This is a genomic window from Dyadobacter crusticola DSM 16708, from assembly GCF_000701505.1.
GTDB lineage: Bacteria > Bacteroidota > Bacteroidia > Cytophagales > Spirosomataceae > Dyadobacter > Dyadobacter crusticola.
Genome location: NZ_JNJB01000022.1, coordinates 1 through 48,584, shown reverse-complemented (window position 1 = coordinate 48,584; position 48,584 = coordinate 1). Strand labels below are relative to the sequence as shown.

The window sequence follows — 48,584 nt, the reverse complement described above, 5'->3', positions numbered from 1 at the left end:
CTACCAGTGACATTGGTAAGCTTCGATGCAAAAGCAGTTGAGAAAGTTGCAGTACTGACCTGGAAGACGACGGCTGAATCAAACAGTGACCGTTTCGAAATCCAGCGTAGCCTTTCTGGTAAGCAATGGGAAACGATCGGTTCGGTGGTGGCGCAAGGCGAAAGCGCTAGTGCGGTTGAGTACACCTTCAAGGATGTAAATCCAGCTGGCGGTAACAACTACTACCGTTTGAAAATGATCGATAAAGATCTGACGTTCTCCTATAGCGGCATCCGGTCTGCTTACCTGGAACCAGGTCTTGTTCTGGCCACCTACCCTAATCCGGTTAGTGACAGGCTTATGGTACGCAACTTCGATCAGGTCAAGCAGCTCGTTATGTATAATAAATCAGGCGTAAAAATCCATCAGAGCCAGAAAGTGTCAGCCGAAGGCATCGACGTCACAAAGCTCCAGCAAGGAATTTACACGATTACCCTGATCCTGTTTGACGGCACTATCAGCACACACAAAGTAGCCGTTACCAGGTAACGTTTACCAGTCCGGCAGGGAAATTCTCTGCCGGACTATTTTTATCACTTAATGCATACATTGATCATGGCTGAACAGCCAACCGGTTGCGAGAGATCGGGCTTAAATGAATTTTCATTTTCTTCTAAGCATAGGCACTCCAGTAATCTCAGGTATGATATCTATCCACTTCAAAAAGAAGCCCGGTACTGAGCAAAACTATCATGGCTTTATTGCTTCTGCTGCGGAACTGGTACGTTTTCTTGAGACCGCAGACGGATTTGTGATCTTACTGACAAATGGAAAAATTGTACATCACAGACCAGATAATGCAACCCACTTTCGGCGATGGCTCAAAAGCCATCATATCAAAGAGCTAAGCCGATGACAGCGACGAAACATACTTCCGTCACCTGGGCAGATTGTCCTGATTCACCGACGACATAATCTTAACTTTAATAATCATGTGATGAACATACTATTTATCGATTCACAAACTTTACTAAGGATTGGTATGCGGTTTCTTATGTCGGAAGTATCGACCGACTACTTTTTGCACGAAGCTGCCAATCCTGAAGACGCTGCGGCGATTTTATCTACAAACAAGCTGGATTTGATAATTACAGACATCGGTGCAGACTCTGACACATACAAACAGCAAATGCAGTTGCTTCGCAAAACTCAGCCAAATCTACCCATACTCATCTATTCGACCTTCCCGAAAGACGTTTATGCAGACGCCATCCTGCAGGCAGGAGCCAATGCATATATTAGCAAGCAGTCTAAACCGCAGGAGCTTGCAGCCGCGATCTCCACGGTAATTGCAACAACTAAGTACTAAGCACAGCAAAGAGCGGCATTCATTCGATTTCCTGGCCGCAAGAAACAATAGACAAAATCTATATAACACAAAATTGTGCACATGCGTACGGTCGTATGTATGTGTACAAATACCAATGCATTACCCCTCTTCACAAAAAACGAATTTTGACAGCTTCGTTTCATTTATGAAGCAGGACAAACTGTCCACGAGAGATAACACTCGTATGAAGAGATATTACAGTTCATGCTAAATAAGATTGGTGCAAAACTTGGATACTTCAGTGTTGCGGCCTGCACGGAAAAAAAGGGCTAGATTGTCCTTGCCCATTAAAGTCGCATATGACATCCTTCAAATGTGAACAGCTAATCACCTTTTGTTCTTATACGGCTCCAATAAAGGTGTATTGCCTGGCGATTCGGATCCGTCCGATAGAACCATCTTTTAGCATATTAGTATAGTTTGTAAACTTGTTTCATGAAAAATGAGACTGAAAAAATGCGTAAGCTATACGGTCAATGGCAGACGCAAGGCATTAGCAAACAGGCTTTTTGCAATCAAAATGGTATTGGATACCATAAATTCAATTATTGGGTAAAGAAGTTCGGCACCAGGAATTCAACTGCTGTGGTACCGGCTCGTGGTTTCAGCCAAATCCCAGGTGAAGAGCCTGAGGCTATTGAACAATCCCAACAAGCGCTGGCAGCAATCACCTTTCCGTCGGGCGCGCGTATAGAGCTATTCGGTTTTCTTGATGCATCCTTTATCAGGAAGCTTGTATTTTAATATGCTGGCTTTATCTCACAGCTGCCGGTACTTTCTGTACCGGAGCCCGACGGACATGCGTTTTGGAATATACAGTTTGGCTGGCTTGGTCCGAAATGAATTGGGCTTTGACCCATCGAGCGGTGATGTTTTCGTTTTTCTGGGCAAACGGCTTAACCAGATTCGTCTGCTTCAGTGGGATCGGGATGGCTTTGCTATGTATGTTAAAAAGCTGGAACAAGGCACTTTTGAATGGCCGAAGTCAGAAAATATAGCCATCACCAGCCATCGCCGGGCGACCCCGCAACTGACACTTCTTTTGCAGGGCGTAATGCTGGATTCGGTTCGCCTCAGAAAGCGGTATCAGCATGCAAATCAGGTCACAAAATAAGAAGGAGATTCACCTAAAAAGCCCCTTAAAAGCTTGATTTGGCTGTTTTTTGGCCGTATCTTCGGGTTATGGAAGATACAGCGACGGACTATAAATTACTCTACGAACAAGCACTTGATGCTCATCGGAAGGTAGTCGCTGAAAAGGATGAACAGATCCAGGCCCTGAACTTTGAGCTTGATAAATACAAGCGGTATATATTCGGCAAAAAGAATGAAAAACTGGCAGGTGTCCACACGGATGCAAACCAGATTGATCTCTTTGAGCTAGGAACCGACCAGCAGCAACAAGAAGAACTTTCACAGCAAGCCGCAGACGTTGTAAAGGAAAAAGCTCCGCTAAAAAACGTGGAAAGGGAACGGGAAGAATGCTGCTTCCTGAGAACCTGCGCCGTGAGATCATCATCATTGAACCCACCGAAGACGTTACCGGCTGAAACATCATCGGAGAAGAGGTCACTGAGGTGTTAGACCTTATTCCTGCTGAGTTTTTTGTGAAGCGTTATATCCGTTACAAATATGCCCGTGCCAATGGTGAGGGCATTATAACCGCATCACTTCCAGACCGTGTCATTGATAAAGGCATTCCTTCGGAAGCAGTCATCGCTCAAATGGTTGTTGACAAGTACGTTTTTGGTCTTCCGCTTCACCGGCAGATTGATAAGTACAGACGATTGGGTGTAAATATTCCGGCTTTCACAGCTTCCGATTGGATTATGAAGGGATGGCACCATCTGATTCCTTTATGGGAGCTCTTAAAACTGCTGGTCCTCAATCAGAAGTATTTACAAGCCGATGAGTCGCCTCTAAAAGTGCTTGATAGAGACTATAAAAATGGGATCCATCAAGGCTTCATGTGGAGATATAATGCCCCCTGTGATAAGCTGACGCTGTTTGATTACCGGAAAGGCCGTGATCAAAGTGGGCCTAAACAGATGCTGGAAGGTTACGCCGGTATATTGCAGGTCGACGGGTACGCCGTCTATTAAAAGCTCTTTGGTAACCATCCAGATATCCTTTTGGTCTACTGCGCATCGCCCATGCCCTTCGAAAATTCGTAGACGCTCTTAAATACGACCACCAAAAGGCTACGTATGTGCTCGAACGTATGCAGTTACTGTACGCGCTTGAAAAGCAGATGCGGGAAGATCGACTGAATTGGGAAGAGAAAACCAAGTTAAGACAGGAAGAATCGGTCCCGGTTCTTTTGGAATTAAAAGAGTGGATGACCCAGCAGCTTCCGCAGGTAATCCCGCGCGGCGGCCGCCTAAAATTCCACTCGGTCAAGCATAGCTTACTCCTTACCACGCTGGGAAGGGCTGAGCGCGTATGCATTGCATGGACAAATTGAGATTGATAATAACTTGGCCGAAAATGTAATCAGGACCCTGGCAATCGGAAGAAATGCATTTTTGTTCGCCGGCTCTCACCAGGCAGCCGAAATGACAGCTGCCATGTATTCATTTATGGCTACGTGCAAGAAAAACGGCATTGATGAAAAAGAATGGCTGAAAGATGTCTTTGAAAGGATCCAATCACATAAGCATAAAGAGCTTTATAAATTGCTTCCAAATAACTGGATTAAGTTCCGGAATCAGAACGCTTAGACTACCTGCCAGGAAACCCAACCTTGTTGAAAACCATTGCTTCGTATGTGAAGCGTCTCGTAAATTACTTAATCAATGAAGGATTGTTAAACTCAGCGCCCCTATCATCTGGCTAGTATTTCGCCTGTCATGGTCATATATCTTTTCAAATATGTTTATTCATGCTGCTTTCAAGTTTGTTTAATCAACTATATAGCAGGAGGTCATTTGACATTCAGAGATGCGCGACACAGAATTCTCCATAACCTTTTACATGATGCAACATCAATTATAGTGTTTGCAACATGGCTTATAGCCCTGGTTTTTAAGATTTGCCAATTTTGCAGCAGAAAATAACCTGCTGAAATTGAAAAGCTTGTGAAAAACTATTTATCATTTATCTGTAGTATATGTTTATCTCCGCTGATAATTTGCCTGTTACTATCAGCTTGTGATGACAATGAAAAATCACAGCGTTACGTCGTGAACGGGGTGGCATCTGCATTGGAATGGAAGGGCTATTTGAAAGATGGCAGTGGCAACAACGGGACCATTAAAGTAGCAGGCGTGCTATTCGCCAATGAAAAAGGCAAGGTCACAGGCGGCCGGATTAATATGCCGGTATCTTCTTTGATCAATATCAATCTGCCAACCGACGAGCTAAAACATCAGCTGGTTCGCCATCTGCAAAGCCCGGACTTTTTCCATATGGCCGCCTATCCGGAAGTCAGCTTTCAGATTAAATCCCTTACGCCCAATCCGGACCTGCCCGGTATTTCTCTGGCCGCAGGTGAGCTGACAATACTCGGTAAAACCAACCCGGTAAGTTTCGCGGTAAAAATAAATGCCACGGGTGACAGACTTGAAGTTACCGGCGACACAAGCATTGACCGTAAACTTTGGGGTATAACCTACGCCAGCGATGAAAACGTCGCGAATGGCATGTACGTCAGGCCAGGCATTGATGTGCAGTTTAAGCTTGTGGCCAATAAATACTAAGTCTCCCTACATCTTATGGTAACCGCTGTAAGCGATACACAGAATCTCATTTACGTATATAAATCAGTTATGAAAACCTTTACAATACCGGTGTATTTCAGTGCCCGGCTCAAGCAATTCATTACCGTGGCGCTGATTGCACTGACGCTTGCATATAGCGCAAACGCCCAGACGATCCGCTACGTAAAACAAAATGGCAGCGGCAACGGAAGCAGTTGGGACCTGGCAAGCAACGACTTGCAAACGACTATAAATATGTCATCAGCCGGCGATCAGGTTTGGGTGGCTCAGGGTGAATACCAGCCTGCTTCGGGACAGTCTTTTTCAATGAAGGAAAGGGTTAAAATCTTGGGTGGTTTTTCAGGAACTGAAACAAGTTTGGTGCAAAGGAACATTTCACCGGATCGCTATAAAAGCATTTTAAAGGGAAATAATAGCAGGGTAATAACCAATAATAACAATGGCCTGACCACTGCTGCGGTTATTGATGGTTTTACTATTACCGGTGGCAGCAATGTGGAGGGTGGTGGAATGTACAACAACTACGCTTCCCCTTTTATTGCAAATTGCATTTTTACAAAAAACAGCACGGAAGTCTCGCAGTCCGGCGGCGGGATCTATAATCAGCATTCATCCCCAGTCATATATAATAGTGTTTTCACAGAGAATGACGGTTTTTGGGGTGGAGCCGTTTCCGCTAGTAATTCCTCCTCACCTAAGTTCTATAATTGCTTGATTTTTAACAATAGCGGCTCCCAGGGCACAGGTATATATGAGTATAGCGACAGTTATTCCGAATTTATCAACTGCACAGTTTATAACAACAACTCACCTTCCGGAATGGGCGGTATTTATATAGGTCAGGGTGCGCAACCTACCTTTAGAAACTGCATCATTCAAAATACCGCAACTTACCTGGACCGCTTGAGCTATGATCCTACCGTCAGAACAAATTGCCTGTTGGACCAGGATCCCCTTTTTATCAATGTTGCAAATCCGGCGGGGGCAGATAACATTTTCGGAACAAACGACGACGGGCTGCACATCCAAGCATCCAGCCCTGCCAGAAATGCTGGTGAAAACGCCTATGTATCCAATATTATTAGTCAGATTGATCTGGCTAACAATCCAAGGGTTACCGACGAGCGAGTGGACATCGGTGCCTACGAATATTTTCAATCTGCTGATATCCGGATACGGTATGTCAGGATGGGTGCAGGAGGGAAAGGGTATACCTGGGAAACGGCCAGTGGGGACTTGCAGGCGATGATTAATGAATCTGTAAGCGGCAATGAGGTCTGGGTGGCTGCGGGTGAATACCAGCCAGCTTCCGGTCAATCGTTTTCCATGAAAGAAGGCGTTAAAATCTACGGCGGCTTTCCTGTAACAGGAAAGCCTGAAATGGCCAGCCGCAATTACGCTGCCAATGTTACGATCCTGAAAGGCAATGGAGCCAGCGTGGTTTCCAACTACAATAACGGTTTGACCAATGCGGCCGTACTCGACGGTTTTACCATCACCGGCGGTAACGCGACCGAAGGAGGCGGGATTTACAACAGAACTGCTTCTCCCCTGCTAAGGAACCTGATCATCAAAGACAACAGTGCGACGGGCGTCGGCGGAGGTATATCAGTGCAACTTAATGCAGAGAAATTTCGGCTGGAAAACTCCCTGATTACAGCCAATTCAGCAGGTGGTGGCGGTGGCGGGTTTCATGTACTGAATACCGGCGATCCGGTGCTTGTCAATGTGACCATCGCAGCCAATACGGCCAGCTATCGTAATAGTGGCGGCGTTTATGTAGAGCGCAGTAATTTGAGTACCAAAAACTGTATCATCTGGGGCAATAAGGTTGCAGGCGCCATCGCAAATTTTGAAGGTCCGGGAATGGACGGCATTTCCATCATTCAAAACAGCCTTGTCCAGGGTAGCCGCGGCTCAGGAAGTAACTGGAATACAGATATCAGCAGAGACGGTGGCGGTAATATTGACGCAGACCCAATGTTTGCGGATGCAGAGAATGGCAATTTCCAAATCGCATCTCAAAGTGCCGCGGTTAACGCCGGAAATACCAGCTTGCTTGCTGATGCAGAAACCCTGAAAGACCTGGCAAATAACACACGCGTATTCGGTGGAATGATTGACATAGGTTCATACGAAAATCAGCAGGTTATCGATGCCTCTGTCCGTTATGTCAGACAGGGCGGCATTGGCAGTGGTTACAGCTGGGATCAGGCGAGTGGTGATCTGCAGGCAATGATTGCGGAGTCGAGATCCGGCAATGAGGTCTGGGTAGCGGCAGGTGAATATCAGCCAGTTTCCGGCCAGTCGTTTTCCATGAAAGAAGGCGTTAAGATCTACGGCGGCTTTCCTGTAACAGGAAACCCTGAAATGGCCAGCCGCAATTACGCAGCCAATGTTACGATCCTGAAAGGCAATGGAGCCAGCGTTGTTTCTAACTACAACAATGGGCTGACAAATGCGGCCGTGCTCGACGGCTTCACCATTACAGGTGGCAATGCGGCCGAAGGCGGCGGGATCTACAACAGGACTGCTTCTCCTTTGCTGAGAAACCTGATCATCAGAGACAACAGCGCTACGGGTGTCGGCGGCGGAATATCGGTACAATTTAATTCAGAAAAATTTCGGCTGGAAAACTCCCTGATTACAGCCAATATAGCAGGTACTGGCGGGGGCGGGTTTCATGTACTGAATACCGGCGACCCGGTGCTTGTCAATGTTACCATCGCAGCCAATACGGCCAGCTATCGTACTAGTGGCGGCGTTTATGTAGAGCGCAGCAATCTGAGTACAAGAAACTGTATCATCTGGGGTAACAAAGTGGCGGGCGCCACTGCAAATTTTGAAGGTCCGGGAATGGACGGTATTTCCATTATTCAAAACAGCCTTGTTCAGGGAAGCCGCGGATCGGGCAATAACTGGAATACAGATATCAGCAGAGACGGTGGCGGTAATTTTGATGCAGATCCGCTGTTTGTGGATGCAGAGAATGGCAATTTCGCTGTTCTCACTTGGAGCCCGGCCATCAATGCCGGCAACAATGACTTGCTCGCTGACGCCGCCAACTTAAAGGATCTGGCAAATAATGCCCGAATCCACATCGGTACGATCGATATGGGCGCATACGAAAATCAACTGGTCATGGATGTCGCCATCCGTTATGTCAGACCGGGCGGCACTGGCAATGGTTACAGCTGGGATCAGGCGAGTGGTGATCTGCGGGCAATGATTGCGGAGTCGAGATCCGGCAATGAGGTCTGGGTGGCTGCGGGTGAATACCAGCCAGCTTCCGGTCAATCGTTTTCCATGAAAGAAGGCGTTAAAATCTACGGCGGCTTTCCTGTAACAGGAAACCCTGAAATGGCCAGCCGCAATTACGCAGCCAATGTTTCGATCCTGAAAGGCAATGGAGCCAGCGTTGTTTCTAACTACAACAATGGGCTGACAAATGCGGCCGTGCTCGACGGCTTCACCATTACAGGTGGCAATGCGACCGAAGGCGGCGGGATCTACAACAGGACTGCTTCTCCTTTGCTGAGAAACCTGATCATCAGAGACAACAGCGCTACGGGTGTCGGCGGCGGGATATCGGTCCGATTTTCTTCAAACAACTTCCGCCTGGAAAATGCTTTGATCACATCTAACACAGCAGGTGCTGGCGGAGGCGGGTTCCACATACTGAATACGAGCTCCCCTTTCCTGGTCAACGTGACCATCACTGGTAACGGTGCTGGTTCCGGCACGGGCGGGGGTGTATATGTAGAGCGCAGTGACCTCTATACCAGAAACTCAATTATCTGGGGCAACAACGTCGCTGGTCAGACAAGCAACTTTGAAGGACCCGGAACAAACGGATTCTCCGAGATCCGGAACAGCCTTGTCCAGGGTAGCCGCGGATCAGGCAATAACTGGAATACAGATGTCAGCAGAGACGGCGGCGGTAATATTGATGCAGATCCGTTGTTTGTGAATGCGGAGAATGGCAATTTCCAACTTTCACTTCAAAGTACCGCTATCAATGCAGGAGACACTCAGCTCCTTATTGACGCAGCGAGCTTGAAGGATCTGGCAAACAATGCCCGTGTGTTTGGAGGCACAATTGATATGGGAGCTTACGAAAATGGCGGTCCGGAAATCCGCTACGTCAGGCAAGGCGGAACAGGGAACGGGTACAACTGGCAAAATGCTTCTGGTGATTTGCAAATGATGATTAATGAGTCCCAACCAGGTCAGCAGGTCTGGGTAGCCGCAGGCGAGTATCAGCCAGCTTCCGGACAATACTTCTCAATGAAAGAAGGTGTAAAAATTTATGGCGGGTTTGCCAATGCAGGCGACCCGGCTTTTACAGACAGAAGCTGGAACCAGTACCAAACGGTTCTGAAAGGCAACGGCACCCACGTGGTACGCAATGAGCAGAATGGCCTTACCAACGCAGCCGTGCTCGACGGCTTTACCATCACCAGCGGCTCGGCAGACACAGGTGGCGGAATGCTCAACAACCGGGCGTACCCGTTGATCAACCATTGTGTTTTCAAAGCAAACCACGCAGACACATGGGGTGGCGGGATTTACAACATTGGTCCGGGAACGACACTTGTTGCAAATTCACTTTTCTATCAGAACACTGCGCAAAGCGGCGCGGCTGCGTTCAGTTATCAAGATGCCAAACCCAGGTTTGTAAACGTGACTATAACAGACAACGCCGCGTATCAAAACGGCGGAGCTGTCCATAATTACCAGGATTCGGAGACTGAACTGATTAATACGATTGTTTGGGGTAACACGCAATCGGCTGGAAGCAGCCAGCTCTACACTATTGGCGCAGGCAGCAGCAAAGTGTATTTCAGTGTTGTGGAAGGTGGCGAAGCTGCTATTATCGGCGACAAAACAGTTGTTGGTATTACTTCATCAGATCCCCTGTTTACAGATGCACCAAACGGCAATTTCAGTTTGCAGGGTTGCAGCCCGGCGGTTAATATCGGAACAGCGAATGTTCTCAGCGGACTCCTGGGAGACCTTGCCGGCAACGAACGGCTCTACGGCATTGTGGATGCAGGCGCCTATGAATACCAGGCCGATATTCCAATCGGGGCAGACAGGCTTGCCGCGAATGGAAATGTGACGGGAGTAAACATAGAAGCCGGCAAATTGTATGAGATCCAGGTGACAGGTGACAACTGCCGGAGCGTTGCCGCTATCGAATCGAAAGGCGCTTCTCCGTTATCAGGCAATGTCACCATCACGACCTGGATAGATAGCCAGGTGAATACAGACAAAGGCGCTCCTTATGTGCAGCGACACTACGACATTTCACCGACATCGGAAGCGAAAACTGCTACTGCAATAGTCACCTTATACTATACACAGGCTGAATTCGACGCCTTCAACAGCCAGATTTCATCCAACCGGATCCCTTCTGAGCCACAGGATGTAGCGGGCCGGGCAAACCTGCGGGTTTACCAGTACCATGGCAGTGCGGAGGGCGGTAGCGGGCCCGGCAGTTATACAGAGGGCGTTACAGCCATTGATCCTGCTGACACTGATATCCAGTGGGACTACGGCTTCCAGCGTTGGAAAGTAAGCTTTGAGGTGACGGGATTCAGTGGATTCTTCATCGGCTCAGTGAGTAGTCCCCTGCCTGTCAAGCTGGTGAGCTTTACCGGCAAATTCCGTGACAATAAAACCGCCGCATTGGAATGGCGGGTAGCCGAGCAGCAGAATATCGTCGCGTACATCGTTGAATACAGTTCCGATGGAAAAAGGTTCGCGCAAATTGCAAGTGTGAAAGCAAATGACCTCACCCAGACAATTTACCAATATGAAGATGCACAATTGCATACGGGTAAGGCGGCCTATTACCGGCTCAAGATCCTGGAAGCGGACGGCAGCTTTGCATTCAGCAAAGTGATAGCCGTGAAATTGGCTGAAAGTACAGAGTTGGTAGTCTACCCTGTACCTGCAAAGGATATGATCTGGGTTAAAGCGGCTGGCCTGGCGGGCTCGGAAATGCAAATTATCAGCAAAGCAGGTGTTGTTATAAAAAAGATCAGTGTAGCGTCGGATACGCAGCAAATTGACATATCTACCCTTCAAACCGGGATCTATTTAATCCGGATGCCAACAGACATTATGCAAAGATTTATTAAAGACTAGGCCCGAAATCGGTTCGTGTTCAACTAGCAAAAACCCCATGTCAGATAAAATGTATGACATGGGGTTTTACTGTTTATCATTAGTTTTACAAAATCGTAAAACGTGCATAAACCTTTCAATGCTCATCAAAGCTCCTTTCGGAATTCACTTCAATTTGGTCTGGCTGCTGTTGGGTATGACTTGCGCGAACGCTCTTTCCCAGGCCAGCCGAACGATCTCTACCAGGGAGGGACTGCCGCAATCATTTGTCTCGGGGTTAGAACAGGATCAGGCAGGATTTGTTTGGGTTGGCACCCGAAACGGGCTGGCGCGTTACGACGGCGTAAATTTTAAAGTTTTCCAGCAAAACAATTCCGACAAGTCAATCCTTGCATCCAATCTCATTATCAACATAAAGAAGTTTAATGACAAGATTTGGATTGAACATGAATCGGGGGAAATAGATGAGCTGAACCCGGTTTCAGAGCTGGTTGCGCACCATTCTGTACCAATGAAGCTCAATAGCGGCGTCTTTCTGCGCCGCGCCTGGCTAGCTGATTCAACTGGTACGCTCTGGCGGATCATGGATGGGAAAGGGTTGATCAAATATGGCGTAAAACCGAAGGTTTATAATAGGAAATCGGGTGGATTTGACAGCGACACTTTGTGGGGCCTGTGTGAAGGCCACTATGGGCGGCTCTGGGTATTAACGAGGTACGGCCTCAGCAGCCTGGACCGGCGTACTGGCAAGATCAAAAACTTTGGCTCGCCCCAACTGCCCGATTACCACGATTACCGTTATGCTGTCCGGCTTCCGGTGGCACTGCACCTGCGTAGCAATGGCGAGTTGATGTGGGCGGACCGCAGGTTTCTTCATTTCTTTTCCTCTGCCACAGGCGAATTTTTAAGGAAAATCCCATTCGACTCACAGAGTGACCGCGGGGTATCATGGATCCGCACAGGACCTGATGGTGCCGACTACTTTGAACGGGGGGGCGATCTTTACCGATTTAAGGAAGATACAGGCCTGGCATTGATATATGGAAAAACCAGGGAAGACAAGAATCCTGTTCAATCATTCCTGGTAGATAAGTCCGGCCTGGTGTGGTTTGGCACTAACGCCCACGGAATATTCCAGGTGGATCTGACAACGCCGTTTTTTCCGGCTTTCCCTATTCAGGACGGGTTTGCAGGCGATGTTATGAAAACTGCATTCAATGCCTCCCTGCCTGCGTTGTTCGATTGGAAACCGAAAGATCAGGGCTTTGCTGCTTCGGGATACCATATCCGCTCGGCATACGACAAAAGCGGTGCTCTCTGGATCGGCCTGAAAGAAAAGATTGTCAGGTATGATCCTGCTACCAAAACATTTTACTCGCTTCCGGGATTAACGCAGATATCCAATCCTGCCGAGACCGGGATTGGCATCAAAGGGCTCACAATCAGTCCGGAGGGAGCGCCTGTTGTAATTGGCTATAATCGAAATGTCCTGATCTATCATCAGGATAAAAAAACCTGGGAGTGGCTTGTGCCGCAGGGAGAAATAAGCCGGCAATTCGGCACGAACGTGACACCCCAGGATATTTCAATGGACCGCGACCGGATCTGGATCACTACTGAAATGCACGGATTGATCATCATCAATCGCAGGTCGGGCAAAATGCAGCTACTCAAACATCACCAGGGCCCCGGTGCATTGCCGACCAATCAGCTTTTAGGTTTGAAACAAGATCCATCCAGGCCCTATTTGCTCTGGATTGGCAGTCGCAATGGTTTGATTTGTCTTGATAAAAAGACATTGAAAGCGGAGATCTTCAATACAAACACCGGGCTTCCTGATAACACTATTTACACATTACTGTCTGATCAATATGGTAACTTGTGGTTTGGTACCAATAAAGGTCTGTGCAGTTTTAGTCCGATTACGCATAAAGTAAAAGTTTTTCAGACCAGGCACGGCCTATTGGAAGACGAGTTTAACCGCTTTCACCAGTTGATGCTCCCGGATGGTCGCCTGGCTTTCGGCGGGACGCACGGATGGACCTTATTTGATCCCAATAAAATAAAAGAAGATGTGTACCAGCCTGCGGTCGCACTTACTTCACTCAAAATAAACAATGAAACGGCTACGCAATCTTCAGATGGATTCCTTAAACAGCCTCTGAATGCGGTAGATAAGCTTGTCCTGCCGCACGATCAGAACACAGTCACTTTGTTTTTTGCAGGATTGCAGTACAACCAGCCGCAGGATTTACAATACAGGTTCCGGTTGTCCGGATACGATAATGAATGGATTAATTCAGGCCACATACCATTTGCCAATTATACCAAAATCCCACCCGGCAGCTATGAATTTATGGTCAACGCCAGCAATACAACCGGACAATGGAGCAATGAAATCAAGAAGCTGCACATTACAGTCCTTCCACCCTGGTGGCGTACCTGGTGGGCTTACCTGTTTTATGTATTGGTAATTGCCGGAAGCGTCTGGTACTGGATGCGCCTTCAAACAATTAAGATCGAGCTTCGTAAATCAGTGGAGCTCAAAAAGCAGGAGGCACAGCAGCTGCGCGCATTGTCGGAGATGAAGGAGCGCTTTTTTACCAATGTAACCCATGACTTCCGCACGCCGCTCACACTAATCCTCTCGCCGCTTACACCCTTAATCCAAAAATATTCAGGAACCTCGGACGGCGGCAAGCTGCTCTCTGTTAAAAGAAACGCCGAGCAACTATTAACACTGATTAACCAGCTGCTTGATTTCTCACGGCTTAATGCAGGAATGCTGACAGTAGACCCCTCAGCAGGCGACCTGTGTGTTTTTATATCACATACACTCAGCCTTTTCAGAGAAGAAGCATTGAAAAAGAATATCAACATCGATTTTAATCAACAAGTCAGCGGTGATTTTTGGTTTGATGCGGCCAAGCTTGAACGAATGCTGAGTAATTTGATTGGAAACGCTCTAAAATTTACACCCATAGGCGGACGTGTCGAGGTTTCAGTGACCCGGGAACAAGGTGACATTGTGTTTTCCGTTGCTGATAACGGGATTGGGATTCAAAAAGAGAGACTTGCGTATGTATTCGACCGTTACTACCGCATTGAAGTAAATGAAATGCTTGCCGGGAAAGGATCAGGAATTGGTTTGGCATTAGTTAAAGAGCTTGCCGAGCTGCAAGGCGGTCGTGTGGAGGTGGAAAGTATCGAAGGTAGAGGAAGCACGTTCCGTATCCGCATGCCCTATCAGTCCGTTGACTCCGGACAGGAGAAAACTTCGGTCAAAGTCAAAACGAATGAGTGGGAAGTACCGCTTATCCAGGACGAAGAAGTAAGGATACTGCTGCTGGAAGACAATGCCGAACTTTCCGACTTTATTGCAGAAAGCCTGCCCGGGCGTTACAAGATAGAAAGAGCGTCTAATGGGCAGCAGGGGCTGGAAGCAGCGCTGTCCACGATTCCCGACCTAATCATTAGCGACGTGATGATGCCCGTCATGGATGGTTTTGAATTTTGTCAGCTCATCAAACAGCATACGCATACGAGTCACATTCCGGTAATTCTGCTAACAGCAAAGGCCGCTGTTGAAAGCCGTATGCAGGGGCTCACGAAGGGAGCAGACGATTATCTGACCAAGCCCTTCCATGTGCCTGAGCTGAACCTGCGTGTTTACAACCTGCTCGAACGCCAGCGTAAGCTGCGCGCCTATATTCAAAAGCGGATAACCACGCCACACCAGGAACACAGTCGCAAAGTAACACAGGAACTTGATCCATTCTTAACCAGGTTCTATGATGTTCTGGATCAGGATCTGGACAACTCGTCGGTGAGTGTGGATGAGCTGGCATCACGGATGAACATGAGCCGTTCGCAGCTGCACCGGAAGCTGCGCGCAATAGCAGATATGACCGTCAGTGATGTGGTTAGAAATTACCGGCTCAAAAAAGCCGCAGCATTTCTCCGGCAAGGATTCAACAGTTCAGAATCCGCTTATAAAGTCGGTTTCGATAGTCCAGCATATTTCTCCAAATGTTTCCGGGATGTTTACAACATGACACCATCCGACTACCAAAAAGATATTACTTAAAGCATTCTGGTGCTTGCCTAACACCGACTTGGTTTGCAAGTGATAGTAGAAGCGCTTGATCGGCCTGCCCCGGGCATTACTGAAACCATTTACACAAGACTATCAGCAAACAAAAAAATACCTGTGCTTCATCAACGAATCCGAGATACATTTGAGATCTGAGCTATCCCGTTAAATTGTACTCCTAACCACATGTCACCCTTTTTATCAAATTCAATGAATTCCACTGAGTTAAAGGGCAAGGGAGAATTTGATTTGTTGATAACTGACCAAGTAGATTCTTTGTCAAAAGAGCCCACCCCTCCCGAATATGTCCCCAGCCATAACCTACCATTCCTATCTTCCGAAATTTCAACGACCGAATTAGAGGGGATGCTGCTGTTAGAAATCGTGTAGCTTGTCCATTTACCGGCCTGAATCCTAACTAACCCCTGCCCGAATTCATTCCCGACGGTTGCCCGGGAAAGTACGCCCAACCATAACACATTTTGTTGATCGACCAGCATTGTAGGCACCCAATGTGACGGATCACACTCCAGGACTTGTGTCCATGTATTTCCTTCTCTTTTCATTACCTGCCCTCTTTGGCCCATATCAGGTAAATTACTTACCAATAAAGAATTCTCTCCATCGAACACTATTCTTACTGCCTGACTTCCTTTTAAGCCCGTTATAATGTGGTTGGTCCAAGATCTGCCGTCGAAACATCTGACCCCGCCTTCCATAGCTTCCCAGAGAACTCCGCCGTCGTCCATTTTCAGTGCCGCGGACTTTCTCTTATCCGCCACATTATAGACTTGCCAGCGCTTGCTGGTTCCATTGACCTTTTTGACTGTGTTCAAATCGATAACTACACCGCTTCCCTTCCAGAGTATCCGCTGCTGATCAGCATAAATTCTTTTCAGAAAGCTGTCCAGTTCGCCTGGTTTTTCAGTCTTAAAATAATGCCAACCGGAAGAATTGAGCATGCGCAATGCGCTGCTGTCTCCCTGGCAAGACACCCATTTGTTATCGAGTTCATCAATGGCGAAAGTACTTATGAAGTAGGGTGAATATGGAGAATACCAGGCTTTCCATTCACCAGACAGTTCGTCCGGATTTGCAGTTTTTGGCGCTTTGCATCCAACAATTACTAATGCTAAAAGCGCAATCCGACAAAGTACCTTCAAAGTCGCCGCTTTCATTTCGAAGGATCCTTTATAAGGCCGCCAAATGTATCGAGTTTCAGCAATCTCTGTACGAAGATCAAGTCTGTCGCCAGAACGTCAGAAGCCTTAAGCTCGTCGAGAATAAACTGGTATTTTGGCAGGGCTAAATCCCTCAATAATGCTCCCGCTTCGGCGCTATTCTTTGAATCTTTTTTACCGATCTCCAAAAACAGTATTGCCCAACCGGACGGAGGATTTTCCCTAAATGCCGAAAGTGTTTGCTTGTAAATATCTAGTTGACGAACTGCTTCAATATTGCTCATCGGCATACTCGCCTGATAGAGTTTTTCGAGCCGTTCGGTCTGCGAGCTGCTGAAAGTTGACGAATTGGAGGAGAGCAACTTGTCAACTTGCTCTTTTTCCTGTTTTTCAAATAGTGTGCCTTCTGACAACACCTCGTCCTTCTTACATGATACAATCAGCAAGAAGAAAGAAAGGACGCAGTATGTGAAATTGGTCATCGTCATGATCGAATTTAAAGATTCCCTTCCAATGTTCATAACAATCGCATTGGAAGGGAACAGGTTTTACTTGCCTACCATTAATTTCCTTGTATAGACTTTATTACCCGAAGCAAATGTGACGATGTAAATTCCGACTTTCCAATTGGAGGTATTTATCTCAATGCTTCTTTGACCAGCATCTAACACTTGATTTCTGATTGGGGTTAAAATATTCGCCCCCGATGCATCGGTAATCGAAATAGTCACCGCGACTGGCTCTTTTAAGACGAAATTTAGCTTTGAATAAGTTATTGCCGGATTAGGAGCAACTACAAAATTCTCAGAGTTATCTTCAATCCCACTCTCTCGTTTAGACTCGGATAATGCCAACACCTTTTTGATATAGTTTTTCGCGTTGGCCCTAGAAGACGGTGCGATATACTCGCCCATTTTCGTGAAATGATTTTTCTGCCAATCCGCTTTTACCTCGTCCATGATGTATGCATATTTCTGGCGGGTTAACTTTACAAACACAATCTCCGCGAGCTCCTGCAGGAAAGTATCTGTCGAATTATCGAATGCTGTCTTGGCAAGTAGATAATTGTACTGCGGATTTGAAACACAGAGTTCTGCAAACTCCTTGTAAGTATCAGATTTGCCGAGCTCATCAAAGGTACTTTGGAAAACATAAGGTTTGGAATTGGCGAGATCAGCCAACTTCTGCAGCCTTTCCCTAAAAAGATCCGCTTGTAAAGTAGAAGTACTCAATAAATCATTCAGCTTTTTTTCTTCATCTGCTTCCAGCACAACCCGCGGCAACACCGTCAGGCCCAAAGCGACAGATTCTTCCACGTTATTTACCCGAAGATACGGGGATTTTGAGGCATCCCGATAATAGAACTGTATCGACCCATAGCCGTTAGGATTGTTTAAGGCGTCGCGGGGATGAAAAATTCGCTCATTCCCACCAGGCTTACTTTCCCAATCATAGCCGTGAGGCATCCGGTTAGACTCCCACCGGAGTGAAGCATGTGTAAAAGTCCACTCATAACTGGAAGGCCCCCACATTGCAATTTCCCCGTTCGAGCTGTTTGCATCAGTTCTTGTATAGTTAGGTGCTCCTACAAACCTGGCAGGGCTGTTCCCGTAGTAATTATCCCACGACTGATAAAAATTTCCTGAAACGTACCACGGACTGCTCAAATTGTCGCCTGCCGGAGAGTTGGACGCCCAAAAATATCTACCTAGGTCGGTTCTGCCGCCAGCCCACGAGGTACAATTGTACGAATTGCTAGCTGGTGCTGTCCGCATCGCGTCATTTGCGTGTAGATTGGGGAAATAACTGGGATCCAAAGCTGAGCCTGCTTGGCTTACAGAGCCATAAGCGTCTGCATTGCCCCAATAAACGTACCATGCACCTTCACTTGATACCAGCATCTTAAGATCCATACTTCCCGAACCGCTCTTGATCAATCGCAACCGGGCGTCATTAAACCAGTTATAGGTCATTGGAGGTGCATACCAGTAGCTCGAACCGTGGTAACGCAAAGGGGAAAGCGTTCCCGCTTCTGCAATCCATATTTTGGGAATTCCCGTGGAAAAACCTGTGAAATAATTCAAGGTACCACTTTCAGAAGTACTCACATCAAGCATATAACCCGATACAGGCATGTTGGTATTCAACGAAGATCCGTTTTGCCAAACATCAACAATGCCCTGGGAACCTGTCGGAGCAGAGGCATAGTAGCTGCTGTACGCACGCAATACCAGGTAGTAATCTCCGGTTTGGGGAACGGTGATCTGTATTCGAGGATGCCGTCCGGTATGATCATCATTAGACCATGCATGATTCTTATTAGCATCACAAAAAAGATACATCACTGGATCTACCGTGTAATAGTCATTGCCTGATATGGGTGTGGTATGGAAAACCACATTTTGTCCGCTAGTCAAATATAACTTTCGATAGTATGTATAGACGACAGGCAAGGTCATGGTATGTTTATACAAACCCAGGGGATTACTCAACGTGTAAGGCGACACTTCCCAACTGGTAGTTTTGTTCACCGCTGAAGCTACACGTGCGTTAGGACTGCCAGATTCCCTTTTTTCCGGCTCGGTAAATTCCAGTTTAGAAGTGTTTCCCTTGTTCTTTTCCATGTTGGCGATCAAGGACTCTATATATTTACCATAGTGGGAAGTGTCCAACTTGGCGTCTTCTTTGTTTAGAGCCAGCTTGATAACGTCAATTTCGGGGTAAAACGGTGCTGCTGCTTCAAATACCACCAAATGCTCGCCTGCGGCCAGCGGCAGAGCCTTGTCGGACTCAAGGCCAGTTACATGCCATCCTTCTTTTTGTATGGAAAGAGGCCCCAGATCTTGATCATCCAAATAGACTCTGACTTGCTGAAGCGGGTAAAGCTTTTCAGAAACGGTATTGCTAAGGGGAACTTCCCGGGTGGCAAGTAAATGCACCACCAAGTGGTATGTGCCGTCTTTGCTTATCTTAACACGGAAACTTTTCCGGAGTTTGCTTTCTCCGCGTCTTTCGGAATACGATCTGGTATATACCTGACCATTTTCAAGGCTTCGTCCCACGTCTGCAGTCGAAGATAAGAGCTTCTGAGCTTCATCGGATCTGTCAGCATAGGAAAGCTGCTGAGCACTGCTTAGTGTTGCGAAAAACACTAGCAGCAGCACCAAATTGATGGGCATGGCAATCTGAACCTTACGAAGGTAGTAAGAGTGTTTCATGGATTTGGACGTTTATGTTGCGAAACAGTTAATAAGCTTTCCTAAAACTCACCACCGGCACCTCCCAATTCTCCTCTCTCATCCTTCGGCTCAAATCAATAAGTGCACCTCAATGCAATGATTTTCCTAAAACTCTTCTTGTTATCCAAGGTGGGGGGCCGTCCATGTTTACTGCGCGATCATTCACTTATTCCAAACCTCCAGATTCTTAACTTTTCCGTGGTCACATGCGAATGATAGCTTGCACTCTTCCTTAAATCATCCAGAATTGTAACTTATAGGAAAGTTAATAACTAATTCGACAAGTTCAAACCAAGAATTTGTGTTTTTTTATCATTAAATATCAAAAATACAGTATGATAGTTTGTTAGAATGGAGGCACAACTTGAATGGTGCATAAGCAGACGCTGCAATGGATTTCGTCGGCGACGTGCTCAGCTGCGGCAGGCGGCTATGCGCGGCCGATGCAACTGCCTTGCAAATGCTATCACCCTGAAAATCTTCAGTCCTGGCAACCTTGGCAATGCCGAATTTCTCTAAGCTTTGCTTAGCTGTAATAATTCAAGCAGAAATTGGGAGCACATAGAGATTTCTTTTATGTTTGCAACATCGTTGCATCAACAATTGATACCACTGTTATGGGACGACAAACGGCTGAATCCCGAAAGAAAAAAATGAAAGCGCTCTGCATGCAGTGCGTATTCGGACAAGTGTTTAATCTATTTACATAAGACTGATGTCGAATTTGCAATTAACTCAAACTAAAACCGACATATTAGGTGCTACTGCAAGTGTATTGTGTTTGATACATTGCCTTGCCACCCCCTACCTCTTTATCGCTGGCGCAGGGGCAGCGGCAAACCAAGAAGAAGGCCCGGCCTGGTGGGGCATGATCGATTTGGCCCTGCTCGTCGTTTCATTGTTCTCTGCGTATTGGTCAGCAAAAAAATCTTCCAAACAGTGGATGAAATACGCTCTATACGCAACTTGGCTCGTCCTGGCCTTCCTTATATTTAACGAAAAATTCGAGGGTATCCGCCTGCCCGCTTTCGCCGCTCATACTTCTTAAAAGCTGCACCAGCTGCTGCTCGGAAAGATAAGTCATCTTCCCATCGATCATTACATTGATCCCGCCTGCACCTTTAAGCATGATTTGATCGTCTTGCCCGATGCTCACGCCAGGCAATTTACGGAGCAAATCCAGCGCGGATGATCCTGCACTCGTTGCGCTATTACCGACGTTGTAAATCAGTTTTCCTTTATCAATTTCGATCGCTTCTTTGCGAGATGTTACCGTTACCGCCTTTAACTCAGAGGCCGATTCTTTCATGACTAACTCGTAGGTCAGCTTTTCTGATGTAGTACCCTGAACAATTATGGTGTCATTAACTATTGCAAACCCAATTAATGAAGCATTGAGTATAAATCGCCCCGGTTGAAGCGCATCAAATACAAACCGTCCGACCGAGTCACTGACGGCCCACTCGTTGAAAGAAGGACTGAGTTCAGCGGTTAATTGAAGGTTCACCCCTGCCAAAGCATGTCCATTCTGATCCTTTGCCGAACCAACAAGCCCTCTCTCTATCGCTTGCGAATGAAGCATGCTGGGAAGAAAGAGTACAAAAAGCAGCAATCCGAGACAGGCAGTTCTGGTAGGAGTAAAATTGGCCATACTTTACATCTTAAATATCTTGCAACATTGATGCAAATATACACACAAACTTCCTTCTGCATCATAGTTGCAAGAGTAAGATTAGAGACGGTCCATCATATTCTATTATTTCAACATTCAGATCGCCTGTTGACCGGAACCAACTTCCTGGTTATAAGAGCGTCTAATTAATTAATAGAGTTAGGGGCCGGTTTGTAGATTTCCAAACCCTGGAAACCTGATTTCAAAAACGCCTGATGTTTGCTATCTGTCACCGCTTGCAATTTTTGGTAAAACAAACCCGCATTGACTGTAGTTGGTGAAGCCCTTGCTTCACTCAAAAAAGAGCTGATCGCCTCATTCACTTTCTTTTCGCCAATTAACTGGCTCAGTCTATACAGGATATACCCTCCCTTTTGCTCAGAAACATAGCTAGCTTCTTCATCGGCTTTGAGCAGTACCGGCTCCTGATTTGGTTCTTCGGCTCGGCCTTTCAAATAGGTATCGTGGCTTTTTTCAAGATGTTTTTCCAATGAACCTACACCGTAAAATGCTTTCAGCTGTAAAAGGGCCAGGTATGCCGGTATTGATTTAGTGATGAGCGGGTATCCCTGTGTTTTGGATAGGTTGGCTTGCTGCATATACTGCTCGGCTATCAGTCGGGCAGTGACGTAGCGGAGATAATCCAGGTCCTGTTTGCGGCTGATGTCGGCAATCCAGCCATGATTTTCAGGCAGCACCAGTACGTTCCCAAAGGCAAACAGATCCTGGTCATACTTGGGGCGCTCTGCAATCCGAATGCTTTCATAAGGGTAGTCCCCTAAAATCCCGCGCAGAAAACCAACAGCTTCACCAGCTGATTTAATCATATGATCCACATTGTACGGATGACCGGGATGGTAATAGGCCGCAATTTGAAGACCATTGATGTCCTGCTTTTTTACCTGATAATTAGCCGAAAGAATATAAAAGTCAAAAACCTGCCGGCCCTGCGAAACAAAGCGAAAGTGATTTCTTAAATGATCCTTACATTGTTTTTCTAATTTCCCGGGGGACCGTCAACTTCGATTTAGCGGATTCATAAGCGGAACTGTCGCCCCGCATCTGTGTTTTAAATCGATCGGACTTCACTCTGAGAAACTGTTTCTTCCACACGGGCAGCTTGGATAATCCTTTTGTAGGTATCCTGACTTCCCAAATATTTTGATCTGGCCGATTGCAGGTAGTCATTAGCCTGGGCAAAGCTGGTAATCATTTCCAGAGCATCAAGGGTCACCGATATCTGACCCTTTGGGACACAGTCGCCGATGTCTACCTTAATGCTTCTGACATACCCGGCTACTTTGGCTGTCACTTAGGCCCTTTCCATTAGAAGCAACTCGCCCGGAAAGGAAACCTGTGCGTCAAAACCTTCAACGCAATGCACCACTTGAAATTTTCTAATTCTTGAAGTGAGATTGATAACTTTTAACAGAATCTAGTAATAATCTGACAAAGAATATCCATTTATCACAAAATACAAAAGTATTATATGATACACTTGCAACGTCGTTGCAAGTGTATCATATTTGCAACATCGTTTCATAAACAGTATTGATTTGTCTTCACCGGTCTTTAACGGTATCGTCTCGGACAGCGGCTATCAATTATCTTAACCAACAAGATTTACCCATGCTCCACAATTTTTACAAGTTGAAAAAAGGCCTGTTCGCGCTAGTGGCCTTTATAATTCTGGCTGCAAATACGAACAGCTATTCACAAACCAACCAGGCCATTCTTTCCGGTAAACTTACCGACGAATACGGGCAACCAATCGCAGGTGCGCATGTTCTTTCTAAGGATGGTCTGCACTCAGCTGTTACCGATTCGGCAGGAAGCTACCGACTCATTTTACCGGCCGGAAAATCGAGAGTCATCTTCTCGCATGTGGGCTATGGCATAGTCGAGAAGTCCTTTTCTGTGTCTGACGCTCAGACCACAAACGGGTCGATACAACTGGATATAGCTAACCAGTTAAACGACATCACAGTAACAGGATCGGCTATGCCCGCAGAACTGCGTACAATCTCTTCAAGTATTTCTATTCTCAAAGCCTCCGATCCTGAAATGAGGCAGTTACAAACGATCGACGACGCGCTGAATTTCATCCCAGGACTATCCGTTGGAAGAAACCGCGGACTGACTACAACCGGAACGCATACGTCGATCACCATGCGGGGAACCGGCGCTTCAAACCGCACCCTGATCCTGAAAGATGGCGTGCCCATCAACGATGCCTACACAGGCGGCGTTTCCGAATGGAATTCGACTGCAACGGGCAGCATCGCCAGAATTGAAGTCGTAAGAGGTCCGGGATCATCCATTTACGGTTCCAACTCGATGGGTGGCACAATTAATCTTGTTACGGAAACGCCCACAGAAAAACCCACTTTCGGTGTTGATATGCGCTATGGATCCATGAACACACTTCAGACCGGTATAAAGGCCGGCAAACGGTTTAAGAACGGAATTGGTGTAATCGCTTTTGCCGAATACAAAAAGACTGACGGCTATCAGTACATGGCCGACAGCCTTTGGAAGGACTATTTTCAGAAGCCCAAGATGGAACTGCTCAATGTCAATGCGAAACTCTCCTACCAGATCAATCCAAATTCCAAACTGGAAGCGATTATGGATTATCATTTGCAAAAACCCGTTTCGGGCACAACCACCATCTTTGACGATAAATCCTCGACAAACAATTATCTGCTGCGCTATACCGGCAATAATAATCTCTTCAATTACAGCGCAACGGCTTACTACAACCATGCGGTCAGAAATTCAGAGTCGATGAAATGGAACAGTAAAGAAAATCTTTTCAATACGCCCAATTACACATCATACGTGCCGATCAATATCTATGGCTTCATTGGTAAAATCAATAAAAACTTTAAAGGAAACTCGGTGACTGTTGGTGCTGATATCAGACTTACCCGGTCTGTCTCTGAAAAGCTTTATCCTGAACAGGGTAGTCAAAACTTTTCAGGCAACCAGAACTTTACCTCCTTTTTTATCAATGACGACATTTCCATTGGTTCAAAAATCAACGTGAACGTTGGTGCCCGCTACGACAACTGGCAAAATGTAAAAGGAAAGTTTTTTGACAACATGACCGGAAAAGAAATTTCGATCGATTATGCCAAAGCTTCTGCCAATGTGGTCTCTCCTAAAATTGGGCTGGTTTATCGGGCGACGGACCAGGTACGTTTCCGCTCCCAGTATGCAATGGGTTTTAAAGCACCGAACATTTTTTACTTGTATAATTCCGCGCCGCTGGGAAGCTCGTTCCGGCTGGGCAATCCGAACCTGAAACCAGAACGTATGGTGTACTCCGTTGACCTTGGAGCAGATTTTAATATTAACGAAAACCTGGAATTGTCCGCGACTTACTATACCTCCCAATACAAGGATTTCAACGAAAGTGTGCTGATCCCGGCCAGTGAAGTTCCCTCCTATTTTGATCCGGCCGGACTTCCTGTCAGACAATACATCAACATCGGAAAAGTAAAACTCAGCGGTCTGGAAACTTCTTTGCGCTACAAGCTGCAGCAGCATTTTACGCTGATCGGAAGTTATTTTTATAACCGTTCTAAAATCCTTCAATACCAGACCAATCCTGCTTACGAAGGCAAAGAAATGGACAGTAACCCGCGTCATACACTGAGTGGTGGACTGATCTATGACAATCCAAAAATGATCAACATAGGCCTTTGGGCAAGACATACCAGCGAGAGTTTTGGTGATCTAGAAAACTCTGAGAACCTGATCCTGAAACCGATTACAGTTTTTGATCTGAAAGTTTCCAGACAAATCGGAAAATTTGCCGTCAATGCCAACATACTTAACCTGTTTGATAAACTGTATTTTGGAAGCTATACGTCCAAAACAAGTTATTACTATGCACCAGGCCGCTCTGTTAACATCGGACTTTCCTATTCATTAAAATGATAAAAAACATCTTCCTGCTGCTGACAGCACTATTAACATCTTACACGGTGATGTACTTGTCTGAAAAGCTCTTTAAAGGAAACAAGTTCCAGGCTTTTGCCAAGGCAACGGTTTTGATTTTGGGCGTAGCAGCAAGTGGCATACTGTCTGCAGTAGGACTTGCTTTGACGATGGGACAACTGCCTATGCAAGTGGCAGTTCTAATCTTTTCGCTGCTCACCGCTGCATATTTCTGCTATTATCCGGCGAGCTCCAAACGTCAACTAGCAGCCTGGATGATCATTATTTCGGTTTTATCCGCTTTTTGTATTTTCGGATTTTATCATTCTTTTGATCACAACAGCCTCATTTCCTTTTACCTGTATTTGCCCCTGGGACTGGCTGCTGGTTTCGGTTTGTCTTTTTTGTTTCATATTTCGGGTAAAAACCGGGCGCTGTATGGCCAGAGTCTGGCTTTCCTTCTTGCATCTTTCAGTATATATCTTCTAATGGAAACCCATTGGAGCAGCAGTCCTGCCGCTGTCCATTCAGCATCCTTAACCGAACAGCCAATCAATGTATTTTGGGTTGCCTGGCTACTCCTTCTTATTTCCTTTACCTGCGGACTTTTTTATAAATCTAAAAACAAAACCTCATGCTGAACCACTTAGAATCATTTTTATACCTGGTATCTACCGCCCTGGCCTACCCTGTCATCATTGGTCTTGCCCTGATGATCTTATGGACAGTCATCTGCATGGGCAGCTTTGTGCGCGAGCTATACGAGCGCAGAAGCAGGACTGAAACCAGTTCCGACCTTTTTAAAAAACGCTTTCAAACCCAGATTAACGAAGCACTGGCGGATACCGATTATGCCGATATCTGGCTGACGAAGCTGATCAGAACCTGGGAAAAAACACAGATCAATAAGCTCGACAGGATACGTTTTATGATCAAAACCGGCCCCTCTCTCGGACTGATCGGAACACTGATCCCGATGGGTGTATCTCTTGCTTCACTTTCGGAAGGCGATTTGATGGCTATGTCAGCCAATATGGTGACTGCTTTTACCTCGACGATCGCTGGTATTGCCTGTGGCGTTATTGCCTATCTGATTTCCATGCAGCAGGAAAAATGGCTTCGATCTGATTTTATGGAATGTGAAGTTTATCTGGAAGTATTGCTGCGGGATCTGGAAAAACACAAAACGGCTGTCACGGCCTAGACCAGTATCCATTCGACTAAATATTCAATTCTTTTCAAAAATGAAATTACTCAGCAGATCCCATATCTCCACTAGCGATGAACCGCTGGAAGATCCTATCAGCGGTGTTGCCAACCTGTTTGATGTCAGCGTTGTATTTATCGTTGCCATGCTTTTTGCGCTCGTATCAGCACTGAATATGCTCGACATGATCGATCCCAAGTCAGATGTGACTTTTACAAAACAATCTGCCAACGGTGAGATTGAAATTGTAGAGAAAAAAGGAAAAGAAATCAAGGTAAAGAAAATCACCAAAGACGAATCTTCCGGAAAAGGCGAGCGGCTTGGAACGGCTTACAAGCTTGAAAACGGGCAGGTTATTTACGTACCGGAATAAAGGATTCTATGAAAAATTTACTTTTTACGTTTCTGCTGCTAGCCGTTTTGTGGCTTCCGGCTCATGCGCAGATACGTGTCAGCCTGGTGCTGTCAGATAATTATACCAAAACGGGATATGATGTTACACAAAAATTAAAATTGCTCAGCGGATTCAGCACGAAATGTGATGTTAAGATTTTCCCGCAGGAAGGCTTTGCTGATACCGACCTTGGTTTTCTTGAAAAATCAGACATCATCTTTGTGTATGTACACAACGCAGGGGTTTTTGAACAGGCTAAACCACAGCTTCTGACCGCAATAAAAGACGGAGCCAAAGTGTATGCATTGGGTGGAACACCAGCAGAAGATGTCTACAAATCCCAGGGTGTGATTTTTAACGCTTCGGTCCTGAAATATTTCGAAGAAAGCAGTACTGAGAACATCAAAAACATGGTGTTGTCGCGACTGGATGTCGATCAGAAAGTCAAATTTCCGTACCGGGAAGTGATTAAATATGCCGACGCCGGGATTTACTCGCTGGCGCGGGACAGCATTTTCACAGACCGGGATGCATTTATCAAAAACTATAAAAATTACCGCCCCGGAAAACCCTGGGTCGGCTTTTATGTTTTCCGTTATGAAATGCTAACAGGTCAGCATCAGTATCTGGATACGCATATTCAATATCTGGAACGCGCCGGTTTTAATGTGATGCCTTTTTACGGTTTCCCGCTTGGTAATTCGCTCAAAAAGTTTTGCATGGACTCCGCCGGAAAAGCGACGATCAACTTTTTGGTTTCCGCTTCTTCCCTGCCCGGTTCGTCTCCTGAAGATCTCCGGTTGGTATTTGAGAAACTGGGCGTGCCGGTTATCAGCGCCATTCAGCTTGACCAATCCAGAGAAGCCTGGGAAAAATCTGCCATCGGACTCAGCGTTTTTAACCGTACAATGAGTCTGACGCGCCCGGAAATGACCGGCCAGGTCCAGCCCACCGTAACAACAAGCCAGGAAAGCAAAACTTACCCCGGAGGCATTCAGGTTAGTGAAAAAGTGGCGATTGAAAACCGCGTGCAGCGGCTTGTGGACAGGATAAGCGCCTGGAACCGGCTTCAGACCAAGGCGAATCACGACAAAAATATTGCGTTGATCTATTACAACAATCCTCCGGGTAAAGAAAATATCGGGGCCAGTTATCTCAATGTACTTCCGCAGAGCATGCACTCTATTTTAGCCAGACTGGGAAAGGAAGGATACGACCTTGGAAAAAGCATGCCCGACAGCAACAAAATTTATGACGATGTAATGGGAAATGGCCGTAACATTGGCAGCTGGGCGCCGGCGGAAATGGACCGGATGGTCAGGGAAGGAAAGCCGGTTTTAATCCCGCTCAGCGAATACCAGGAGATGTTTGAAAAGCTGAGCACTAAGTTAAAAAATGAAGTGCTAAAAAAATGGGGGCAGCCGGATACAGCCAAAATCATGACCTGGCAAAATGCTTCGGGTGAAAATTTCCTGGTGCTTCCTGCCGTCTGGTATGGCAAAATACTGCTTACGCCTCAACCCGCCAGAGGCTGGAACCAGGATTTAACTTCCATGTACCATGACCTTACCCTTCCTCCTCATCACCAGTACATTGCTTTTTATCTTTGGTTACAGAAAAAATTCAGGGCGGATGCCATCATTAATCTCGGAACACATGGTACGCACGAATGGCTTTCAGGCAAGGAAGCGGGGCTCAATGACGATGACGCCCCCGAAGCTTTGATCGGCGATCTGATCAATATTTACCCGTACATCGTTGATGATGTAGGTGAAGGATTGCAGGCTAAAAGAAGGGGAATGGCTGTCATCATTGATTATCTCACGCCGCCATTTGACAAAGCCGGACTCAATTCGGAGCTCAAAGAACTGGCCGGACTCATCACAGATTATACTTCTGCGACCGAGAAAAGCGAAGCGCTTGCCCAATCTAAACTAAATGAAATCAAAAGACTGACAGCCAAACTGGGATTGATGAAAGACCTTGGTTTATCGGATGCGTTTACCGACGATCAACTGGAAGAACTCGAACATTACATTCGCGATATTGGTGAAAAACAAACGCCTTTCGGCATGCACACCTTTGGCAAATCCCCATCGGCTGAAAACGCGGCGCGTACGGCAGAAGCGATCGTGGACCGGCAAAAAGATTTAAAAACAGCTGAACGTGATAGTCTGATCACTGATTTGAGCAACAAAATTCTGGCCAGCGGAGATAGTGAAATGAACGCGCTTGTTGCTGCTTTGAATGGTAAATATATTCGTGCCGGACAGGGCAATGACCCGCTCAGAAATCCGCAATCATTACCAACCGGTAAGAACTTCTTTGCTTTTGACCCCTCAAAAGTCCCTTCGAAGGAAACTTACAACATGGGCAGTAAACTGGCTGAAGAGCTGATTGCAGGTTACCAAAAGGCGCATAAAGGTGAATTCCCCGATAAGGTGACACTCAATCTCTGGTCAACTGAAACCATCCGTCATGAAGGTGTAATGGAATCTCAGATTTTGAAACTGATGGGTGTTAGGCCAAAGTATGACGCATTCGGACGGGTTAAGGGCATTGAAATAATTCCGCAAACGCAGCTCAACCGGCCAAGAGTGGATGTAGTGATGGTCCCGTCGGGTTTGTACCGCGACATGTTCCCCAACCTGATGGAATTAATGGACCAGGCGGTCGTGCTGGCAAAAGCACAGGATGAGCCCGATAATTACCTGCGTCAGCATATTGCCCTGGCCAAAGAAAAACTGGTTGATCAGGGTGTGAAGGAAGAACTGGCAGAACGACTGGCTTCGGTGCGTTTGTTTTCGGTGCCCAGCGGCGCATACGGCACAGGGATTGAAAATGCCGTAGAAGCTTCCGGAACCTGGGATAAAGAAAGCCAGGTTGCCGATGTTTATTTCAACCGCATGAGCCATTTATACGGGCAGGGATTTTGGGGAGATAAACCTGAAACAGCAGATTCCACGCTTACTTCCAATTTGAGTATTCAGCTTTTAAAAACAACCTTATCAGGCACCAAGACCGTTGTTCACAGCCGCTCTTCCAATGTGTATGGGGCACTGGACAACGATGATTTTTATCAATACCTCGGCGCGACAGCCATGGCAGTAAGATCCATTGACGGTAAGTCGCCCGATGTAACGGTGACCAACCTGGCTGACCCCAATCAGATGGGACAGGAATCATTGGATAAGTACATTGGGCGTGAAATGAAAACACGTTACCTGAATCCAAAATGGATCAATGAAATGCTTGGTGAAGGTTATTCGGGCGCGCGGATGATCAATAAAGTAGTGGAGCATCTATGGGGATGGCAGGTGACTGTTCCCGAAGCCATTGATGAGAACAAGTGGCAGCAGATGTATGATACGTACGTGGAAGATCAGTATGGACTGGACATCAAACAGAAATTCCGTGACGCGAAAAACATGTATGCTTACCAAACTACACTTTCGCGTATGCTGGAAGTGGTAAGAAAAGATTACTGGCATCCGGATGAAAAAGTAACGGAAAATCTGATCAAAGAATACATGAACACCGTGGCAGAAGTGGGACTTTCCTGCAACGGAAATGTATGTGACAATTCCACCCTGACTGGTTTTATTTCTGATAAAATGCAAAATATCCAGGGCGTTACCGCGGCTCAGTATACCTCTTACAGCAAGCAGCTCAGTGATATCCGTACTAATCCTGGTATAAGTCAGCCTACAAAGACCGCGCAGCAAAGCAAGCCTTCTGCCCGGCCAGCTTCGAAACCAGTCTCACAGCATAATGCTGCGGCAAGTTCAAAACCGGCAGATCAGAACCCGGGAGAAGTAAGGGGTTATAAAATGGAAGAAGTAGTAAAGCAAACAAATGCTAAAGCTTCAAATCAAAAACCGGTTCAGCCCACAAAGACGGCTTTGTTTTGGATGATAGCAGCGATGACAATTGCATTTTTTGCGGGAAAACAATGGAAAACTGATAGCTGACACCTTCCTTTATTACAATTACACAAGTCTGTCATTCGTGGTGATGGTCTTGTGTTTTTCAATGGAGCATATGCTTGAAATGTTTACAATGGGTAAACTGCAAGTGCGAAATCAAAGCGCTTACCTGCCAATAGCATCTTGCTAAATTTAAACGTATTCCCTTGTTTCTAGCTAAGAATCGCGGGATTTTTTTTAGTAGTTTACTTTTCACGGCAGTGGCCGTCCGGCTCTGGTTTCAGAGCTTGCCTGGCTACTATGCGCTTCAAACATTCGTTTTCTTCGCGAAGGCCATCCCTGCCGCTCGCGAAATATTTTTCCCTTCCACCTCCTCAAAGGAGATGGTGACAGCCTGGCCACCGGTGTCGCTATACTTTCTTCTGACCTCGATGGATGATCGGAAGTTTATAGATCAAGAGTAAGGTGGCCTATGAATTTTTGTCGGTTTTTGGGCACATGGTACTGTTTACGAATGCATAAACAATCAGGCTAGTTTGCACGTTCTGACCTATCTCGCGGGCCAGCTTCAATATTGTCGGAATTAGCGGGTCTAGGCGATCTTTCAAGACGCTGTATTTCATCGCGAGAAGCGAGGCGGCCAGAAACTTGTTGCGCAGCGCCTGATCTGCTCCATCAGGAAGGCCAGATTGTTGAAAAAAGGATGACGCAAGCCCTGCCGATACTCATTCAATTACACGAATGGATGCAGCAGCATCCGAAATTTGCTTCATCGGGATTCCAGTACGGTTACACGACAAACACCAATGACAAGTGATTTTCTTTGACACTTGTTCGAATGTTAAAAATTGACGGAATGTCTGATGCTTCGGCTACCCTAATATCAATATGCATATAATATGTTTTACTTCTGTTTATAACGTCTCCCCTAATCCCTTCCAAATACCCGGTGTCGCAAGTTCAACTAGATGTTTATCGGTATCGTAGAAATACAGACTATATCCCTGATTGAAGGAAATTTCACTTTCTATATCGATGTTGCGGCTAGCAAGACGTTCTTTCCAGTAGCCAATCGAGCCACTATCAATTGAAAATGCTATGTGAACCGGTCCCTTTCCATCGTGTGCTGGTATAAAGCCCCCTGTCGGGACCTGAACCTCTTTAAGAGAGCCTTCCTCTTGAAATAGTAGTAACACTTGTTTCCCTGCAACATTTAATGCTACTAACCGTTCTGAGCTAAGTAAAACTTCAAATCCAAACAAATCCGTGTAGAATTCGCTGGCACTGTTCAGATCCGGGAAGTATAGTGCCGATTCTAATATTCCATTAATATTTCCTTCCATATGCTGTCAATTAATTAATTGAGCCCCTCCCGGGTTTTCAGACGGTTGAAAGTAGAGTTTCCGGTGTTTCGAAAGCAGTTGAACTGATGAAAAGGCCAATTAAAGGATATTAGGTTTGATATGGCAACTAAGCTTTCAACCAGACTTCAAGAAATTGCAAATGCCCTGCCTTTAAAGGAAAGCCTTAAAGTGCTGGAAATTGGCTGCGGTTCGGGAGGGGCTGTGCGTGAAGTTGTCAAACGCTTTCCAGTAGATCGCGTGCTGCGAATCGACCGGTCTGCCAAAGCGATCGCGCAGGCCATTGCAAACAGCAGGCAACGGCATTTCTAATGCATACATGGCTTTTGCGGCATACTTCCACGCTACCGAGTCGGCGTCACCATGGTTACTGATGTCGCCGAGATGAATTACATACTTTATATTCTCCTTTTCGCGCTTTCTTAATATCCAATCGGTTTGCGCATAAAACATTTCCTTTTTGCCGCAGTGCTCTTCGGCGGTATAAAATTGGGTATCCGGGATAATCGCGATTGAGAAATCTGCATCATCCTCTTCTTCGAAATGCTGAATGAGCGTGAACCCGAACAAAAACAATCCTGCCAATGCACAGGCGATGATCAAGTGTTTTTTCATGATTTTATATTTTCGAATTCCTACGTTACTAAATCAAAATTTCGGCTTTTCGATACGATAGGAGCTTTTTTGAGTAAACGTGCGACCAAACAGATCGGTGGCCCTTACCTCTATTTTATGCTCCCCCAGTCCGATATTTTCCGGAAGCGGCGCTCTCCACAGGTGGGTGCAATTCGCTGCCTCGGTTGGCCGCCGGCCGCGCATGAGCGTATCCGCACGGTCCCATTCATTTCCCTTTGCAACGAATGCAGGATCAGCTCCGCCCACAAATTTCATAGGCTTCCACGGCTTGTCATCAATGCGGTATTCTACCTTGCTTTCCTTGTGCCCCATGAAGAAGTTGGCGTAAATGTGCCCCCTCCCTTCCCACCAGATATCATTCATCACTTTTCGGTGATATAGGTTGATCTGATAACTTGCAGGCATCCCGGCAACCTTGTAATCAATTGTATACTGATTGCCGTTAATATTAAGGAAGGCATAACCCTTTGGGGTGCCATCGCTCATATCGGATTCAATTACGCCTTGATCATTCACTTTGCCAGACCACCAATTGCCACAGGTCGTACCAACATTATACTCGTACAAGCGCCTTTCTTTGGTCCAGCCATAATCCTTGCCGTACAATTCCTGACGCTGGTTATGCGAATGTGCTGACAAAACGAGGACGTGCGGGTATTTTTCCAAAATTCGGAACAGTCGCTCGCGATCTTCTTCCCGGAATGAACCGGGATAGCCGTTTTGTAGTGGGACGTGAAATGCAACGACGACCAATTTGCTGGTGTCTACCAGTTTAAGGTCGTTTTCAACGAATCTGAACTGACTTTCCGTCAACCCACCGCGAAACGCGTGACCTGGATCCGGAAACAGGTTGTCTTCTAAAATCAGAAAATGCGCATTACCATAGTTATAGGCATAATTGGCAGGGCCGAAGTTGGCTGTGAAGGTTTCGTCAGTCAGGCTATCCACCGGCGCGTCGGTATTCATATCATGGTTACCCATCACATTATACCAGGGAACTCCCACTTTGCTCACTGATTTTATGTAGTGCTTGTGCAAGGCCAAATCGTCGCCGGCGATGTCGCCAAGAGTAAGGCCGAATGCTACATTTTTGACATGGGACACTTCCGACACAATACCTCTTTCAAAATATCCCAGTTCACGTTCATTAAGAAGTTGCGGATCCCCAAAGATCAAGGCGCGAAAACTGTCCTGCACGCCAGCCGAAGTCAGCGCGAAGTCGACCGATTTGGGAAGCGGGCCAGTCGGCGAAATCCCTTTGTATTTCGAAGCAGGCGATCCCTTGGTATTATGCACATAAAAGAACTGCGGCTGATTATATTCATTCAACGGCACCGCGTAGCCGGATGGTTTTATAACCGAAATGATCGCATCGTCCCAGATTGGAAGGACATATTTACCTTTCGAATCGGTGACGGTTACGTTGACACCATTGGTTACAGCAACATTACGTATCCCTTTCTCGGAAGCTTCCTTCCTGAGATTACTATTCGCATCATTGTAAACGAATCCGGAAACCTTTTTTTGGGCAAATGTACCGCCCGCGCTCAGTATCAATGTCACGAGCGCTCCAAATAGAAATTTCATTTTTACCAATATTTAATCAAATTGAAAGACAATCAGAAACTTTGAACGATTCTAAATATACGTCACCTCGTTTTACGTGGGAGTCTTGCTTTCTAGTATCCTGGATTCTGCACAAGAAGATCATTGTTATTGAGCGCCGCCTCAGGGATCGGCCACAAGTAATGCTGCTGAAGAAAAACCTTGTTTCTGCCCAGTACATTCTTCACCTTAGGCACCACATCCTGTATGATTCCCCAGCGTTTAAGGTCAAAATACCTCGTTCCCTCGAATGCCATCTCTATCTTTCTCTCAAAGCGGATAGCCTCTCTCATCTGATCTTTGCTTAGCCCGGGCTGGATCGCAGGCATATGCGTACTGGGCCGTGATCGGATTGCATTAAGGGCGTTATAGACTTCCTGATTTGGACCAGCAGTTTCATTCAATGCTTCGGCATACATCAGCAATACGTCTGCATAGCGGATCTCTACCCAATCCTGTTCACTGGGATTCACAGAGTATTCCTGCGCAGGAAATTTACTTTTATTCAGGAATTTTTCGATGATCAGACCGTTTGGCGTTCCCGCTCCTGCACTCGGTTGAAACCCATTAGGATGTCCGGGCCACGGTTTTCCAGGATAGAGCACCGAAACGTCCAGCCTCGGGTCGCGGTTTACATAAGGTTTCTTGGGATCATAAAGCGGCGACTGAGAAATGCTTCTCCCATCAATGCAAAGAAATTCATCTACAAACGATTGCAAAGGAACAGCACGCTCCCCTCTGCCGTACCAAACGTCAACGCCCCAACGCGGATCCTGTAAGTTGTTGGGCGCCAAAAAACGGATCGAGAACAGGATTTCGGGCGATTTCTCCTGGGTACCGTCGATAAAAACATCCTTCAAATTGCTGCTGAGCGAGAATTGCTTGTTCAGCACGCCCTTGAATGCATTTACGGCACCAGGGTAATCTTTCATATACAGCAGCACCTTGCCTTTCATGGCGTAAGCAGTTCCCCTAACAGCGTGCCCATTGTAGGCAATCTCGGGAAGGCCCCCGATAGCCTCGTCCAGGTCGGCAATAATCGCTGCATAAATTTCCTCTTTCTTGCTTTTTGGCCGTTTACCGTTTTCCAGGGTCAGCGGTTCCATGGCGAGTACCGCGTCACCAAAATACTGGGTCAGTCGAAAATTGGTCAGGGCACGGATGAATTTCACCTCCGACACATATCTGGCCCGGTCCTGATCAGCCATTGTCACTTTCTCAATATTAGCCAGGAAATCATTGCAACTCGCCAATGTTTGGTACAGTGAATTGTAGACGGCAGTGACGTCGGCGCTGGTCGGCTCAATGACACCCTGAGCAAACCCTTCATACTCGCCTCTATCGGCTTCGTCAGATAATGTTGAAAGGGAGGGCGTCATCCATGAAAGCCTGTTAAATTGAAGCTGTCCGTACACTGCGGCCAAAGCCGTTTTAACATCGTCCTCACTTTTCCAGAATGTCTCCGACGAGAGCTGCGTAAGTGAATTCTTATTTAGAAAATCTTCGCTGCAACCGGTAAAGAGGAACGTTAAAATGATTGCAGGAACATATTTATAGCAACAGCGGATAATGTTGTTTTTGATAAACCAGATCATAATTTTCTTTTTTTGAATGTCTTGGTTAGAACCGGACTTTTAGCCCTAGTGAATAAACTTTGTTTTGTGGATAGCGCACACCGCCACGGCCCCCATCGCCGCTGCGTTCAGGATCGAAGCCAGTGAATTTTGTCAAAGTGAACATATTCTGGCCCGACAGATAGATGGTCAGCCCGGAAAGACCCAGAACAGATAATTTGTTCGGCATGAAATCATAGCTGATATCCAGGCTTCTCAATCTGAGATAGGAAGCATTTTCAAGCCAGAAGTTAGAGGGCTCTGAACTCGCTTTATTGCTATCGATATACAGTTTGGGCACAGTCTTGTTTGGGTTTTCGGGCGTCCATCTGTCGCGCCATCTTACCGGCGGCGGAGATCCCTGCCTGAAAGGTTCATATCCCCATTGTCCTGTGTAATACTTCGCGCCTTGCACCCCGTAAAACATTGCATTCAGTGAGAAACCTCTAAACTTCAAACCAAGATTTGCTGCATATTCAAAGTCGGGATGGCGGCCGTCCATGGTAACTTTATCGCTGGTATTAATCACGCCATCGCCATTTTGATCTATATAACGCAGGTCACCCGGTGACGGATTATTTGCCTGCTTAGCAGCCTGATTAATTTCCTCCCGGCTTTGGAAAATGCCTTGCACTTGCCACAGATAATAGGTTTGAAAAGGATCTCCTTCGCGGTTTATGAAATTTTGACCATAGGTTACAGAACCATATCTGGCTAGTTTGTTCCTGTATGCTGAGATTGTCCCACCGACATTATAAGATATTTCGCGGCCAATTTTATTCCTGAAATCTAATCCAAGTTCCATACCTCTGTTGATCATCAACCCGTCGTTGATCAAAGGTGCGGTATAACCTATTTCAAGAGGAATATCGGCCCTTCTCAAAATGTCAGATGTTCTCTTATCGAAGTAGTCGATCGTCAGTCTAAGTCTTCTATTGAAAATTTCGGCATCAATACCAAAATCCGTTACGGTGGTCTTCTCCCAGCTGATCTCGGAATTGTTTAACTCTGTTTTTCTTACACCTGGCGAAAGCGCGTTATCGAATGGATAGCCCGTAGTAACCGCCAATAGGGATTGATATGGATAATAACTGATTTCCTGGTTACCAAGACTTCCCCAAGAACCCCGTATTTTCAGCTCGCTGAGCCAGTCTGCTTCAAAGAAATCTTCTTCGGCGATATTCCAGCCACCGGAGAAAGAAGGGAAAAATCCCCATCGGTTCGAAGGCGAAAAGCGTGACGATCCGTCATACCGGGCGTTGACCTCCAGGAGATACCGGTTTTTGAAACTGTAAGCAAAGCGTCCGAAGTATGAAAGCAAAGCCCATTCACTGGAACTTCCCCTGTTGGTTTGCCCTGCTGCGGGCCCGGCATCCAGCTCTGTAAGCGCGCTTGTTATGTAGTTGATGCGGGTACCGCCCAGGGAGCTTACCTTGTAGGTTTCATAGCTCGTTCCGAGTGTTGCATTCACGTGGTGGTCACCGAAATCTTTTACATAGTTTCCGTAAAGGTTTGCTGTCGTCAGGTTATTCTTGGACTGAGTCTGTTCATAATTGTTGTTCCCAAAGCTGCCTGAGGGTGCTCCTGTGGCAAAATTAGAGGTCGGGACTTTGGTGTTCATGAATCTGCTTTCAGCCATCGTTCCAGCAGCCGCGACGCTTCCCGTGATATCAAGCGACTTAACCGGCGTAAATTTTAAATAGGCTTGCAACCGGTAATCCTGACTTTTGATTCTATTTAAAGCCTCATTGGCCACCAACCAGGGATTCTTGTTCCCAATCGTCTCATTAGGATAGCCCCGTGTTGCATAGCGCCCGCTGCCATCTGCAAGCTCTGCACCAAATGTAGGTCTTTGGGCCATCGTGGATAATAGCGGGTCCACACCGTCACCGCCGCTGTCGCCAGAAGGTGAAGTGCGGTTTTTAAGGACCAAACCAAGCTTTGTACCGAAAAGGAGTATTTTGCTCAATTTGCTATCCATTTTGAATTGCATGGATGTCCGTTTCATGTTGTAGCCTTTAAAAGTCCCCGGCTGATCCAGGTAGGCGGCCTGTCCGAAGAAGTTGGTCGCCCCCCGGTTTCCGGTAAATGAAAGCGTCTGGTTGGTGACCACTTTCGTGTCGAACATTTTATCCAGCCAGTTGAAATTGGGGTACTGATCGCGGTTCGTAGGATTTCTGTATGCATCGATTTGTTCCTGCGTATAAGGCGAGCCGCCTGTTCCAAAGTTTCCGATCGCTTCATTCCACAGCTCCATGTATTCAACGGAGTTCCAGATCAGGTCCGGGTATTTCGTTGGTGAATGCAGCGCCGTGTTGATGTGGTAGTCAAAAGTGGTTTTATCTGTCTTTGTTCCTGTTTTGGTGGTGACCAGAATAACGCCATTTGCAGCCCTGGCACCATATATTGCAGCAGACGCGGCATCTTTGAGCACGGAAATGCTTTCGATACTTTCCGGGTTAACGCTATTGATATCGCCGCCCGCCACGCCATCGATGATGACGAGCGGATTAACACCGGCGCCGCTGAATGTTCCAACACCTCTGATTTGCAGGTTAATTCCTTCCGCGCCTGGGGCACCGGAGTTTTGCGTGATTTTGAGGCCAGGCAGTCTTCCCTGCATTAATGATGCAGTATTCAAAAACTGGCCTTGTTGAATATCCTCCGAGTTAATGGAAGCTACTGCTCCTGTCACGTTTATTCTCTTTTGCGCCCCGTAGCCGACAACAACCTGCTCATTCAATGTATTTGCCAATGCTTCCAGCGTTACATCAAAATAGGTCCTGCCGGCGATAGCGACTTGCTTTGAGGCAAAGCCGACAAAGCTGAACACAAGCGTTCCTGCCGTTTCCGTCGCCTCGAATGTAAATTCGCCATCTGCGTTGGTAAGCGTTCCTCTGCTTGTGCCCTGAAGCAGGATACTTACACCGGGAAGCGCAGCGCCTTTCTCATCTACAACCTTGCCTTTTAGGGGAATAAAGTTTTGTGCGGGCGATTCCTGTACTTCCACCTTTACAGGTGATTCATCGGGCGTGTCACGCGAAAGAATAACATGCTTGCCACTAACCTCATACCGTATGTTCATCGGCGTAAAAAGCTTTTCCAGTACTTGTCCGAGCATGGCATTGCTCGCCTTTATTGTAACGGCTTGTTGAGACTGACCAATTTGCGGTGTGTAGGAAAACCGAACATTAGAAGCTCTTTCGATTTCTTTCAGCGCAAGTTTGAATTTGACGTCTGTGAGGCTGAGAGTGATGCGACGGTTCAATAACTCCTGGGCGGACAGGTCATTGGCCCAGGAAACACCTATAAATGTAAACGCCAGTAATACCTGAATCAACGATATTTTCATATAGTAGATTAGTATATATCTTACCTGTTTCATACTTTTAAGTCAGTTATTCGTTTGGAAAATTCGGATAATAGATTTCCTTACAACCTCTCCGGGGTGTTAAGGATTTAACAAGGGCCAATGGTGGAGCAAGCATCATTGGCCATGTTGCTTAAGGAAGTTGGATGGTAGCTAAGTCTTCATGGGGAAGGTGGGATAGTGAAGGAAGATGAGAAGGAAAAAATTATAGGGTTTAGGATTATTTCTTACATCCGGTGGTGCTGACGATGACTTGCGCGTCGATAATCTGGTACGACGCCCCAATCGTTTTACATACCACATCCAGCATTTGCAGCAGGCTTTGGTTTGAAAAGGCGGATGAAAACTGACAGTTTTTTAATGTTTCCGCGTCGTAGATGACATTTACGCCATACGCACTTTTCAGGTCGTCGAAAAATTGGATTGCATAAGCATCTTCATATTCGAATTTGACCGAAGACTTTACATTCGGAAGTAAGACAGGATTTTCGACAAGCCTTTTATTTTCAAACAGTTCAGCCTTTCTGTCAAAGACGACGAACTGATTGGGAAGCAATAAAACAGTTGGTTCATTTGGCCCGTCAGTCGACGCACTTGCTTTCTGCCAGTTTCGAAATACGGTCACTTTTCCACTCAATACCCTGACCGTCACATCTGAACCGTCGTGGAAAGCTATCACTTCGAACTTGGTGCCAAGTACCTTGGTTAAAACCTCATTGGCATAAACATAAAATGGCCTGCGCGCGTCGGGAACAACATCCAGGGTCGCTTTCCCGGATAGATATACGCAACGATTTTTCTGATTATAGTCCGAGGCGAAACTGACCTCGCTTTGTGGGTCCAGCGTGACCATTGAGCTATCGGGTAATTGATAAATCTCTGGCTTCGATCTTGTATTACGGTGACTTGTAATCCTGGAAGTTTTCGCAACGTCAGCGATCGTTTCTTCGTAAACAGATTTGCTGAAACCGCCCCGCGGCGATAACAGATAGCCGGCAGCGACAATCGCCAAAGCCACAACGGCAGCGGCAACCAGATACCATTTGGTATACTGCGTTAAAGGCTTTACACGATTACTAGTCTCGTATACTGCAACGCTATTCAGGATCCTATCCAGTAATTTTGCCTCCTCTTGTTCGGAAAGATATGTTCTAGCATAGCTACTGAGGCCCTGCAATACTGCATTTAGCAGCAGCTTTGCTTGCTGCCATTCGGAGTCTTTATCAGGATTATCCCGAAGATACTCTTCCCAGAAAGCTGATGATTCCGGTGTGGGATTTAGCTGATGTCTTAAAAAAAGATCGTCTGTAACGAAGTCAACCGGCCCGAAATCTTCGTATGAGGTATTCACTGTATGCTTGTTTTTTACAGGAGGATAACAAATACCCAATTTTCATACTCAGCAAACAGCAAAAAAGATTTGCAGAAATTTGAATCAGTTCATTTCAGTGCACGGTTAACTGACTAGGAAAGCACATCTTGAAAAATGAGTAACGCCAATATAATCCAACTGCGAAGTTTTTCAATAGCCCGAAAAACAAGATTATTCGCGGATTGGGTGTTGACGTCGAGTACCTGGGCAATCTGCTGGTAACTCATATTTTCAACAAAACGCAGCCGGATGGCTTCCTGTTGGCGCGGAGGAAGTTGAGCAACGTGGCGGTTCAGCATTTCTTCGCTGTTTACCCGCTCCTCGTTCTCAATTTGGATATCTTCTGCGGACGGATCAAACCAGAGGTCTTCAAAGTTATCCTGAACCACAAACATCTGCGGGCGTTCCTGCCGCTTCAAAAGATGCAATGCCCTATTTTTGAGCGCCACAAAAAGGTACAAACGAATATTATCTGGAACGGTGAGCCGATCTCTTTTGACCCAGATCTCTAAAAAAACATCATGAATACAGTCCAGCACAAATTCCTCGGATATCGACACTAAACTCATTCCATAACGGTACATGGCCTTAACATGCAATCCGTAGATCGCCGTGTAAGCATCCTTATCTCCCGCAAGGAGCTCTTCCCAGAGCACCTGTTCATCCGTGGTTTCACTTGCCATCAACAAGACCTTTTCTCTATGCAAAGTTGAAGACTATAAAATCGTAGAGGCAAAGAAACGAGTTTGTGGCGTACGGGTAGTTACTCAGCAAGTGAAGGAATCATTAAGGTTTTCTGACCTCTACAATCTCCCAAGAAAGCCCGGAGATAGTTAGCCCTATTTTCAGCGATGAACACTTTATTGTCCGCTATTTCTACCATCAACAGGTGTAGTATTTCCAAAACCAAACTATAGTGTGTTTCGCTTAAATTGCCTTCTGTGGTTCAGATGATTTCTGCAAACTGTTAAGAGATATTGTAGCTTCGAAGCACGTTTATGCCTGAAAGTAATGCTGCACTAACGTGCGGTACTGCTCGCCGATGGGAATTTCATGCTTTTCAATTTCTACGTCTAGCTTCGTGTAAGCAGTGATTTTGTGTACATTGACTATATATGAGCGGTGAACACGTAGAAAGCGTTCGTCCAGCAATCTTTGAAAAGAAGAGATGCTGTATTTAATCACGTGCTTTTCGTCAGGCAGATGAATAGTGATGTAGTCTTTAAAGCTTTCAACGAATAAGATGGAGTCCAGTATCAACTTTACCTGTTTTCGGTTCTTTGCGATAAAGATATGGTCCTTATGCGGTATCCTTGACAAGTCAGCAATTGTTTCGGGTCGCTGACTGAGGAACTTCTCAGTCGCCTGAAACAGGCGCTCAAATGTAATCGGCTTCAGCAGATAATCTACTGCGTTTAAATCAAAGCCATCGAGTGCATAATCGCGGTACGCGGTAGTAAAAATGACGCTAGGTTTGTGAAGCAGATTTTTTAAAAAATCGGTCCCTTTCATCAATGGCATTTCGATATCGAGAAAAAGCAGATCAACCGATGTCTGCTGTAACAGCTTTCTGGCTTCCAAGGCACTGGCACACGTGTGCACTACTTTAAATTCAGGCAATTTTTCAATATGAGTGTTAATCAACTCGCGGGCGAGTTCTTCATCGTCTACAATCAGGCAGGTGTAGGTCATGGCGTTTTTAGGTCTAGCGTAACCGAATAAGTATCCTTCGCCTCGTCCAATCGCAGTTGATGGCCGCTGGGATATAAGAGTTCAAGTTGCTTTCTGACGTTTCTCAGGCCGATTGCCGGCTTTGTGTCATTATCCCGGGGAGCGTCAGGCGGAATAGTATTCTTGATATAGAATGTAATCGTGTTATTGTGAGCATGCAACATAATGTCAATAGTTGCTTGGTTAATCTCCTGGCTAACGCCATGTTTGAAGGCATTTTCTACAAAGGTAAGTAGCAACAAAGGGGCAATCTTCGCATCATGGCTGTAAGAGGGATTGAATGTAATGGCAACCCGCTTACCATATCGTATTTTCTCTAAGGTCAGGTAGTTCTCGATCAGCTCGACTTCTTTGATGAGCGGGACGTAGTCTTCGTTGCAACGGTATAGCACATAATCGAGGATATCCGACAGTTTACTGATAACCTCGGGGGTTTTATCTGATTTTTTGATGGCTAGGGCATAGACGTTATTTAGTGTATTAAAGAGAAAGTGAGGATTTAGCTGATGCTTCAGAGCTGTCAGTTCGGCTGTCTTTTTCTGCTCGTTGATTTGGGAAAGGCGCTGCTGGTCGCGGTAAAACTGAAAAAGCAGCAGCAATACAGTAGGCGAAAAGAAAAAAATGGCTTTGCTGGCTGTGAGGGAGATATCGGTAATCCGTTCGAGCATGGATTGGTAGCCAAATGCATCAAAGCGCGTCGCATAGGATTGCGGGTAGACAGCTTCAAAGTAGTAGTAATTGGCCGCGTGGTAGGCAGTAGCGGCTAGAAATAGTGGTAACGTCAGCAGAATGCTGAAAGCGAAGAACCGCTTTTTGTTCAGAAAGTAGGGAATCAATGCGCAGAGCGTGGTGTAGGCAACTGCGACTTGGAGCAAAGTTGTCCAGGATATTGCCCCAACCAGATGCGCGGCGTTACTGTAAAAAGCCCGATTGGTCGTGATTAGATGAAATAGAAAGATCACTGCCCAGAAAGCCAGGTTTCTGAGCAAGGGGGTGTCCCATCGGCGGTATTGGCTTGCCAAAGTGTTCATTGCGATACAGCAAGGTACGGTCAAACAACACGGTACTAAACAAAAATAGACAATTGAACCATACAAGGCGTCAGAGAGGCTGTTCGCGTCGATCAAACCTTATATCTCCGCTCAGACTTCGGCTGGTTGCTCAAAGCGGCTATTGATCTACTTTCCGCTCGTGCGAAGGCTTTCTCGGTTCTTTTGCGGTCGTACAGATCATCCGCCGTAATAGAAGCCCTATGACCAACCAACCGACTATCTTGATCACTGTCTGCCTCTTCACTTTGAGCGTCTGTTCTTACGCCCAAACGATAACTTCCGTTCGGGGCAATGTTGTCGATGCTAAGGGAGATGCCCTTTTAGGTAATGCCATCATCATCAATCCCCAAGATTCCAGCATCGTCAAGGAAGCACCTTTTCTGGAAGGCAAATTTGAACTCTCCGGGTTGAATCGATGGCAAGTAATTTTAAAAATCACTTCCCTTGGTTTTCCAGATACTTACCTTACCATTCTTTACAAAGGAAGTGCCCAAGTAGACGTAGGAAATATTGTACTGGGAAGGTCAGCCAATGAATTAAATGAAGTGCTCGTGAGGGCAAAGGCCCCTCTCGTACGAGAGAGAGGCGATGGATCGATCGAAATAAATATCGAAAACACCCCCTTGGCTACCAGCACTTCTGTCGATGAGATACTTAGCAGGTCTCCTGGGGTGGTCTACGATGCCGAAGGTCAAATTGGTATCTTCGGTAAGGGGGCGGCAATCATTTTTATTAACGGTGTCAGAATTTCGAACGATCAGCTGTCCACTCTTTCCCCCACCAACGTTGTCAAGATCGAAATCATTAGCAATCCCGGACCCCGCTACGACGCCCAAGGCAATGCTGTAATCAACGTCACTACGAAGCGTAATGCCGCCGAGGATATCCGAGCCATGCTAAAGAACTACTATTCGTACAGCGAGTTTGCGGGATACGATAACCGGACCAATATCGACCTCAGCTATGCAAAAGAAGCGTGGTCTGTAAAGGGCAGTTATGGTTTGCAGCTGGGCAACGACCGTATGATATTGAAAACGACCCGCGTCCGGAATACGCCGAATGATCTTTTTAGCTCGGAGCTCACCACTGACTGGCGATACAAGCACGACAACTTCTCCAACTACGGCATGGGCCTTCAATATAACATGAAGCGAAATAGCTACGTGTCTTTTCAGTACACCGGGGCTTACGAGAAACTAGGCGGCGTACAGTTGAGCGACAATACCATCACCGACCACGAAAACGCGCTTTATGACAGCAATTTAGCGTGGGATGAGTTGTCGCGGGATAATACGTTTAACGCCAACTACAACCTGGACATTGACAGCTTGGGTTCTAACGTGTTCGTTGGAGGTCAGTATGCATCGTACCGACACAATTTCGACAATGAGATACGCCAGTCAGAAACCTTAGCTGGCACAGAGAAGACGCAGTTAATCAATAACATGGGAGAAGGCAACATCCATATTCTAAGCATTCAAGCTGATTTCGTCAAGGCTTTCAAACGAGGTGCTAGCCTGGAAGCCGGCGGCAAGCTGGCATTCGTGAAAAATTACTCGCTGACCACATTCATGAACATCGGCAAAAATGGAACGCCAACAAAGGACGACGAGCTGTCGAGCGATTTTGACTATACTGAGCGGGTGCCTGCCGGATACGCTAACTTCCGCGGCCGCATCAGGAAGGACTGGAATTACAGCTTAGGGCTGCGAGCAGAACTAACCAACTATGCGCTGCTGACAAGTTTTAAAGAAGGAGCCGCGCTCAACGATCTTTACATCAATGTCTTTCCCAGTGCTTCGCTGACCGCCCGATTTTCAGAGAACATAAACGCCTACTTCATCTATTCCTCGCGGATTGACCGCCCTTCGTACCAGTCACTCAACCCCTTTGTTATTTATCAAGACAGATTTACTTCTATTCAGGGAAACCCAAACATCCGGCCAGCCAAAGTACATTCATTTGAGCTTGGTGCTACCCTGGGTAGCTGGAGTATGAAGACAGGCTACAATTATACCCTTAACTTGATAAGCGGCGGTGCCTTTCAGGCAGAGAATGATCCGCGGGTATATATTTTACGACGTGCCAATATCGGCAAAGAACACGCCTATTTTTCTTCGATCACCAAAACGATCAATACAAAATGGTGGAACTCGATCAATACTGCAAGCATTAGCTACAACAATGCCGTAGACGATGCTGGTTTTTTTTCTGGAAGAGCCAAACGACCATATTATTACCTATATTCTCAGAACCGATTTAATGTGGGCAATTGGATCACATTCTACACAACGACATGGTACCAAAGCGATAAGCAGGACGGCATTTATTTACGAGAAAGTCAGTCTTCGGTCAACATTGCTCTCGAAAAGAAATTCCTGAAAGATGCACTGAGCTGCAACCTTGAAGCGAACGATTTATTTCACCAAGCTCGGGCTGCCGGAGAATATAGATTGGGTTCTACCGACGTCGTGTACGGCAGAAAGTACAATACCAATTATGTCAGAATCGTGATTTCGTACAGTTTGGGCCGCTTAAAGCAATCTGGCTATCGGAACAAGGACGTAGGCGAATCTGAGAAACAGCGGGCGAAGTAACTAATTACAACCACACAGATAAGAGTAAAATTGAGTGAAGTGTCCGCTCAAAAAGTCACTTTTCTTAAAATATATTTGAAGAATGGCATAATCGATACCCACAACTAGCATCTACTTTTCGCTTACTACCTCCAATCCAAAGATTCATGAAGGCCGTAACTTGAAGCGATTCAGAGTGGACGTTCCAGTCTTTATGATTGCAACCATATTTTCAAGGCTTTGGCGATGTAAATATTCGTCTCATTTACCAGCTCAATCAGACGATTTTTGTCGCCTTCATAGAGTTTCTAACCAGCCACGAAAGTCAGCAATTTGAGATAGCGAATGTAGTCGTTTGACGGCTTGGTTCAGATTGTTTCCCGCTGTGCTCAGTTCGCGACGAAGGCGTGTGAGTTCAACCATCACCTCGTCAAATGACTGGTTACGGTGGTTAACAATAACGGGCTCGGAGAGCAGAACTTTCCTTGCATACTCACTGGTCTTTCGGCACTGTTCTTTGCACTTTTCTGAGAAGCTGCTGAAATTCCTCAGAAGTCAAGCGGACGTGCAGCCACTTGTTTCGGTTGTGTTTGTCTTCCTTCATCACATGATCATTTTCACATTTCGACATTCATTTTCATTCAATCCCGCCAACGACTCCGGAGTGTTTGAGCGGGCCCAGATCCTTAGGTTGTGATACAACCTGACCGTAAAAGTCCGCACTTCTGGCGATAAGGGCTTTCAATCCATTCTGTTTTATAGCAACGAAAATCTTCTCATGCAGGCCCGCCCGTATCTTACCTTTATTGCTGGAAGGCAATATCATAGTAGTTTCATTCATTCTGGAAATTTGCGCAGAAGCATATGCATAAACGTTGTCCAAGAAAACCAGCCGGACCTGATGCAATAAGCAAGCGCTGATAACATTGTCAATAATTAAAGGCCAGCAGCGCTGCCAAACAGCCGTATTATATTCCAGGCCGACAACAAGGTAAACAATTTCAGAGCCGCAGATAGCTTTCTCGACTTGCGCTTTATCTGTAAGGTCAGCAGAGAACAATTCGTCGCCCGTATTAACTTTTATTGGATTTCGGGAAACCAGACGAATATGACTAGTATATTTTGTAAGCTCCTTCGCTAATGGCGCACCGATAGCGCCACCAGATCCAAGTATGGTTTGCATGTTTGTAAAAAATTGATGGAGGTTGATAATCGATGTGCCCTACATCGGTCTACTTACTTAATTATAAAGCTGTATCCGACTGCTATGTTGAATATGAAAGGCGTGTTGGCGATCCCGATGTTGGAAGCCTTGTGAGTTTCCTGCGTCTTGGTAAACTGATTGGTATAAACGATTTCATTATTGTCCAGCGATGACCATACATTTTGCCAGTAGCGCGCGCTGGTAGATGTGAAGATGCCTTTCAGGACGTTTTGTTGCTTTTCAAATGGCTTCCAGCGGAAATAAGCGCCCAGCCCTAGGGTGACCGTTCGGTAATCTGCAACTTTGCCTGACTGACGGGTGCTACCCTCATAGTAGACGTCAAAATCATGTAGTTTCGGCTCAAATCGTATGTCAAAAAATCTGTTGATACGATAACCGATGCCAAAGCCGGTGGAGTATGGCAAATGGATAGCAAGGTTTTGTCGTTTCACTTCACCGACCGTGGTACCATGTGCGGCGTCCAGGTCCAGCGAAAAGCCGTGAGAATAATTGAACACCATTTTCCGGGTGTAAAAATCGACTTCGACATTGCCGCCTTGAAGCATAGTTGGCTGCAATAATCCGGCGAGCACTGCAACTTCGTACCGCGGCTCGTCACCGGGAGTGGTAGATTGAGCATACGAACTGATAGCAAGAGTTGATAAAAACAGGATGGATAACAGATGTTTCATAAGATTCTGATTTGTTCAATACAAAGGTTGCCGGGGCTGATTTTGAAATACTGAACAAATGCGAAGAAATCATTGACTGGCTTCTTTTCTTAATCTGCTAAGGTGCTGCGGGGTAATCCCCAGGAAAGAGGCGGTGTATTGGAGCGGGACGGACAAAATTATATCCGGATTTTCTCCGATGAGCTGGTCATATCGTTCAGCTGCGGTCAGCGATTGAAGTTTGGAAATCCGCTTTTCCATTTCAATAAACAGATTCTCAGCAATTACCCTTCGCCAGATATGCAGCTTTGGTATTGCATCGCATAGTTTCTCTAGCTGCTGTCTGTCAATCACCCACAAGACTGTGGGCTCAATGGCCGAGATACTTTCGACCGTGGGTGTCCTTGTCAGAAAGCTTGTAAATGAGGAGATAAACCGTCCGGCCGTAAAGAAATAACAAGTATGCTCACTGCCAAGGCTATCAATGTAGTGCACGCGCAGCTTTCCCGACGCTAA

36 protein-coding genes are annotated in these 48,584 nt (G+C 46.3%); 19 read left to right on the top strand and 17 right to left on the bottom strand.

The annotated features are described in order from the left end of the window. The 11 genes from Q369_RS0120695 to Q369_RS0120650 form a co-directional block, all read left to right on the top strand. Positions 1-528: T9SS type A sorting domain-containing protein (locus tag Q369_RS0120695; RefSeq protein ID WP_035333738.1), on the top strand; the 528-nt coding region annotated here is incomplete at its 5' end. Between the two features lie 448 nt (positions 529-976). Beyond that, the gene (locus Q369_RS0120685; RefSeq protein WP_084165808.1) at positions 977-1,348 is read left to right on the top strand and encodes a response regulator; all 372 of its coding nucleotides are present in this window, start codon (positions 977-979) and stop codon (positions 1,346-1,348) included. 456 nt (positions 1,349-1,804) lie between these two features. Then, positions 1,805-2,113, top strand: coding sequence for an IS66 family insertion sequence element accessory protein TnpA (gene tnpA, locus Q369_RS0120680; RefSeq protein ID WP_031529667.1), 309 nt, complete (start codon positions 1,805-1,807; stop codon positions 2,111-2,113). After that, complete coding sequence (gene tnpB, locus Q369_RS0120675; RefSeq protein ID WP_084165807.1) at positions 2,082-2,483, top strand: IS66 family insertion sequence element accessory protein TnpB; 402 nt, start codon at positions 2,082-2,084, stop codon at positions 2,481-2,483. Before tnpA ends, tnpB begins: the two co-directional genes overlap by 32 nt. A 68-nt stretch (positions 2,484-2,551) precedes the next feature. Then, positions 2,552-2,953 carry an IS66 family transposase gene (locus tag Q369_RS29570; protein ID WP_035333734.1) on the top strand — a complete coding sequence of 134 codons (402 nt, stop codon included), beginning with the start codon at positions 2,552-2,554 and terminating at the stop codon, positions 2,951-2,953. Then, positions 2,947-3,471 (top strand): IS66 family transposase, encoded by a 525-nt coding sequence (locus Q369_RS29715; protein WP_035333733.1) that lies wholly within the window; start codon positions 2,947-2,949, stop codon positions 3,469-3,471. Before Q369_RS29570 ends, Q369_RS29715 begins: the two co-directional genes overlap by 7 nt. A 107-nt stretch (positions 3,472-3,578) precedes the next feature. Next, the gene (locus Q369_RS29710; protein ID WP_035333732.1) at positions 3,579-3,833 is read left to right on the top strand and encodes an IS66 family transposase; all 255 of its coding nucleotides are present in this window, start codon (positions 3,579-3,581) and stop codon (positions 3,831-3,833) included. Next, complete coding sequence (locus Q369_RS29705) at positions 3,817-4,089, top strand: transposase domain-containing protein (RefSeq protein ID WP_084165805.1); 273 nt, start codon at positions 3,817-3,819, stop codon at positions 4,087-4,089. Before Q369_RS29710 ends, Q369_RS29705 begins: the two co-directional genes overlap by 17 nt. 462 nt (positions 4,090-4,551) lie before the next feature. Then, the gene (locus Q369_RS0120660; RefSeq protein ID WP_051664177.1) at positions 4,552-5,067 is read left to right on the top strand and encodes a YceI family protein; all 516 of its coding nucleotides are present in this window, start codon (positions 4,552-4,554) and stop codon (positions 5,065-5,067) included. A gap of 69 nt (positions 5,068-5,136) precedes the next feature. Then, positions 5,137-11,241: a choice-of-anchor Q domain-containing protein gene (locus Q369_RS0120655; protein WP_031529664.1), complete on the top strand. Its 6,105-nt coding sequence runs from the start codon at positions 5,137-5,139 to the stop codon at positions 11,239-11,241. A gap of 118 nt (positions 11,242-11,359) precedes the next feature. After that, the gene (locus Q369_RS0120650; RefSeq protein ID WP_031529663.1) at positions 11,360-15,307 is read left to right on the top strand and encodes a hybrid sensor histidine kinase/response regulator transcription factor; all 3,948 of its coding nucleotides are present in this window, start codon (positions 11,360-11,362) and stop codon (positions 15,305-15,307) included. Between the two features lie 131 nt (positions 15,308-15,438). Here the strand turns inward: Q369_RS0120650 and Q369_RS0120645 are convergent, their stop codons facing one another. The 3 genes from Q369_RS0120645 to Q369_RS0120635 all read right to left on the bottom strand — a co-directional run bounded on the left by Q369_RS0120645 (position 15,439) and on the right by Q369_RS0120635 (position 19,712). Continuing rightward, positions 15,439-16,491, bottom strand: a complete 1,053-nt coding sequence (locus tag Q369_RS0120645; RefSeq protein ID WP_031529662.1) for a two-component regulator propeller domain-containing protein — start codon at positions 16,489-16,491, stop codon at positions 15,439-15,441. Next, positions 16,488-16,976, bottom strand: a complete 489-nt coding sequence (locus tag Q369_RS0120640) for a hypothetical protein (RefSeq protein WP_157488264.1) — start codon at positions 16,974-16,976, stop codon at positions 16,488-16,490. Before Q369_RS0120640 ends, Q369_RS0120645 begins: the two co-directional genes overlap by 4 nt. Positions 16,977-17,042: 66 nt before the next feature. Further along, entirely contained in the window at positions 17,043-19,712 is a 2,670-nt protein-coding gene (locus tag Q369_RS0120635; RefSeq protein ID WP_051664176.1) for a T9SS type A sorting domain-containing protein, read from the bottom strand. Positions 19,713-20,448: 736 nt separating this feature from the next. On the opposite strand from Q369_RS0120635, the gene Q369_RS29935 reads away from it, so the two are divergent. Beyond that, positions 20,449-20,781: a MerC domain-containing protein gene (locus Q369_RS29935; protein WP_084165803.1), complete on the top strand. Its 333-nt coding sequence runs from the start codon at positions 20,449-20,451 to the stop codon at positions 20,779-20,781. Here Q369_RS29935 and Q369_RS0120630 read toward each other — a convergent pair. The 3 genes from Q369_RS0120630 to Q369_RS0120615 all read right to left on the bottom strand — a co-directional run bounded on the left by Q369_RS0120630 (position 20,689) and on the right by Q369_RS0120615 (position 22,717). Then, positions 20,689-21,384: a carboxypeptidase-like regulatory domain-containing protein gene (locus Q369_RS0120630; protein ID WP_031529659.1), complete on the bottom strand. Its 696-nt coding sequence runs from the start codon at positions 21,382-21,384 to the stop codon at positions 20,689-20,691. The genes Q369_RS29935 and Q369_RS0120630 overlap by 93 nt on opposite strands. Positions 21,385-21,551: 167 nt before the next feature. Then, the gene (locus Q369_RS0120625; RefSeq protein ID WP_031529658.1) at positions 21,552-22,232 is read right to left on the bottom strand and encodes a hypothetical protein; all 681 of its coding nucleotides are present in this window, start codon (positions 22,230-22,232) and stop codon (positions 21,552-21,554) included. A 242-nt stretch (positions 22,233-22,474) separates the two neighbouring features. Continuing rightward, a complete protein-coding gene (locus Q369_RS0120615) occupies positions 22,475-22,717 on the bottom strand; it encodes an efflux RND transporter periplasmic adaptor subunit (RefSeq protein WP_031529657.1) in 243 nt (80 codons plus the stop codon). A gap of 317 nt (positions 22,718-23,034) precedes the next feature. Between Q369_RS0120615 and Q369_RS0120610 the strand changes: the two genes are divergently transcribed. Genes Q369_RS0120610 through Q369_RS0120590 form a run of 5 tightly spaced genes read left to right on the top strand, consistent with a single transcriptional unit; the run spans position 23,035 to position 30,922 of the window. Further along, positions 23,035-25,350, top strand: coding sequence for a TonB-dependent receptor (locus Q369_RS0120610; RefSeq protein ID WP_031529656.1), 2,316 nt, complete (start codon positions 23,035-23,037; stop codon positions 25,348-25,350). After that, on the top strand, positions 25,347-25,991 hold the full coding sequence (locus Q369_RS0120605) for a hypothetical protein (RefSeq protein ID WP_031529655.1): 645 nt from the start codon (positions 25,347-25,349) through the stop codon (positions 25,989-25,991). Before Q369_RS0120610 ends, Q369_RS0120605 begins: the two co-directional genes overlap by 4 nt. Then, positions 25,985-26,554, top strand: coding sequence for a MotA/TolQ/ExbB proton channel family protein (locus Q369_RS0120600; RefSeq protein WP_031529654.1), 570 nt, complete (start codon positions 25,985-25,987; stop codon positions 26,552-26,554). Before Q369_RS0120605 ends, Q369_RS0120600 begins: the two co-directional genes overlap by 7 nt. Positions 26,555-26,594: 40 nt before the next feature. Continuing rightward, positions 26,595-26,930 (top strand): DUF2149 domain-containing protein, encoded by a 336-nt coding sequence (locus Q369_RS0120595; RefSeq protein ID WP_031529653.1) that lies wholly within the window; start codon positions 26,595-26,597, stop codon positions 26,928-26,930. Positions 26,931-26,938: 8 nt separating this feature from the next. Next, positions 26,939-30,922 carry a cobaltochelatase subunit CobN gene (locus Q369_RS0120590; protein ID WP_031529652.1) on the top strand — a complete coding sequence of 1,328 codons (3,984 nt, stop codon included), beginning with the start codon at positions 26,939-26,941 and terminating at the stop codon, positions 30,920-30,922. 869 nt (positions 30,923-31,791) lie between these two features. Here Q369_RS0120590 and Q369_RS0120575 read toward each other — a convergent pair. Further along, positions 31,792-32,220, bottom strand: coding sequence for a VOC family protein (locus tag Q369_RS0120575; RefSeq protein ID WP_031529650.1), 429 nt, complete (start codon positions 32,218-32,220; stop codon positions 31,792-31,794). Between the two features lie 120 nt (positions 32,221-32,340). Here Q369_RS0120575 and Q369_RS29100 point away from each other — a divergent pair, with 120 nt between their 5' ends. Beyond that, positions 32,341-32,550 carry an SAM-dependent methyltransferase gene (locus Q369_RS29100; protein ID WP_157488263.1) on the top strand — a complete coding sequence of 70 codons (210 nt, stop codon included), beginning with the start codon at positions 32,341-32,343 and terminating at the stop codon, positions 32,548-32,550. Between the two features lie 336 nt (positions 32,551-32,886). On the opposite strand, the gene Q369_RS0120565 is transcribed toward Q369_RS29100, so the two are convergent. From Q369_RS0120565 to Q369_RS0120535, 7 genes are all read right to left on the bottom strand, one after another. Next, positions 32,887-34,461, bottom strand: a complete 1,575-nt coding sequence (locus Q369_RS0120565) for a calcineurin-like phosphoesterase C-terminal domain-containing protein (protein WP_031529648.1) — start codon at positions 34,459-34,461, stop codon at positions 32,887-32,889. Positions 34,462-34,553: 92 nt separating this feature from the next. Next, entirely contained in the window at positions 34,554-36,074 is a 1,521-nt protein-coding gene (locus tag Q369_RS0120560; RefSeq protein ID WP_051664175.1) for a RagB/SusD family nutrient uptake outer membrane protein, read from the bottom strand. A 25-nt stretch (positions 36,075-36,099) separates the two neighbouring features. Further along, the gene (locus Q369_RS0120555; RefSeq protein ID WP_031529646.1) at positions 36,100-39,444 is read right to left on the bottom strand and encodes a TonB-dependent receptor; all 3,345 of its coding nucleotides are present in this window, start codon (positions 39,442-39,444) and stop codon (positions 36,100-36,102) included. Positions 39,445-39,682: 238 nt separating this feature from the next. Then, positions 39,683-40,813: a FecR family protein gene (locus tag Q369_RS0120550; RefSeq protein ID WP_157488262.1), complete on the bottom strand. Its 1,131-nt coding sequence runs from the start codon at positions 40,811-40,813 to the stop codon at positions 39,683-39,685. Positions 40,814-40,926: 113 nt separating this feature from the next. Continuing rightward, positions 40,927-41,517 carry an RNA polymerase sigma factor gene (locus tag Q369_RS0120545; protein ID WP_031529644.1) on the bottom strand — a complete coding sequence of 197 codons (591 nt, stop codon included), beginning with the start codon at positions 41,515-41,517 and terminating at the stop codon, positions 40,927-40,929. 313 nt (positions 41,518-41,830) lie between these two features. Beyond that, a complete protein-coding gene (locus Q369_RS0120540) occupies positions 41,831-42,526 on the bottom strand; it encodes a LytR/AlgR family response regulator transcription factor (protein ID WP_031529643.1) in 696 nt (231 codons plus the stop codon). Beyond that, entirely contained in the window at positions 42,523-43,596 is a 1,074-nt protein-coding gene (locus Q369_RS0120535) for a sensor histidine kinase (protein ID WP_051664173.1), read from the bottom strand. Before Q369_RS0120535 ends, Q369_RS0120540 begins: the two co-directional genes overlap by 4 nt. A 428-nt stretch (positions 43,597-44,024) precedes the next feature. On the opposite strand from Q369_RS0120535, the gene Q369_RS0120530 reads away from it, so the two are divergent. After that, positions 44,025-46,214 (top strand): TonB-dependent receptor domain-containing protein, encoded by a 2,190-nt coding sequence (locus Q369_RS0120530; RefSeq protein ID WP_169739271.1) that lies wholly within the window; start codon positions 44,025-44,027, stop codon positions 46,212-46,214. A 616-nt stretch (positions 46,215-46,830) separates the two neighbouring features. Here the strand turns inward: Q369_RS0120530 and Q369_RS0120520 are convergent. From Q369_RS0120520 to Q369_RS0120510, 3 genes are all read right to left on the bottom strand, one after another. Next, positions 46,831-47,376 carry an NAD(P)H-binding protein gene (locus Q369_RS0120520; protein ID WP_051664172.1) on the bottom strand — a complete coding sequence of 182 codons (546 nt, stop codon included), beginning with the start codon at positions 47,374-47,376 and terminating at the stop codon, positions 46,831-46,833. 53 nt (positions 47,377-47,429) lie between these two features. Next, positions 47,430-48,089: a hypothetical protein gene (locus Q369_RS0120515; protein ID WP_031529639.1), complete on the bottom strand. Its 660-nt coding sequence runs from the start codon at positions 48,087-48,089 to the stop codon at positions 47,430-47,432. 69 nt (positions 48,090-48,158) lie between these two features. After that, on the bottom strand, positions 48,159-48,584 hold a 426-nt coding region (locus Q369_RS0120510; RefSeq protein ID WP_051664171.1), incomplete at its 5' end, for a Crp/Fnr family transcriptional regulator.

Coding starts and splice junctions, on each gene's coding strand:
- Q369_RS0120685 (WP_084165808.1), top strand. CDS start 977: ATGAACATACTATTTATCGATTCACAAACTTTACTAAGGATTGGTATG.
- tnpA (WP_031529667.1), top strand. CDS start 1,805: ATGAAAAATGAGACTGAAAAAATGCGTAAGCTATACGGTCAATGGCAG.
- tnpB (WP_084165807.1), top strand. CDS start 2,082: ATGCATCCTTTATCAGGAAGCTTGTATTTTAATATGCTGGCTTTATCT.
- Q369_RS29570 (WP_035333734.1), top strand. CDS start 2,552: ATGGAAGATACAGCGACGGACTATAAATTACTCTACGAACAAGCACTT.
- Q369_RS0120655 (WP_031529664.1), top strand. CDS start 5,137: ATGAAAACCTTTACAATACCGGTGTATTTCAGTGCCCGGCTCAAGCAA.
- Q369_RS0120650 (WP_031529663.1), top strand. CDS start 11,360: ATGCTCATCAAAGCTCCTTTCGGAATTCACTTCAATTTGGTCTGGCTG.
- Q369_RS0120645 (WP_031529662.1), bottom strand. CDS start 16,491: ATGAAAGCGGCGACTTTGAAGGTACTTTGTCGGATTGCGCTTTTAGCA.
- Q369_RS0120640 (WP_157488264.1), bottom strand. CDS start 16,976: ATGACCAATTTCACATACTGCGTCCTTTCTTTCTTCTTGCTGATTGTA.
- Q369_RS0120635 (WP_051664176.1), bottom strand. CDS start 19,712: ATGAAACACTCTTACTACCTTCGTAAGGTTCAGATTGCCATGCCCATC.
- Q369_RS29935 (WP_084165803.1), top strand. CDS start 20,449: ATGTCGAATTTGCAATTAACTCAAACTAAAACCGACATATTAGGTGCT.
- Q369_RS0120630 (WP_031529659.1), bottom strand. CDS start 21,384: ATGGCCAATTTTACTCCTACCAGAACTGCCTGTCTCGGATTGCTGCTT.
- Q369_RS0120625 (WP_031529658.1), bottom strand. CDS start 22,232: ATGATTAAATCAGCTGGTGAAGCTGTTGGTTTTCTGCGCGGGATTTTA.
- Q369_RS0120610 (WP_031529656.1), top strand. CDS start 23,035: ATGCTCCACAATTTTTACAAGTTGAAAAAAGGCCTGTTCGCGCTAGTG.
- Q369_RS0120605 (WP_031529655.1), top strand. CDS start 25,347: ATGATAAAAAACATCTTCCTGCTGCTGACAGCACTATTAACATCTTAC.
- Q369_RS0120600 (WP_031529654.1), top strand. CDS start 25,985: ATGCTGAACCACTTAGAATCATTTTTATACCTGGTATCTACCGCCCTG.
- Q369_RS0120595 (WP_031529653.1), top strand. CDS start 26,595: ATGAAATTACTCAGCAGATCCCATATCTCCACTAGCGATGAACCGCTG.
- Q369_RS0120590 (WP_031529652.1), top strand. CDS start 26,939: ATGAAAAATTTACTTTTTACGTTTCTGCTGCTAGCCGTTTTGTGGCTT.
- Q369_RS0120575 (WP_031529650.1), bottom strand. CDS start 32,220: ATGGAAGGAAATATTAATGGAATATTAGAATCGGCACTATACTTCCCG.
- Q369_RS29100 (WP_157488263.1), top strand. CDS start 32,341: ATGGCAACTAAGCTTTCAACCAGACTTCAAGAAATTGCAAATGCCCTG.
- Q369_RS0120565 (WP_031529648.1), bottom strand. CDS start 34,461: ATGAAATTTCTATTTGGAGCGCTCGTGACATTGATACTGAGCGCGGGC.
- Q369_RS0120560 (WP_051664175.1), bottom strand. CDS start 36,074: ATGATCTGGTTTATCAAAAACAACATTATCCGCTGTTGCTATAAATAT.
- Q369_RS0120555 (WP_031529646.1), bottom strand. CDS start 39,444: ATGAAAATATCGTTGATTCAGGTATTACTGGCGTTTACATTTATAGGT.
- Q369_RS0120545 (WP_031529644.1), bottom strand. CDS start 41,517: ATGGCAAGTGAAACCACGGATGAACAGGTGCTCTGGGAAGAGCTCCTT.
- Q369_RS0120540 (WP_031529643.1), bottom strand. CDS start 42,526: ATGACCTACACCTGCCTGATTGTAGACGATGAAGAACTCGCCCGCGAG.
- Q369_RS0120535 (WP_051664173.1), bottom strand. CDS start 43,596: ATGAACACTTTGGCAAGCCAATACCGCCGATGGGACACCCCCTTGCTC.
- Q369_RS0120520 (WP_051664172.1), bottom strand. CDS start 47,376: ATGCAAACCATACTTGGATCTGGTGGCGCTATCGGTGCGCCATTAGCG.
- Q369_RS0120515 (WP_031529639.1), bottom strand. CDS start 48,089: ATGAAACATCTGTTATCCATCCTGTTTTTATCAACTCTTGCTATCAGT.